A 53,380-nucleotide genomic window follows, 5' to 3' on the forward strand; every position below is an offset into this window, starting at 1 on the left:
CGTGATTGCGCAAGACCATTGCGAATTTGTCGCCGAGATCGGCGACCAGACGCGAACGCTCATCGAGATCGAGCGCGATGCCTTCATAGTCGTGATAGGCGAGGCAATCGGTAAATTGCAGCGACCATTGATTGAGCGGCAGCAGCCCTCGCTTCTGACAGGCGACGGCGATGCCGGCGACCGTGTGCGTGTGCAGGACACAGATCGCATCATGCCGCGCGGCATGGATCGCACTGTGAATCGTAAAACCTGCCGGGTTGATGCCGAGCCCCGTGGGATCGTCGACGACGTTGCCGTCGAGGTCGACCGTCACCAGGTTGGACGCCGTGACTTCCTCGAAACGCAAGCCGTAGGGGTTGATGAGAAAGCGGTCTTGCCGGCCCGGAAGCCGGACGGAGATGTGGGTGTAGATGCTGTCGTCGAGACCAAGCCGGTGAATCAGCCGGTAGGCCGCCGCGAGGTCGATCCGGATTTGCAGGGTCTGGTCGTTCGCCGCCGGCCAGGCGTTTGCGGTGTTGTGTGCTGCGCTTGTCATTTCCGCCTTAATCCAATTTCAACTTTTTCAGCTTGCGTGCGGCGCAGCATCTGGGCAAGATTAAAGTGTCGACAATCGACGATTAAAAGATAACCACGGACTGGCGCGGGTTTAGCCGATGCGTCCTATGTCTCTTCCGGTTGGATTACCGGCACTTGCTGACAGCGATCTGGTCGGCCAGATCGCTCGAATCCTGATGCAGGCCATCGTTCAGGGGCGGCTGCCTCCTGGCTCGAAGGTGGTGGAGGCAGGCGTTGCCCGGGAATTAGGCGTCAGCCGCGCGCCCGTGCGCGAAGCGGCGCGCCTTCTGGAGAAGCAGGGGCTGCTGGTCGCGAGCCCGCGACGCGGCTTTTTCGTCCGCAAGCTCGAAATCAGAAACATCGACGAGATCTACGATTTGCGTCTTTGCATCGAACGGCATGCCAGCGTGCTGGCGGCGCGGCGGCTCACTCCGGAGTCGCGCGACATGTTGCGCCGGCAAATCGATGTTCTGCACCGGACCGCCGATCTCGACGACCCCGCCCGGCAGGTGGAAGAGGATTATCGCTTTCACCGGCTGATCTTTGAAATCGCGGATAACCGCCGTTTGCTGCGGCTATTCGACGATCTCGCAGCAGAGCTGCGCATGGTCATCGGCCTGATCGGCCGCCTCTATGACGACCCGCATGAGATCGCGCGAACCCACGAGCCGCTGCTGGCCGCAATCGAAGCCGGTCATCCCGAGCGCATCACGGCGCATGTCGACTACCATATCGGCCACGCCTGGCGCGAAGTCGGCAGGCTGGTGCGAGAGCTCACGCCGCCCCTCGGCAATGCCGCTGAACCGAGCAGCATCCTGTTTCCAACCAACGGAGTGTCCGTGTGAAGGCCGTCTACACCGAACTGCATCGAAGCCACGATCCGCAATTCTTCTTGGTCCGCGGCGTCATCAAGCGCACCACCGAGCAGCCCGAACGCGCCGACCGGTTGCTGGCCGGGCTGAAGGCCGGCAACCACACCCTTGTCGAGCCGACGGAGTTCGGCCAGGGCCCGCGCGCCCGCGTTCACAGCGCCGAATATCTGCGTTTTCTGGAGGAAGCCTGGGACGCCTGGGTCGCGCTCGGCGATTCCGGTTCGGAGATGATCGCCAACATCCACCCGGTTCGCTATCGAGCGACATACCCAACCCATATCGTCGGCCGCCTCGGCTGGCACGCGGCGGATACGGCAGCTCCGATCGGCAAGGGCACCTACGCCGCCGCCTGTGCCGCAACCGATGTCGCCACGACTGCGGCGCAACTCGTCATGGACGGCGAAGATGCTGCCTATGCGCTGTGCCGGCCGCCGGGCCACCATGCCTATGCCGACATGTCGGGCGGCTTCTGTTTCTTCAACAACAGCGCGGTGGCAGCGGCGCAGCTTCGGCTGCAGCATGAGCGCGTGGCGATCCTGGACGTCGACGTGCACCACGGCAACGGCACGCAGGGCATCTTCTACGAGCGCTCCGACGTGCTGACGGTGTCGATCCATGCCGATCCCGTCTTCTTCTATCCCTTCGTGTGGGGATATGCGCATGAGCGCGGCGCCGGTCCGGGCCTTGGCGCCAATTTGAACATCCCGCTGCCGAAGGGCACCGGAGATGACGATTACATCAAGGCCCTCGGCGACGCCGAAAAAACCATCCGGGCCTTTGCGCCCGGCGCGCTGGTAGTGGCGCTCGGTCTTGATGCCTCGGAGCACGATCCGCTCGCTGGGCTTGCGGTGACCACGGCCGGCTTCCGGCGCATCGGCGCTGCGATCGCGCGGTTTGGCTTGCCGACGGTTTTCGTTCAGGAGGGTGGTTATCTCTCCGATATTCTCGGCGCCAATCTCACCGCTGTGCTCGGCGGCTTCGAAGAGGCGCGTTAGCGGGTCCGCCCATACGCTGTGCCGCGGCTACTCGATGACGATACGTGGCGGTGGCCGGTGCGCTGCGCCGGTTACGACCGCGGTCCAGACTTCGCTGGCAATGCTGATGTAATGCTTCGCGTGGACACCGTCAGGCTCGACGGCGACGATCGGGCGGCCCTCGTCGGAGGTCTGTCGGATCTGCATGTCGAGCGGGATCTCGCCGAGATAGGGAATGCCGCGGCGTTCGGCTTCCGTCCGCGCGCCGCCGTGACCGAAGATCGGCGTGACGTGGTTGCAGGTCGGGCAGCAGAAGCTCGACATGTTCTCGATCAGGCCCAGGATCGGAATGCTCACCTTTTGAAACATGGCGATGCTGCGCCGCGCGTCGATCAAAGCGATGTCCTGCGGCGTCGAGACGATGATCGCGCCGGCCAGCGGCGCCTGTTGCGCCATGGTGAGCTGCGCATCGCCGGTGCCGGGCGGCAGGTCGACGACGAGAATATCGAGATCGTCCCATGCGACTTCGCGCAACATCTGCGTGATGGCCGAGATCACCATCGGCCCGCGCCAGATCATGGCGTTGTCTTCCTCGACCAGAAAGCCGATCGACATCACCTTGACGCCGAAGCGCTCCAACGGCTCCAGCATGCGCGGGCCGAGTTGGCGTGGCTTGCCGCGCAGTCCGAACAATTTTTGTTGCGACGGACCGTAGATATCGGCATCGAGAATGCCGGTCTTCAGTCCGAGCGCGGCGAAGCCGAGCGCGAGGTTGCACGAGGTGGTGGATTTTCCGACGCCGCCCTTGCCGGAAGCGACCGCGATGACGTGCTTGACGCCGGGAATGCCGGCGGCTTTCGACGTCGCGCGGGCCTTGAGATCCGAAGAGGTGGCGGGCACAGGCTGCTCACGATCCAAGCGGATCGTCCTTCTTCACTTCGCGCGCGCGCAAATAATCTTCGGTCGACATGACCGGCGGGCGCTGCCGCACCGCATGCGGATCGAAACTTTCGTTCACCACGGCTTCGACACGGCAATCCGCGCACATCTTGATGACGTCGAGCCGCCTGGCATTGGCGCCCTGGAACATCCAGTGCCTCTCGCCGCCGAGTTTGGCCAGCACGCGATCGATCGAGCTCTTGGTGCCGAACGGTTTGCCGCAGGCGATGCAATTGAAAGGCTCTTCCTCTTTCAGCACGCGTTGCGGCGTGTTCCAGGCCTCGAAGTCGAGGCGGGGCTCGATGCTGATGACCTTCTCGGGGCAGGTGGATTGACAAAGCCCGCACTGCACACAGAGGCTTTCGGTGAAACGCAGCATCGCGCGATCAGGGTTGTCCGACAGCGCCCCGGTCGGGCAGGCGGTCACGCAGGCATGGCACAGCGTGCAGCCGTCGACATTCAGGTTCACGGTGCCGAAGGGAGCGCCCGGCGCCAGCGGAACGACTTCGACCGGCGTGGGGGCCGCGAGGTGCAATTCGCGAAACGTCGTTTCGAGTACGCCACGTTTCGCCCCGCGTGGCACAAAGCCGGCGGGCTTTTGCGTTGCGACGCCGCGTGGGGCGGCGTCCAGCATGGCGCGCAGTTGGTCTGGATCGTCAGTCTCGACGATCTGGATGATGCCGGCACCGAAGCCGAGCGCGCCAACGATCCGATCCGAGGTCTCGACCGCGCGGCGAAGCGCCGTGATGTCGTGACGTGGCTTGGCGCGCGTCAGCAGCGCCACGCCGCTGCCGCCGTAAGCAAAGACGGATGCGATGATCTCCGGTCCGACCTGCGTCACTTCGTTGACGCGCAGCGGCAGTACGTTGGCCGGCAAGCCTTCGCCGAACCGCGCCAGGGCATCGATGATGTCCTCGCCATGCTCGCCGTCGTGAAACAAGACCATGGCGTCGCGGCCGCCGGCCTTGCGGTAAGTCTGCAGCAGCGTGCGCAGCCGTCGCATCAGCGCGTCCGCGCTCGGCAATGCATAGGACGCCGCCCCGGTCGGACATACCGACGCGCAGGAGCCGCAGCCGGCGCAGACATTGGCGTCGATCGCGACGGCGTTGCCGTTCGGCGCGATCGCGCCGGTTGGACACAGGTCGAGACAACGCGTGCATCCGGTAATGGACGAGCGCGAATGCGCGCAGAGCGACGGCTCGAAATTGACAAAGCGCGGCTTGTCGAACGTGCCGACCAGGCCGCCGGCGTCTGCGATCGCGCGCTCGACGGCGGCCTTATCCCGTGGATCGGCGCGCAGATAGCCGGGGCGGAGTTCATGCGCGGGGAACAACGGCGTGCCACCGGAGAGATCGAGGATCAGGTCGCAGGTCGACGTCGCGCCGTTACGCGAAGGTCCGAACACGAGCTTCGCGCGCGATGAGGGGGATGGTAGCGCGTAGTCGTCGATCGCAAGCTCGAATCGGCCGAGATGGCCGCGAGCGTTGCGTATGGTGCCTTTGAGCACGGGAAATTCGTTGGTCCGGCGTGGGATCACATCGCCGGGCTTTGTCAGCAGCACGGTAATGTCCAAACGATCGGCGAGACGCTGCGCCGCCTCGATGGCAATCTCGTCGTGGCCATAGATCAGTGCAACGCCGCCGCTCTCAAGCGTCACCAGCGAGAGCGGAGGCATGTCTTCTTGGGCCGCAGCAATCAGCGCTGCGGCTTTCGGACCGGCCGCCGCGGCGTCTTTCGACCAGCCGCCGGTCTCGCGGATGTTGACGAAGGTGAGCTGGGCTTGCGGGGAGCTTTCCGCCACTTCCCGAAACAGCGGCGCTTCCTGTGTGCAGGCAACCGTGACCGGCGTGGCTTCGGCGAGCGCTTCCTTGAAGCGATCGAGATCGAGCCCGCAAAGCTGGTTTGCCTGCGTGACCCTGGCCGGGCAGCCACGGCCGATCGCTTCCGCATCGAGCGGAATGGTCTTCTCGCAACTGCAAATCAGGAGGCGAGACGTCGCCGCACTCATGTTGAAATACCTTGAACCCGATCTACCCAAGCGGGGCGGTTGCTTCGCCCTGCGGTTCTGCGGTAACCGCTCGGGCGGATATCTGCAAGTTATTCAGGCTGCTCGTGCCACCGGCTTGTGCGGGATAGCGTACACAGGCTGCCTGTGAAGCAGTGAGGGATATAGTACTTCGTGATCGCTCGTACAGGGGACATGGAACAGACGCTCGATCTGCCGCCCGGTTATACTTTGGTCGCGTTGCGCGAGCTCGGCGACGCCTTCGCCCATGCTTGCGAGATTGCGGCGGAGGCGGGGGCCGGAACGCTTACCTGGGTGCGCCGCTACGATCTGGTCGAGTTTGCGGTGGTGCTTGAACCCGACGAGCCACTCAGCTCGGCAAGGCGGGCGTTCTTTGCCGGCATGAATGCGCTGGCGGATGCGATTGCTGCCCATTGTCCGCCGGAGCGGGAGGTTGAGTTCGACTGGCCTGACGCGATCCGCTTCGACGCCGGACTGCTCGGCGGCGGGCGGCTTGCCTGGCCCGCGGATTGCGCCGAGGACGAGGTGCCGCCATGGCTCGTTTTCGGCGTGATCCTGCGCGCGGCCGCCATGGCGCATGTTCCGGAGGTGCAGGCGGCCTCGGGCGTGTCCCTGCTGAGCGAAGGTTTCGAGATGGTCGATACCGATGCCATCATCGAAAGCTTTGCCCGGCATTTGATGACCGCGTTCGATCGCTGGAAGGAGCGCGGCTTCGAGGCGATCGCGCGGGACTATCTGGAACGGCTTCCCAAGGGCAAGGCCGGTGAGCGCCGGGGCATTGACGTGAACGGCGATCTTCTGGTGAGCCTGCCGGGCGGTAGTGGAGCGCCGGAGCGGAACAGCCTTGTGGATGCGCTGGCAAGAGCCAATTGGTATGATCCGCAGGCGCGGGGTCCGAAATTCGAATGAGACGGACATGCTGAAATTTCCGCGAACCATCAGGCTGGACCCGTCCGACACCTTCGTCTTCGACCGGGCGGCGGAACCCGGCGAATGGGCGGTTTCCGGCGCGTTCGTTTTTTGGAACCGGGATCCGGCCACGCTCGGTCAGAAGCAGCGCGTGGCGCTGCGCTCGGGCTTTCTCGGAATCGACAGTCTCGGATGGTCGACGCTTGCGGTCGTCACCGAAGCCAGCGAAGCGGAGCGGGAGGCGATGATCGAGCGGCTTGCAAGCCAGTTGCTGGAGAAATTCGGGGCGCCCGATGCGGACGCCGCTCGTCTCGCCGCCGAGGAAGAGATCGCATTCGCAGCCTCGCTCTGCGAACATCCGCCGCAGACCCTGCTCGCTGTGCAGCGCAGCGTCGAAAACGGCGAAATCCGCGAACGCTTTCGGACCCTCAAGCCGCGCGCGGTTGCCGCGGATGCCGACCGGTTGCACGCCCATGCCAGCGCCTTTACCTTCCATGAAGTCGAAGGCGATGCTGAACCTGCCGAAGAGGTCGATCTTCTCGGGCTGATCAGGACCAACGCCAGGACGACGGATCGTACATGAGAGAATTTTGGGTCGCCTCGGGCCATCACCTCACGCGCCGCGCCGGTCACGGCGGGCTGGTTGCGACGCCCGAACTCATCATGGCCTATCTGGCGCGGCCCGAATTGCTGCCGCCGGCCGATGCCTGCGAGGCCGAGCGCCATCTGCATGCGAGCCTGATGGCCGATCCGCTGCGCGCGGTCTCAAGCGGTGATATCGCCGCGCTGGCCGACCCTGACGCGCGCGAAAACTGGTCCTTCATGATGAATTTCCGCGACCGGCTGATGGCAGCGCCGTCACTGGAGGCGGTTTATGTCGCACTCGCCCGCAAGGGGGCCGGCGACCTGCCGCCGATCTTCCTGTCGCAATTGTGCCACCTGATCCTGCGCAATGCGCTCGAAGGCTGCGACGACCCTTATGTATTGCGTTCCGCGGAGCTGTTCTATCGTGGCCAACTGGCCGCCATTCACGAAGGCACGTTGCTGCTGGCCGATGCGGAAGTCATCGAGGCGGAACAGCTTGCCCAGCACGACCTGCATTCATCGCCGCTGACGGCCATGCTGCAGCAGCCGAAGTCTTTCGGCGAGATGGACGTGATGGACGACGAAAACGCCTGGACCTACTGGTCGCGGTCGGACGCGCATGCGATGGTGATGAATATCGGCGGCAACAAAAAAGCGCGCGCCGGGCTGTGCCGGGTCATCGAGCGCTGGATTGGCCACCTGCTTGGCGTTACCGTCAGCGTCGAAACGGTACCCTCGATCGAGGACCGCGACTGGCGCTGGTTCATCGGTCTCGACAGCGAGGCGACTCGGATCGGCAATGCGTTGTGGCGCGGCGACCGGCTGGAGAATGTCGTTGCTGAACGGATCGTGGCCTTGATGCGCCTGACCTTCGAAGACGTGCGGCTGGTGGATGAGCGGGTCGGCGACAAGCCGGTCTACCTCATCCTCGCCATGGGCGCGGACAAGGTAGTGAGGCTAAAGCCGCAAAATCTGATCGCGGGCTTGCCGCTGGCCGCAGCCGCGACTGTCACATGATCCACCGAATGGAGGTGCGACATGGCAATGAATGAGGCATCCCGCGAGGTCGGCGTGGTGGTGCGGCGCCGTTCGATCGACAATCCCTGGATCGACCAGCTCTGGTCGCCGGCGATGATTCTGGACGAAGTGCCCGCGACCGCGCCGTGGACTGCGCTGTCCACCGAAGCCGATGCGACGACTTATTACGCCGGCTCGGCCAGCATCGATCTCTTCAGCTCGGAGACGGCGAACTATCGCGACAACCTTGCCGATGGCGCGCCGCGGATCTGGGTCGCGTTGCGGCGTCAGGACGGTGGCAATGAACTGGAGCTGACGAAAGTGACCGCCGACCCGACCGAAGGGGAGGCGATGTTCGAAAGCGGCTGCGACGTGATCGGCACCGTGCCGATGCCGCCCGAGATCGCGTCATGGATTGCAGCCTTCGTCGATCGATTCCATGTCGAGCGCGTGTTCCACAAGCGCAAGCGGGATCGCGCCAGCGGCGATCGGCCGCGCGTGCCGGGCGGCGGGCCCGACGAGAGGATGGGTCGCAAATGAGCGGTCAGGACGAGGCCGATCGAGAGAAGGGCTTTCTGGCGCGATGGTCGCAGCGCAAGCAGGAAGCAAAACAGACCGAGCCGAAGCAGGACACGCCGGCTGCCGAAACCGGCGATTCGCCAGCTCCACCGCCAGCGCAAGCCGAAGCGGTCGAGCCGGAGTTCGATCTCTCGACGCTGCCAAAGCTCGAGGAGCTGACGGAGACCACCGATATCACCGCCTTTCTTCGCAAAGGCGTTCCTGAACATTTGCGGAATGCGGCTTTGCGAAAGTCCTGGGCGCTGGACCCCGCGATTCGCAACTACGTCAGTCCAGCACTTGAATATGCCTATGACTGGAACGCGCCGGGCGGGGTGCCCGGCGGTGGCGAACTCGGCGCAGGCGTCGACGTGGCCCGGCTCGTCGCGCAAATCATGGGCGAGCCCGCCGCCGAAATTGCGAACTCCAACGCAAATTCCGGAACAGGGACAGCTGGTCCTTCGCCGCAGTCCGCTGAACGCCAGCTCTCGGCAAAATCGCAGGAAGACCTTTCTGACGCGTCTTTGCGACCGCCTGATGAACCCGTAACGGAAACGGAACCCGTTTCAGACGCGAAACGGGACACAGGGGAATCCGCGTCGTTGGGCGAATCTGAGGCAGCGAAATCTGTTGCATTGCAGCAACGAGTGCGACGCCATGGCACCGCAAAACCGATTGTTTAGACAAAAGTATTTGCGGACATAGGCGAGGCCTATGCTACAAATTCTCTCTGGAATAATTCCAGTTCTAAAGTGTGTGCCTGAATAAGAGGCACGCGGGCGCGGGCGGGGAGAAATCGGTAGCACCATGCGTGATGCCGGACTGGAACTAGCAATCAAGGCAGCAGGTGGCGTCGGATCGCTGGCGCGAGGGTTAGGCATTGCGCAGCCCTCTGTCTCCGCATGGTCGCGCATTCCCGCCGAGCGGGTTCTTGCCGTCGAGGCGCTGACGCAGGTCGACCGTCTCGCCCTGCGTCCCGATCTCTACGGATCGTCCGAGGATCAGGTGACATCGAAATCCGAAATCGACGAGATCGACCAACTGCGTGCCGCGGAGTACGGCCTGTTGTCGTTGCTGCTCGGCAAGGCGCCAGATGCGGAAACGCTGCAACGGGTTGCGACGCTGAAGGGCGATGGATCGGATCTCGGCATGGCGCATCTCGAACTCGCGTCCGCCGCTGCGGCGGCGGGCGATCGCGCCGTCAGCAAGGAGTTCTTCGATCTCTTCGTCGGGCTCGGCCGCGGCGAACTGCTGCCCTATGCCTCCTACTATCTGACCGGCTTTCTTCACGAGCGTCCGCTGGCGCGGGTGCGCGAGGATCTGCGTGCGCTCGGAATCGAGCGCGCAGGCCCTTCGCGTGAGCCGGAAGATCACATCGCCATCCTGCTTGAGGTCATGGCGGGTCTCGCACGCGGCGACTTCGAGGCTGAGTTCGCCGAACAGGCGCGTTTTTTCGAGCGTCATCTCAAGCCGTGGGCGGCGCGGATGTTCGCCGATCTCGAAATATCGCAATCGGCGCGCTTCTACCGCGCCGTCGGCCGCACCGGCCGTGTCTTCATGGAATTGGAATCAGAGGCCTTCACGCTGTCCGAGTGATGGCGGTGAGGCAACGTGACAAGGGGAGAATGCAATGAGCAAGCCATCTGACACTAAGTCACGAACCACAGGCGTGGATCGGCGCAGCCTGTTTCTGATGGGCGGTTCGGCAGTTGCTGCAGCCGCCGTCGTGCCGCTTGCCGGTAGCGAGGCGGCCGCGGACGAGTCGCAGGCCGAGCGCGTCAAGGCGCGCTACAAGGAAACCGATCACGTCAAGAACTTCTATCGCGTCAACCGCTATTGATGGGACCACGCACATGTTGATGAAGCGAAAAGATGGATCCGCGGGCAAGGCGCGTTTGCAGGGTATCGCCGCCGGCCTCGCGTCGGGAGTTCTCGACCGCCGTACGTTCCTACGGCGGTCCGGTCTGGCAGCGGGCGCGGGCGCTGCGATCGGCCTGATGCCGCTCGGCTCGGTGCGCAAGGCGCAGGCGGGGCCAGAGAAGGTCGGCGCACCGACCGAAATCAGAAAGAACATCTGCACGCATTGCTCGGTCGGTTGCACCGTGATCGCCGAAGTGCAGAACGGCGTCTGGGTTGGCCAGGAGCCGGCCTGGGACAGCCCGATCAACCGCGGCTCGCATTGCGCCAAGGGCGCCGCGGTGCGTGAACTCGTGCATGGTGATCGCCGGCTGAAATATCCGATGAAGCTGGTTAACGGCGAGTGGCAGCGGATCTCCTGGGATCAGGCCATCAACGAGATCGGCGACAAGATGATGGAAATCCGCGCCAAGTCCGGCGCCGATTCCGTCTATCTGCTCGGCTCCGCGAAATTCTCCAACGAGGGCGGCTATCTGTTCCGCAAATTCGCGGCGTTCTGGGGCACCAACTCGATCGATCACCAGGCCCGCATCTGTCATTCGACCACCGTCGCCGGCGTCGCCAATACCTGGGGCTACGGTGCGATGACTAATTCCTACAATGACATGCGCAACTCGAAGACGATCGTCTTCATGGGCTCGAATGCCGCCGAAGCCCATCCGGTGTCGTTGCAGCACATCCTCTCCGGCAAGGAGCTCAACCGAGCCAACGTGTTTGTGCTCGATCCGCGCTTCACCCGCACCGCGGCGCACGCCACCGAATATGTCCGCTTCCGCGGCGGCACCGACATCGCCGTCATCTGGGGCATGCTGCACCACATCTTCGCCAATGGCTGGGAAGACAAGCAGTTCATCCAGCAGCGCGTCTACGGCATGGACCAGATCCGCGCCGAAGTCGCGAAATGGACGCCGGAAGAAGTCGAGCGCGTCACTGGTATTCCCGGCGAGCAGCTCAAGAAGGTCGCGGAGACCTTCGCAAAGCAGAAGCCATCGACCATTGTCTGGTGCATGGGCGGCACCCAGCACACCGTCGGCACCGCCAACGTTCGCGCTTATTGCAACCTGTTGCTGGCGACCGGCAATGTCGGCTCCTTCGGCTCGGGCGCCAACATCTTCCGTGGCCATTGCAACGTGCAGGGCGCGACCGATATCGGGCTCGATATCGTGACGCTGCCGCTCTACTACGGTCTGGTCGAAGGCGCCTGGAAGCACTGGGCGCGGGTCTGGGAAGTCGAATACGATTATCTGCAGTCGCGCTTCGACGAAGTTCCGGCAAAGGCGGGCCGACCGGCGCGCACCCGCAAGCAGAACATGGAGCTGCCGGGCATCCCGTGGACCCGCTGGTTCGATGCGACGCTCGCCAATCCTGACGACGTCGATCAGCGCGATGCTGTGAAGGGCGTCGTCGTCATGGGTCACGGCGGCAATACCGTGCCGCGCATGACGGAGATGGTGAAGGGCCTCGAAAAACTCGAACTGCTGGTGGTTGCCGACCCGCATCCGACCACGTTCGCCGCGATCTCTGAGCGCAAGAACGGCACCTATCTGCTGCCGGCCTGCACCCAGTTCGAGACCTCGGGCTCGCGAACCGCCTCCAACCGCTCGCTGCAGTGGGGCGAGCAGATCGTTAAGCCGATCTTCGAAGCGAAGGACGACTACGAGATCATCTACCGGCTGTCGACCAAGCTCGGGTTCGCCGACAAGATGTTCAAGAACATCAAGGTCGAGAACAACCGTCCGGAGCCGGAGGATCTGTTGCGTGAAATCAACCGCGGCGGCTTCTCGACCGGCTATTCCGGCCAGTCGCCGGAGCGGTTGAAGGCGCACATGAAGAACCAGGGCAAATTCGACCTGGTGACGCTGCGCGCCAAGGCGGACGAACCCGAGATCGGCGGCGACTATTACGGCCTGCCGTGGCCGTGCTGGGGCACGCCGCAGATCCGGCATCCGGGCACGCATACGCTCTACAACACCAACCTGCACGCCAAGGATGGCGGCGGCACGTTCCGCGCGCGCTTCGGCGTGGTCTACGAAGAGAAGCAGCCGGACGGCTCGGTCAAGAAGGTCAACCTGCTGTCCGAAGGCTCCTACAGCAAGGGGTCGGAGCTCACCGACGGTTATCCCGAGTTCACCTACGGCGTGCTCAAGAAGCTCGGCTGGGACAAGGACCTCACCGAAGCCGAACTCGCGACCATCAACAAGATCGGCGGCAACAATCCCGACGGCGTCGGCTGGGCGGTCGATCTTTCCGGCGGCATCATTCGCGTCACGCTGGAGCATGGCGTGATGGCCTATGGCAACGGCAAGGCCCGCGCGGTGGCGTGGAATCTGCCGGATCCCGTGCCGGTGCATCGCGAGCCGATCTACACGGCGCGGCCCGATCTGGTCGCGAAGTACCCGACGCGTCCGGACGGGCGTCAGTTCCGCATGGCCAATCTCGGCTTCTCGCTTCAGAAGGCCGCGGTGGAGAAGGGGCTTGCCAAGCAATTCCCGATCATCCTGACCTCCGGCCGTCTGGTCGAATATGAAGGCGGCGGCGAAGAAACCCGGTCGAACAAATGGCTCGCCGAATTGCAGCAGGACATGTTCGTCGAGGTCAACACGTCGGACGCCGCCGAGCGCGGCATCAAGGACGGCGGCTGGGTCTGGGTGTACGGCCCGGAAAACAGCTCGAAGGCCCGCGTCAAGGCGCTGGTCACCGACCGCGTCGGCAAGGGGGTGGCGTTCATGCCATTCCACTTCTCCGGCTGGTTCCAGGGCGTCGACCAACGCAGCAAATATCCGAAGGGCAACGACCCGATCGTGCTGGGTGAAAGCGTCAACACGATCACGTCCTACGGCTACGACCCGGTCACCGGCATGCACGAGGGCAAGGTGACCCTGTGCCAGATTCAAGCGGCGTGAGAGGAGAATAGATCATGGCTCGCGTCAAATTTCTTTGTGATGCCGACCGTTGCATCGAGTGCAACGCCTGCGTGACGGCCTGCAAGAACGAACATGAAGTGCCGTGGGGCATCAATCGCCGCCGCGTCGTCACCATCAATGACGGCAAGCCCGGCGAACGCTCGGTCTCCATGGCCTGCATGCACTGCACGGATGCCCCGTGCGCCGCGGTGTGCCCGGTATCGTGTTTCTACACCACCGCCGATGGCGTCGTGCTGCACTCCAAGGATCTGTGCATCGGTTGCGGCTACTGCTTCTACGCCTGTCCGTTCGGTGCGCCGCAATATCCGAAGGTCGGCAACTTCGGCTCGCGCGGCAAGATGGACAAGTGCACCTATTGCGCAGGCGGGCCGGAAGCCGACTCGACGCCGGCAGAATACGCCAAATACGGCGCCAACCGTTTGGCCGAAGGCAAGCTGCCGATCTGCGCCGAGATGTGCTCGACCAAGTCGCTGCTCGCCGGCGACGGTGCGATCATCGCCGAGATCTACAAGGAGCGGGTGATGAAGCGCGGTTACGGCTCGGGCATGTGGGGCTGGAAGACCGCCTACAGCGATTCACCGACCGGCTGATGCAACGGCCGCCGCGCTCCGCGCGGCGGCATCAGGGTAATTCCGATAACCGAAAGGCGTTGTGCAAATGCCAGGCTCTCTTTCAAATCTCAAATTCGCTGTTTTCAAGCCGCTGCTTGCCGCGCTCGCGCTGTTGTTCGTGTTCGCACAGCCCGCGGCCGCGCAGATTTCCTTCAAGCCGACCGCCGAGGCCGTTCAGGAAGACAAGCTCCTGAACGCACTGAAGGAGGGCGACAAGATCTCCGGGCGCGTAACGATCCCCGACGGGATGGCTGCCAGCCTGATCCAGCCCGCCGGGCGCGACTGGCGCGACTTCCAACGCAGCAAGCTGCCGTGGATTGGCGGCATTGCCATCCTCGGCATGCTGGCTGTGCTCGCGATCTTCTTGATGGTGCGCGGCCGGATTCGCATCGAGGACGGGTTTTCGGGCAAGACGATGCTGCGGTTCGCCAGCTTCGAACGCTTCACCCACTGGCTGACGGCAAGCTGTTTCATCGTTCTGGCGCTCTCGGGTCTGAACGTCAGCTTCGGACGCACCCTGATCCTGCCGCTGTTCGGCGCGGACGCCTTTGCGGCCATGTCGGCCTGGGCCAAGCTTGCGCACAACTACCTGGCATTCCCGTTCATGCTGGGGATCGCGATCATGTTCGTGATCTGGATCAAGGACAACATCCCCGGGAAGCTCGACCTGCAGTGGATCAGGGAAGGCGGTGGCTTCTTCTCCAGGGGACATCATACGCCGGCCAAGCGCTTCAACGCCGGACAAAAAGGCATCTTCTGGATCGTGATCATCGGCGGCGTGCTGATGTCGGTGTCCGGCTGGTTCCTGCTGTTCCCGTATCTTCCGGGCAACGTCACGGCGCTCCAGTTCTGGACGGTGATCCACGCCGTGATCGCGATGCTCTTCATCGCCGCCATGCTGGCGCACATCTATATCGGCTCGATCGGCATGGAGGGGGCGTTCGACGCCATGGGAACCGGAGAGGTCGATCTCAACTGGGCCAAGGAGCATCACGCGATCTGGGTCAAGGAACAGCAGGCAAAGGGCGAAGCTCCATCGGACAGCCCGGCCCGCGCAGTGCCGGCCGAGTGATGTGGCGCGGCTCAAGTCAAACGTGAGGAAGTGACATGAAATCCTTTGTTGCGGCTCTGGCGTTTGCCATCGTCGCTGCCGTCGGCGTCGCGATGGTGCTCAACAACGTTCAGGAGTCGAGCTCCGTCGCCTTTACGACCACGGGCGCCAGGGTTGGCGATCCCGGCCATAATCTGATCGGCCCGAGCTGACGCCGGCGGTGGGCGCGCCTGACGTCAAGCTGGCGTGGCCGGTCGAAATCCGCCTGCCGAAGGATCGTCGCACCTTGCGCGTTGCCTTCGACGATGGCCGCATATGCGAGCTCTCCGCCGAATTGCTCCGGGTCACCAGCCCGTCGGCCGAGGTGCAGGGGCATTCCGAGGCCGAGCGCAAGACCGTCGGAGGCAAGCGTAATGTCACCATTCTTTCGGTCGATCCTGTCGGCAATTATGCCATCAGAATAGGGTTCGACGACATGCACGCGACCGGCATCTACTCCTGGGCGTTCCTGCGCGATCTCGGTGAGAATGCCGAGCGGCGCTTTCAGGATTACCTCGACGACCTGCAGGCCAAGGGGCTCGACCGCGACAGGCCGGGCGTACGCTGAGGGCCCGCGGGAATGGCATCGAGGGATTCGGCGAAAGCTTCATGTCGCAAGGGAGGCGGATCAGCGCTTCTGGCGCTTGCAGCCGTGTTGATCGCGCTACCGATCGGTGCAACGTCCGCCGTCGCACAACTGCGCGGGCATGGCGGGCCGGTTCGGGCGCTGGCGATCTCGGCCGACGGTCAAAGCGCCATCTCCGGCAGCTTCGATTCGACCGTGATCCGCTGGTCGCTGACGCGCAATACGGCCGAGCAGGTGCTTCGTTTCCATTCCGATGCGGTCAACGCGGTCGCGCTGCTCGGCGAGGGACGTACCGCGACCGCCGGCGCCGACGGCCGCATTGCACTCTGGACCCTTGGGAAGGCAGAGCCGGACGCGGTACTCGAGGGCCACACCGCGCCGATCGTGGCGCTCGCCGTATCGCCTGATGGCGCGACGCTCGCGTCGGCCTCATGGGATCACACGGTGCGGCTCTGGCCGCTCGCAGGCGGCGCGCCGCGCGTGCTCGATGAGCATACGCAAAATGTCAACGGGGTGGCGTTCACCGCCGATGGCCGCGCCCTGGTCAGCGTCAGCTACGACCTCAGCGTTCGCATTTGGCCGCTGTCGGGCGCGCAAACGCCGACCGTCGTTCCGATGCCGACACCGCTCAACGCCGTGGCCGCAGGCGCTGACGGTGAAATCGCGGTCGGCGGCGCCGACGGCAAGGTTTACTTCCTGACCGCCGGTGGCGTGCGGACCGGCGAGGTTGCGGCAGGGTCAAGACCGGTGATCTCGATTGCGATTTCACCTGACGGCGCGCATGTGGCCGCGGCGGGCATCGGTGGCGCGGTCGGGGTGATCGATCGCAAGGCGCGTACGCTCGCGCGCACGCTGGTCGGCCCCGGCCTTCCGGTCTGGTCGGTCGTATTCTCGCGCGACAGCCGCACGCTGCTCACGGGCGGCGCGGATAACATCATCCGGCGCTGGAACGCCGCGACGGGCGAGCCGGTCGATCCGCTTCTCGTGGAAACGGCAGGCGATCCGCTCGCCGCCTATGCCGGCGATCGCGGTGCCGAGGTGTTCCGTGCCTGCGTCGCCTGCCATACGCTCGGCGCCGATCAGGCCAACCGCGCTGGCCCGACGCTCGCCGGCATCTTCGGCCGACGGATTGCAACCGCGCCCGGCTATAATTTTTCCGAAGCGCTCAAGCGCCTCGATATCGTCTGGACGCCGGAGACGGTTTCCAAACTGTTCGAAGTAGGGCCGCAGGCCTACACGCCCGGCACCAAGATGCCGGAGCAGCGTATCGGCTCGGAGCAGGACCGCGCCGCGCTGGTGCAATTCCTCGAGCGGGCGACGAAACGATAGGGCCGATCGACGCTGTGATTATCCCGCCTTCGTCAATGCTTCGTCGGGGCCGAAAAGACCAGCGACATATCCTCATACTCCTCGATCGGAAGCTTGGTGACGCCCGCGGAGGCCGGAGATTTCTTCGACAACGCCACGCCAGTGGTTACCGTAGGACGTTCGTTGGAAATTGAATACGAGCGCAATGTGGTTGCGACAGCGAGCAGGGCGACTGCCACGAATCCGGAAATCAACAGATGCTTCATGGAAAACTCCGTTGGTTCGATATGCAATGTGGCTGGCACCACTGCACTACGACCAACGATCACGCGCGAATGTGGTCTGTATCACCTATCACGATCTTGTTTTTAGCGAAGTGCCTTGAGTTCCATCGCGCGCCGCGGGGCGAAGCTTCCACGCTGTGTGAATTGAGTCTCGCAAATTGTGACGGCAGCGCGCCTCTCATGAATTGCGCCTGAAGCGAATTTGCTTACGGGGTCGGGCGACGACCGGTCCGGGGGTTGAGCGGACCCGTTGGCCGGCGCCGCAGCGCTTCCGGGAGGAACTCTTCGCCTGAATCGGGAGCGGCGCTGGCGCGGACGTCTGCTGCGGACTGGGCGCGTTCGTGTGGCGTCTGGTTGTCGTTGAATCTTCGCTTCACGTCGACGCCGTCAACGGGATCGTTGACGCCATGCTGAGTGTCTCTGAAGTCACTCATCGAATCCTCCCGACACCTTCACGCTCTGCAAGCCGGCAACGCTAACTGGAGAACCGTGTTCCCCTACGTCCGCCCAGAAACCCGGTCAAATTGAAGCACCAGGTGGAACTGGCAGTGCCGCGCCCGATTTGACTCAAGTACAGCGAGATGGAGCGCCAGATGAGCGACAGCACCGTCAAGAAAGTGTCCAGCAAGACTGCCCCGAAAGGGGACATGGGCCAAACCTATCTCGTTTCCGGCAAGCGCCTCTCGATGCGCTTATGGGAAAACGAGAAGCCGCAAACCGACGTATCAAACCGGAGGGATTATGAAACGGTGGGATACGTCATGAATGGACGTGCTGAACTTGTCATCGAGGGCCAGACCATAAAGCTGGAGCCGGGCGATTCCTGGCTGGTGCCTGCGCATGCCGAACACAGCTATCGCATCCTCGAGCCGTTCACGGCCGTGGAGGCAACCGCGCCGCCCGCGCAGGTGCATGGCCGCGACGAAGCTAAAGCGTAGCCGGGCACACAACAGGAATTTGGGAGAACGTGATGGGACTCGAAGCAGTCTATTTCATCGGAGCGTTCGTGCTTCTTACCGCGCTGATCTATGGGACGCTGAGCTATCGTTACCGCAACAGGGCTGCGACGCGGGCCGGCGATGAAATCGTGAAGCAGCGGTATCGGGAGAACCAGGGCTGAGCTTTGCAGACAAGGAGTGACGGCTTCGTACCCCCGGTGAGGCAACGGGTCGCGCGATGCGCGCCCGATGGCTCATTCGGGCTATGATTCTATATCCCCACATCGCCTGCGCCGGACTGGGGATCGCATCAATCACTGGACGCCTTGCGAGTCCTTGGCGCCGAGTGCGGTCTTGTTGCCGGCGTCGCGACCGGGGACGCTGACATGAATCTCGTGCCCTTGGCGGATCGCCAGCGACGCGGCCGCGACGGCCGCTTCGAAGGCTGCTTCCTTCGTATCGTATCTGTGCGGCGCGTTGCCGTCATGGAGGACCGTCCAGCCGTCCGGCTCGGAGACGATCATGTATTCGGCCAATCCCATTTGAGCCTCCCTATTGTTCGCAAGGGCAACGTGGATACCCGTTGCCGGGTTCCGATCCAGTGGCCGTTGGCAGCGCGTCACGCGCGCACGCAAGTACAGGCTACGGGGCTAGCCTGGCTTGTAGGTTGCTCAGGTTTTCGGGGGACGTCCACGCTTGGCGAATGTCAGCCCCTGCATGTCGGCCGCGTTCTGCAGGAGGCCTGCGCGCTTCAAGGCTTCGCTTCGCGCAGGACCATGAGGCATGGCCCGTGCCCGCTCCAGCGCAGCCAGCGCTTCCATATGCAGGTCCTGCTGGGGCCGATCTTCGACCTTCTTTTTGTCCATTCGGAGAGCTTAAGAGGCTGGAACCCCAGCTGTCTGCACGGTTCTAGACGTTGGAACCCAGTGTCCACCGATTCATCGGAACTAAATCCCGCGCTTTCCGCTTCCCATTATGGAGGTGTCCAAATGAGCAAGCCCACCGATGATCCGCGCCAGCAGACCGACTGGGGATCGCATAAGCAAACTGACAAGCCGTGGAAGGAGAAGCCTGAGAAGGACCAACGGTCGTCGTCAAAAATCGACTTGGAAAAATGGCATGAGACCAACACCCATTAGCCCGGGCCGCGGGATGGATGGAAATGCTGCAGATGCTTGAAGAGAAACTGAAGGAAGCAATCGTAGCTGAGCTGAAACGGCAAGCGGCGAATAATCCGCAGTCGCTGAGAATCGAGGACTCCGAAGATCTCGTCGTCAAGGGCAAGATCGATCTGGACGACCTGGCGATGGTGATTGCGGGAGCTGTGGCAGGAGGGCCGTGAGCGCATCAGTGACGGCCTCCTCCGCTACTGCAGGAACGGAGATTGCTGCCGGGCGTTCTTCCAGAAATGGTTGGATGCAAAGATGACGGAACCACTGCCCCTGTTGATAGAGAGTTCGATTGAAATCGCCTGGGACTATCTCGAGCGGACGGGAGAGCTGGGCGATGCGATGGTGGCCGGGCGCTTCCTCAGTGACACGATAGAATTGATGGTGCGGCGTGGCGAGCGGCGGCGGTTGATGCTGGCCAACAAGGCGATCACGGCCTATCAGCAATTCAGGCGGCACCAGTCCGAACATCCGGTGCTTGCCTCGGCCTGATGACGCTCGTTGTTCGTATCGGCGAGCGCAGGTTAAGGAGTCGCTTCAACCAAAGGCGCTTCTGGGGCAGGCAGGCTTCGATCGTTCACATCATGCCCGGTGCTCTGCGGCTTTGCCCCGAAGCTCCTCGATCATCTGCTGGGCACCCGAGCGAGTCAGCAATTCACCGGATTTGTCGGGAATGTCAGCGGCGTCGCAGAGGCGCTTAATTTCTTTCCTTTGCTCTTCCGTCATCGGATCGGTATGGGCATTCAGAACCATGGTGACCTCCTTTATGTCTGACTAACCTGGAGGATGGAGGCACGTTCCGGTCTCTGCGTCGCGGATGGCGGACGCAGACAGTTGGTCGCGCGCTGGCGGCGGCTGGGGATCGAAGTCTGATCAACAGCGTTTAGAGTCCATGAAAATGGACGGCGAGACCGTGCGCATTTGCGACGTCGAGACCATTGCTCAGGAGAAGGGCAGACTGATCCGCGTAAGCTACGAGCAGAGCAGACGCGACGGTGAACAACAACAGCGCAAGCGCGATATTTACGACAACGGCAATTCAGCCACCATTCTGCCCTACGATCCCGACCGCAAGACCGTGCTGCTCACCCGGCAATTGCGGCTGCCGGTATTTTTGCGGGACGGCATGGAGCGAACCGTGGAGGCGTGCGCCGGCAAGCTCGATGGCGAGGAGGCCGAACGGCGCATTGTGAAAGAGATGCAGGAGGAACTCGGTTACAAGATCACGAATGTGCAACGATTGTTCGAGCTTTATGTGAGTCCAGCCGCGATCATGGAAAAGGTCGTGTTCTTCACCTGCGCCTATTCACCGGCGAACAAGGTGTCCGACGGCGGCGGCCTCAAGGAAGAGGGGGAAGATATCGAGATAGTCGAGACCACGCTGGAAGAGGCTGCTGCGATGATCGCGACCGGGGAAATCGTCGACGCAAAGACGGTCGTTCTCATCCAATATTTGAGCAGCCGCATTCAGGATATCCCCGGCTAAGCCTAAGCCGCGACAGCGAGCACCGGCCGTGCGAGCGTTCGCTCATTACAGGAAGGGCTTTCCGCCAGTCACTGCGATGGTCGCACCGGAGACGTAGCTGGAGAGCGGATCAGCCAGCATGACATAGGCGGTCGCCAATTCGACAGGCTGGCCCGGGCGCTTCATCGGAACCTGCTTGCCAAAATTCTTCACGGAGTCCTCAGGCAGGGTCGAGGGGATGAGCGGTGTCCAGATCGGCCCGGGCGCGACCGCATTGGCGCGAATGCCCTTCTCGGCCAGCATCTGCGCCAGCCCTGCCGTGAAATTGTGGATCGCTCCCTTGGTCGTTGCATAGGCCAGCAGGCTTGGGTTGGGCACATCTGAATTGATCGACGCAGTGTTGATGATGCAGCTTCCCGGTTTCATGAGGGGGACGGCCGCCTTGGTGAGATAGAACATCGCGTGGATGTTGACCTTGAAGGTCAACTCCCATTCCTCGTCGCTGATATCCTCGATGGACTTGAAGCTGGCCTGATGTGCGGCGTTGTTGACGAGGATATCGATGCCGCCGAACTCCGATACGGCTTTCGCGATCACAGCCTGGCACTGATCAGGGTTCTGGATGTCGCCCGGAAGAAGAACGGCCTTTCTGCCGGCTTCCGTCACCAGCCGTTCGGTTTCGCGAGCATCGTCGTGCTCCTCGAGATAGGAGATCAGGACGTCGGCTCCCTCCCTGGCGAACGCAATAGCGACCGCGCGGCCAATGCCGCTATCGCCCCCGGTGATGACCGCTTTCTTACCGTTGAGCCGGCCGCTGCCTTTGTAAGAAGTTTCGCCATGGTCAGGCAGCGGATTCATCGCGCCGGTGGTGCCCGGCATCGGCTGATGCTGGCTGGGAAAAGGTGGGCGTGGATAGTGCAGCATCGTATCTCTCTCCAGAAAGCGGCTCCGGCGCCGCAGCCTTGGCGCCATGGCTAGGTGAGGCGGTGGAGGTTTCCCAACGGATTGAGGTAGCTGGGTTCCTTGTCCTCATCTTCGCTCTTGCGCTGTTCTGCCTTGGCTTCCTCTTGCAACTTACCGTCGCCGACGACTTCGGCGATGGCTTCCTTGGTCTTCCCCGCAACTCGGCGGGTCGTCCGTTTAATGGTACCCATAATCGTGACCTGCGATGTGGTAGGGCCTAGATCAATGTGCGACCGCCGCCTTCGTTCCTGTACGTACTGGATGCCGATGTCCCCATCGCAGCCGGCACGTAGGAACGTTGCGATGCTCATCCTGCTTGGTTCGCCAGGGAGAACGCTGAAGGTGGTGCCAAGAGTTGAACCCGGAGGCCTTGATGCGCTGATCGTTGGCGGTGGACCGGCGGGATTGACCTGTGCGATCTATCTGGCGCGGTATCGGCGCAAAGTTGTCGTCGTCGATAGCGGGAAAAGCCGGGCAGCGCTGATTCCGGAGACGCACAACTATCCTGGGTTCGCGGATGGAGTTACCGGCACAAGCCTGCTTGAAGCGCTCACCTTGCAGGCGAGGACCTACGGCGTCGAGATCATCGGTGACCGGATTGCGGAGCTGCAACGCGTTGAGGGTGGCTTCGAGGCGAGATATTCCCGGGGAATCATCGGAGCAAAGCGGGCCGTGATAGCAAGCGGATTGGTCGATCGCGACCTCGGCGATCCCGATCTGCGAGAGGCCGTCGGCCATGGGCTGGTTCGATACTGTCCGATATGCGACGGGTTCGAGGCAACGGACCTGCGCATCGGTGTGCTAGGCAGCGCTAATGACGCGGGTGCGAAAGCGCTGTTTCTGCGCACCTTTTCCAGACAGATCACGCTGCTGACGCTGGACGGCAAGGACTGCGGCGAGCCGCTCTCCCGCGAGTTGTCGGAAGCAGGCATTCGCTTGCCCAAGGCCCGCGCGGTAGGCTTCCGCAGGCAGGACAAGCAAATGATCGTGTCCCTGAGCGATGGAACAGTCGAAGCGTTCGACGTGATCTATCCGGTCTTGGGCTGTGAAGTGCGGTCCGAGTTGGGACGGAAACTCGGTGCTCGACACAACGATACCGGCTGTCTCGAAGTCGATGCACATCAACGCACGAATGTGCCGGGATTGTACTCCGTCGGAGATGCCGTTTCAGATCTGCACCAAATAGCGGTCGCAACAGGTCACGCGGCCGTCGCCGCCACCGATATCCACAATAGCTTACCGCGCAATTTCCGCTGACGCTCGGTTATTGAATTCTACGGCTTATCCTCTATGTCGTGCGCGGCCAGTGGGCTTACCGCGGGAGCGTTGAGCGGCGTCCCGTCGATGGCGAAATGAGATCCGTGGCACGGGCAGTCCCAGCACGTCTCGAAGGAATTCCAGTGCAGGTGGCAGCCGATATGCGTGCAAGCGGCCGAGCGGGTATAGAGTTTGCCAGAGGAATCGCGATAGGCGGCGATCTTGCTGAGGCCCTGCCGTATGATGGCGCCATGTCCGGCCTTTAAGTCGCTCACCGAGTTTAGTTCGCCCGGCGCGAGATATTCGGCGAAATTCTTCACCGGGGTCAGATTCTCTTTCACGAAATTGCCGATGGCGGCCGGGGTCTTGCGCGAAGGTTGGTAGACCTCGGTCCATTTGGCGTCGCGGCCCAGGATCAATGCCGCATTGATCATGGCGCCCGCCACGCCGTGCGTCATGCCCTGGCCGGAATCGCCAGTGTGCACGTAGATATTCTCGTTCCCCGGATTCCTGCCGATGAAACCCGCATAGTCGATGGTCTCGAGAACTTGCCCCGACCAGCGGTGGGTGGCCTCCTGGGTCGCAGGGATAAGGTTGCGTGTCCAGGCTTCGAGGGCCTGAAAGCGGATCTCGGCATCGTCGGCTTCACCACTCTTGTGATCCTCGCCGCCGACGATGAGGTAGTCGGTCTGCTCCTCGCCCGGCTGCAGCCGCACATAGTGATAGGGATCCAGCGTGTCCCAATACAGCGCGTCCGGGATCGTCCCCTTCCGGATCGAGAATGCCATTGCATAGGTGCGATAGGGCGCCATCTTGGTGTGCAGGGCAAATCGATCCACGATCGGCGAGTTTGTCGCCACGACTGCTGCGCCGGCAACGACCTTGCCGCCGCCGGTTGAAACGACCACCTTGCCATCGTCACGTTCTTCGATGGACTCGACCACCGTTCCGGCGTGGAACGTCCCGCCCTTCGCTTCGATGATCGCGGCAAGCCCCCTGAGATACTTGAGAGGATGGAACGCACCCTGCCGCCGGTAGCGCAACACGTGTTGTTGCTCGCAGTGGGAGAAGGGAACGCCGACCAGCCGATGGACGGGCGCCGCAACTTTGCGAGCGGCATCGAGCTCGTCCTCGATGATTTTCGAATCCGTGTTGAGCGCCTGAAAAAGATAGCCGTCGAGTCGACGAAAATTGCAATCGATGGATTCCGTGTTCTGCACCGCTTCGATGCGATCGATCGCGGCCGCCTGGCTTTCATGGAACAGGCGCGAAATTACTTCGCCGCGCAGACCGATCATCGCCGATGTCAAATCATCGCAAGGCGAGCCGAGATGCGCCGTGGTTCGCGCCGTCATGCCGCCGGCGATATCGCCGCGATCAAACACCATGACGCGCGAGCCTTCGATCGCGAGTTCGTAGGCGGTGGAGATTCCTGCGATGCCAGAGCCAATGACGACGACGTCGCATTCCCTGTCGGCCTGCAGCGGTGCTGCGTTGGGGGCGACCGCAACGTCCATCCATAGCGACCTGCTACGGCGATCGGCGAAATGACTCATCCGAAAACCCGGTTAACTCACAAAAATTTACTTGAAGGCCAACGGCAGATCGACGCCTTTGGTTCCCCGGATTCGGCCGCGACAGGGCGTGTCAGATCAGCTCGATCAGGCGCCGGGCATCGGCCGGTGCGGCGCTCTTCTGGTCATTGTCGAAATAGACGAAAACGTCGCAGCCCTGCCTTTTCCACGACCTGATGCGACGGGCCCAGTCGACAAGGGCGGCCTCGCCATAGTGATCCTTGTAGCGGCCTCCGGGACCATGCCCGCGGACGTAGACGAAATCGGCAGTGCGCTTCCATGGTGCCGGTGCGTCATGATGATCGGAAATGCACAGCGAGATGTTTTGCTCGCGCAGCAGCCGGATGATCCCGGGCTCGTACCAGCTCGGATGCCTGAATTCGAAGCTGTACCGGCGCTTCTTCGAGAGCAGCTTGAAGAACGAGGCAATCCGGTCGGCGTTGGCTTGGAAATTCGGCGGTAGCTGAAAGAGCACGGGTCCTGCCTTCCTGCCGAGCAGGGAGAGGCGGCTTTCCAGCAGTTCGAGGCTGTTGACCGAATTCTCCGAGAGCCGCTTCCAATGCGTGATGAATTTGGATGCCTTCCAGGCGAATACGAAATCGCTTCCCGTCTGCGCACGCCAGCCCTTTACCGCTTCCGGCGTCGGCGTCCGGTAAAATACCCCGTTCAATTCGGTGGTCCGGAATTGACCGGCGTAAAATTGCAATTGCTCCTTGAGCGGCAGTCCCTTGGGAAAGAACGGCCCGCGCCAGGAATCGTAGTGCCAACCCGAAGTGCCGATGAGGACCCGCGGCATGGCATCACGGCTTCAGCATGACCTTGATGCAGCCGTCCTTCTCATGCTCACAGCAAACGTCGCCACTGCCATGCCACGCCAGCACTTTCATTCCAAAGCCCTCCGATCAGTTGAAAATGATCGGAGATGCTGAGTTGTTCCGACATCAGGTGGGCGCCTCTTCGAGGTCGTCCAGCTCCACGAGAAAGGCCAGCAGCAGGTCTTCCCGCGGCTGCGCGGCATCCCGTGCGGCTTCGCGGTACAAGGCGATTTCGTTCTGGGTCGAGCGTCGGGCCCGGAGCCTCGCCTTGCCATCCCATAGAGGTGCACCGTTCGACATCAGGCCGGCGATGTCCTGACGCAGCCAATGCTCGTGGCAAAGCTGCTGGGATTCCCGCAAGTTCCTGGCTTCGAAAGCGAGGGTGGGTCTTCCGCCGATATCCAGGGTAAAAATCGCGGGCAGCAGCGTCATTCAAATCCAAGCCATATGTCTAAGAGGCCGACGGCGCTGAAAGCCGCAAGTGCGCAGGACATTTCCGCATCGCAATCCGCGTCAGGTTCATGCCGGCGGCCTGAGGTTGTCTGTCAGGCGGTTCAGTTCTTCTGAATCGAGTGGATCTGCAACGAACCTGATTTCGGTAGCGTTACATTTTGCGCATTCGAAGATTCGCTTTTCGGAACGGTCGGAGCCCAAGACAGCGTCGGCCAATCGCATTCGAGTCAGGCATCTGACGCAACGCGGACATTCGATGGGTAAGAGGTCGGCAAGCATCTTGGCTACCTCGGTGCGAGAGTAGCCTGCTGCCGGGTTGCCGTCTGTCCGATCCCCGACATATGCCTTGCGGCTACGCCTCGACGCGCGGGGAATTTTCTGCAGTGCAAAAACGCGGCCAAACCCTGCCGCTGGTGTCGAAGCGGGTTGCAAAGGAACCATGGGGAGTATCGCCGATTGATACGGAGGTGCTGTGGTGAGCCGGAAGATGCCCGACGATGAAATCTTGCATCGTGGCTGCGCTTGTCCTGCTCGCGACGCTCGTGGTGGCCCGGTCTATCGGAGATGGCAGCAATTAAGACGATCGGAGAGCGTCAGAAGGCTGGTAGCCTGACCGTTCGCACGGACGCCGGCAGCGTGGCGTCCCGTGCGAATTGTTGAATAGCGAGGATAAGCAAGATGGCGAAGAAAGCAAAGAAGCGCAGGTATTCAAAGGGCGCATCGAAGAAAGTCGGCCGCGCCATGAAGAAGCGCAAAGCCGGCACGCTGAAGAGCGGCCGATCCGGCAAGAAGGTAAAGAGCAGAAAGCAGGCAATCGCAATCGGCCTGTCCGAAGCCCGAAAGAGAGGCGCCAAGGTACCAAAGAAGCGTTCGAAGAAGTCCTAGTCCGATCGCGCCAGGTCGGCGACGGGACACGCTACCATCCAATCGTCAAGCAGTTCATCCCCGAAATCGTCGAGCGCACGAGGCCGATAGCGCTCCGAATTTCGGGACGACGAGATTATTTTTCGATTTCGGGTGAACGTTGGTTTTCGTGTCATCGGTCTTCGCCGCTCCATCGCCCCCGGTCCGTGAGATGACCATCAGAACGGCGAGCGGTTGACCGAGGTTCCTGTTGTCAGCGCAGAGCCAACGGAGATGTCTCTAAGCCAGCGATGGCTGACCATTGGAGGCGGAAACGCCGCCATCCACCGCTACATTGGCGCCGGTCACGAAACTCGCATCGTCGCTGGCAAGAAACGCAATCACGGCAGCGACTTCGTCCGGTTCGCAAACCCGCCCAAGCGGAATTCGCTCCCGGAACTTGGCCAACAGTTCCTCGTCCTCCATCATGTCGGTCGTCATCCCGGTCCGGGTCAGGCTGGGACAGACGGAATTCACCCGAATGCCCTTCTTGCCAAGGTCGAGCGCCAGCGACCGTGTCAGGTTCACGACGGCGCCCTTGGCGGCGTTATAAGGACTCGTTGCCCAGTCGCCGCCGGTTCCGGACACCGAGGCCGTATTGATGATCGAGCCTCTCGTCTTCTCGAGATGGGGAAGGGCGGCGCGGCAGCCGAAGAAGACGCCGTCGAGGTCGGTTGCCATCACCGTCCGCCATTGTTCGTTGGTGATTTCGGAAGGGGCACCACCTTCGTAGATGCCGGCATTGTTGACCAGGACGTTCAGCCGTCCAAAGCGCTCCACCACGGTCGCGATCATGGCGTCGACGGCTTCGCTATCCGATACGTCGGCCAGGTGGGCCAAGGTGAATTGTGCCGGCAGGTCCCTCGCGACATCTGCCAGCAGCATTTCGTTGCGATCCACCAGAGCGACACATGCGCCTTCGGACGAGAAGCGCCGCGCCGTGGCTTCGCCAATCCCGGAGGCGGCGCCGGTCACGATGACGACCTTCTCTTCAAAGCGCTTCATGTCCGCTCGTCCGAGGAGCGATCATTCGACCGGCCTTCCCGCAAATCAGACCTGTGCATGCTGCCCGCCGGGGCGTGAGATTCGGCTCAATGCCGCACCCGTCCCATTGCCGCCTTGCACCAGCGCGATGTCGCCCAGCGCAATGATGCCGACGAGCCGCTTGTCGCGATTGAGCACGGGCAGGCGACGGACCTGGATGTCGCCCATGTTCGCGCTCACCTCGTCGATATCCTGATCTTCGTAGCAATACTTGACGTCGGCCGTCATCACGTCGCCGACCCGTCCCTCGGGGCCCCGGCCCATGCCGATGCCGCGGATGGCGATATCGCGGTCAGAGATCATGCCGACCAGACGGTCATTGTCGGTTACGGGCAGCAACCCGACACCGAGCGCCGCCATCGCCTGCGCGGCGTCCTTCAACGTATCGTCGGGAGTGCAGAGTTGGACCTCAGGGGTCATCGCATCGGAAACTTTCATGTGAGCCTCTCCGCTTTCCGGTTGCTTCACCCGCTAACTGGCACGTCGGATCGCCGTTCCAGTGGGCCACATGAAATATGCCCACACTGGTGGAGAGACCTCAGACGAGTCCGAAGCCTCTCCTCGATTGTCCTACCAGCGGTGGCTGTCCACACCGACGCCCACGCTAACGCCGGGTGCGCGGAATCCGGCCCGCGGCCCGTCATCCCAGTCGCGATCGCGATAGTGTCGACGCTCGATATATCGTCCGCGCGGCGCATAGGCATATGAATCGCGGACGATCACGCGGCTGCTGCCGCGAGTACGATAGCATCGTCCGTTATCGTCACAGACCATGCGGACCTGCTGTATCAGGTCGGAATTCGAATATTCGCTCTCAGTATAGACGTCAGTCGCATTTGCGCTGCCGGCCAGGAGCGCGCCCGCGCCGGCCAACAGGCCGATTGCAATCTTCCTCATAAGTTCCTCCTCGTTCGAATGCTGCCCGCGGGCTCAAAGCGTCGCACCCGCTTTGGTTCCGGGAGCTAAATCATGAGGACGAAGTTCCGGTAGACGCGTTATCCGGAACAAGCGCGTAGCCAAGGCAGAGTTGTTCGACGTGCTGCCGCGCGGCGGCCAATCGACCGCGGCGTGCGCGCCGGGGACCGCTCGCCGGACTCGGTTGAGACAAGATCGTTTCCGGACGAGGCATTTCGGGAATCTCCGCGGCTGCGCGAGTATCGCTATATCGAGCGAGACGAGCGGACCTGTATCATCAAACCGGCGAGCGCCGCATCATCGAGGAAATCGAAGACCGATATCTAAGCAAGTAGAGAGAGGCGGTCCGAGGGCCGCCTCTCTCCAGTTGCGTATCGCCGCGAAAGATCGTGGTGCGTTCCAGAACTTTCGATGTGAGCAACGTGGGACCATCAGCCGGCTGCGAGGTTTCATCTGCCCGCAGGCAACCTCGCGGCGGCTCGTGCGTTGGCCCACATGGAGCAACCGTAAATGGCCACCGAAACGAAACCCCGCATTCCTCACAACACGCTCGTCCTCATCGGCGATGGCCAAAAGGCCCTCTTTCTACGCAACAAAGGCACCCCGCAGCAGCTCAATCTGGAGGTTGAGCAGGTGCTTGAGCAGGAAAATCCGGCAACGCGCGAGCAGGGAACCGACCGCCCCGGGCGGTCCATTCAGAGCGTCGGCGCGGCCCGAAGCGCAATGGAGCAAGCCGACTGGCATTATATCGCCGAAGAGCGGTTCGCTGGCACCATTGCCGACGCGCTCTATCGGCTTGCCCACGGCAATCGCTTCGACAAATTGGTTGTGGTCGCACCGGCGAAAGTCCTTGGCAATCTCCGACAGGCTTTTCATGCCGAAGTGGCAGAGCGGATTGTAGGCGAGATTCCGAAGCAACTAACTTCCCATCCAATACCCGATATCGAAAGGCTGATGGCGGCTTAGCCGCTTGCGGCCGCCGCAGGCATCTTGCCTTGTCCGGTCAGGTCACGGGGCCCGGATTGAACAGCGCGAGCGCGTTGGTCAACTTCCAGTGCTCGGCCCAGGTCTCGCGGCCGCTCGCCACGTCGAGGATCAGGCGGAATATCTCCCAGCCGACGTCTTCGATCGTCGCATCGCCGGCTGCGATGCTGCCGGCGTCGACGTCGATCAGGTCGTGCCAGCGTTGCTTCAATTCGCTGCGGGTCGAGACCTTGATGACCGGCACGGCGGCAAGTCCGTAGGGCGTGCCGCGGCCGGTGGTGAAGACGTGTAGCGTCATGCCCGAGGCCAGTTGCAGCGTACCGCAGACAAAATCGCTTGCCGGTGTCGCCGCAAAAATCAGCCCCTTTTGGCTGACGCGTTCGCCCGGCGCCAGCACGCCCGCGATTGGGCTGGTGCCGGACTTGATCACCGAGCCCATTGCCTTCTCGACGATGTTGGAGAGGCCGCCCTTCTTGTTGCCCGGCGTGGTGTTGGCGCTGCGGTCGGCTTCGCCGCCCGCGAGATAGCGGTCATACCAGGCCATCTCGCGCACCAGCGCGTCCGCCACCTCCTGGTTCGCTGCGCGCGGCGTCAAAAGATGGATCGCGTCGCGCACCTCCGTCACTTCGGAGAACATCACGGTAGCGCCGGCGCGCACCAGCAGGTCCGCAGCAAAACCCAGCGCGGGATTGGCGGTGACACCGGAGAACGCATCGCTGCCGCCGCATTGCATGCCGACCACCAGCGCTGAAGCGGGGCAGGTTTCACGGCGCCGTTGGTTCAATATCTTCAGACGCGCATCGGCCATCTGCACGATGTCTTCGACGATCTCGCCGAAGACGGTGAGGCCTTCGTCCTGCATGCGCATGATTTCGTCGTCGGCGCTCATGCCCTCGGGCAGCAGCAGTTCGGGCTGCAGCTTCTCGCAGCCGAGCCCAACGATCATCACCTCGCCGCCGAAATTGGGATTGCGGGCGAGGTTCTGCAGCGTGCGGATGGGGACCGCGGCGCCCGGCGCGTTGATCGCAACCCCACAGCCATAGGCATGCGTGACCGCCACCACGTCGTCGACGTTGGGATATTTCGGCAACAGCTCCTTGCGAATCCGCTCCAGCGCGAACTCGACGGTACCGGCGACGCATTGCACGCTGGTCGAGATCGCGAGGATGTTGCGGGTGCCGACCGAACCGTCGGCGTTCCGATAGCCTTCGAACGTGTAGCCTTCCAGCGGTGGCAGCCGGATCGCAGCGCCGTTCGGCTTCGGCAAGTCGTCGAACGAGGGTGCATCGGGCATCTGCACCAGCGATTCCTTGACCCAACTCCCCCGGGCGATCGACGCGGCGGCATGGCCGATGACCTCGCCGTAGCGGCGAATGGCTTCGCCTTCTCCGATATCGGCGAGGGCAACCTTGTGGCCTTGCGGGATCTGTTCGATCAGGCGCAAACCGCACGAGAACTCGGCACCCGGATGCAGACCTCCGGGGTTCGCGACGATCGCGACATTATCGTCCGCGTGCATGCGGATGTAGAGCGGCTTTGCGGCGGCGGGCTGCATATCGAATCCTTGTTCACGGGCGGCATCAGACAACGCGTAGCTGCGCTGTGTAAGTGGGGCAATCAAGGTCAAACCGCGTGCGTGATCAAGCAGCCCCCGGCACGACGCCGGGCGGTGAGGGCGCCTTCCTGTTGGGAGGAAATGCCCGGCTGACGCGGTGGCGCGCGAACGAAATAGTAAAATAATATGACTAGTCAGACCTAATCTTCCATGAAATATTCCCAGCGCTGCCGCCAATGGACAGCGCTAAAGGTGCTTTGATACCGATTTCGGTGATACGAGGCACCCTGACAACATTTTTGGGAGAATGCGTCTCATGACCTCCAAAGCCCTCCTTGCGGCCACCGCCCTGGTCGCCATCACCCTCTCGCTCCCGGCAACCGCCGCTGAATTGACCGTCGGCTTCTCCCAGATCGGATCCGAATCCGGTTGGCGGGCGGCGGAGACCTCGGTCTCAAAATCGGAGGCCGCCAAGCGCAAGGTCACGCTCAAGATCGCCGACGCCCAGCAGAAGCAGGAGAATCAGATCAAGGCGATCCGTTCGTTCATCGCCCAAGGCGTCGACGCAATCTTCCTCGCGCCGGTCGTGTCGAGCGGCTGGGATGCGGTGTTGAAGGAGGCCAAGGAAGCCAAGATTCCGGTCGTGCTGCTCGACCGTGACATCGATCCGTCGGGCAAGGAGCTGTATCTCACCGCCGTCACCTCCGACAGCGTGCATGAAGGTGCGGTCGCCGGCGAATGGCTGGCTAAGACGGTAGCCGGGAAAGCATGCAATGTCGTCGAGCTGCAGGGCACGGTCGGCGCGAGCGTCGCGACCAACCGCAAGAAGGGTTTTGACAGCGTCGTCGCCAAGAACGCTAACCTCAAGGTGGTGCGCAGCCAGACCGGCGACTTCACCCGCGCCAAGGGCAAGGAGGTGATGGAAAGCTTCATCAAGGCCGAAGGCGGCGGCAAGAATATCTGCGCGGTCTATGCCCACAACGACGACATGATGGTCGGCGCGATCCAGGCGATGAAGGAGGCCGGCCTCAAGCCCGGCAAGGACATCCTGACGGTCTCGATCGATGCGGTGCCTGATATCTTCAAGGCCATCGCGGCCGGCGAGGCCAACGCCACCGTGGAGCTGACGCCGAACATGGCGGGTCCGGCTCTGGACGCGATCATGGCCTACAAGGCGAAGGGAACGGTACCGCCGAAGTGGATCCAGACGGAATCGAAGCTCTACACGGCGGCCGACGATCCGCAGAAGATCTATGACAGCAAGAAAGGCCTCGGCTACTGACCGTCCGGCGTTGCGCCGCCGGGCCCCGAGTTAGCTCGCTCCGGCTCGGCGGCGAAAGCCTTCTCGACGAATCCGCCTCATAAGGCGCACATGCCAGGCGTTCGCGGTCGACGCGAACGTCGGTGGGAGTAATGCCGGCATGAATGCAGCTTCCGACCTGGGCCCGGCTCTGCTGGAAGTGCGGGGCCTGAGCAAGAATTTTGGCACCCTGCGGGCTCTGCAGGAAGTGGATTTCACCTTGCGGGCCGGCGAAATCCACGCGCTGCTTGGCGAGAACGGCGCAGGCAAGTCGACGCTGATCAAGGCGGTGACCGGTGTCTTCCCGCGCGATGCCGGCATTGTCAGGCTCAGTGGCACCGAGGTTGCGCTGCGCTCGGCCAAGGCAGCGGTCGATGCGGGGATTGCGACCGTCTATCAGGAGGTCAATCTGCTCCTGAACCTGTCGGTGGCGCAAAACCTTTATCTCGGCAGGCAGCCGACGCGGTTCGGTCTGGTGCGCGAGGCCGAGATGCGCCGGAACGCCACCGCGCTGCTGGCCGAGTTCGATCTGCATATCGACGTCGCCGAGCCGCTCGGAAATTATTCGGTCGCGGTGCAGCACATCGCGGCAATCGCCCGCGCCGTCGACCAGTCGGCGCGCGTGCTGATCCTCGACGAGCCGACCGCGAGCCTAGATCGCCACGAAGTCGAGATCCTGTTTGCGGTGATGCGCAAGCTAGCCACGCGCGGGATCGGCGTCGTCTTCGTCACGCATTTTCTCGATCAGGTCTACGAGATCTGCGATCGCATCACGGTCCTGCGCAATGGCCGGCTGATCGGCGAGCGGAAGACTGCCGAGCTGCCGCGGATCGAGTTGATCCGCATGATGCTCGGCCGCGAACTCGCCGAGACGACGAGTGAGCGCGCGGCAGCGCGGGTGCGGCAGGCGGGGGAGCTCTGCGCGCGCTTCGAGGGTTACGGCAAGGCCGGCTATGTCGCGCCGTTCGATCTCGCGCTTCGCCGCGGCGAGGTGGTTGGGCTGGCCGGCCTGCTCGGATCGGGGCGCACGGAAACCGCGCGGCTGGTGTTTGGCGCTGAGCGCGCCGACAGCGGCAGCGCCACGGTCGACGGCAAGCCGGTTCGGCTGCAATCGCCGCGCGATGCGGTTGCCCATGGCTTCGGCTATTGCCCCGAAGAGCGCAAGACCGAGGGCATCATTGCCGACCTGACCGTGCGCGAAAACATCGTGCTGGCGCTGCAGGCCAAGCGCGGCCTCGCAAAGCCGCTGTCCCGCTCCGAACAGGACGAGATCGCGATGCGGTTCATCCGCCTGCTCGACATTCGCCCGCCGGAGCCGGAGCGGTCGATCGGGCTGTTGTCCGGCGGCAACCAGCAAAAGGTGCTGCTCGCCCGCTGGCTCGCCACGGTGCCGCGCGTTCTGGTGCTGGACGAGCCGACCCGCGGCATCGATGTCGGTGCGCATGCCGAGATCATCCGCCTTATCCGCGAACTGTGCGACGACGGCCTGGCGCTCTTGGTGATTTCTTCCGAGCTCGACGAGATCGTGACCTATTCCGACCGGGTGATCGTGCTGCGCGATCGCGCTCATGTCAACGAGCTGGAAGGGGAAGCCATCGACATCTCCAATATCCTTGCGGCGATTGCCGCTAGCAGCGCCATCGGCGCGGTAGCCGGGCAAGCATGATGCAAAGACTGCTGCAAAGCCGTGGCCTCGCTCAGATTATCGCCTTGCTGGTGATCCTTGCGATCGACCGCGCGGTCTCGCCGCAATTCTTCGATCTGCGGATGCAGGACGGACGGCTGTTCGGCAGCCTGATCGACGTCTTGAACCGCGGCGCGCCGGTCGCGCTGCTAGCGCTCGGTATGGTGCTGGTCATCGCCACGCGGGGCATCGATCTTTCAGTGGGTGCGGTCATGGCGATCGCCGGCGCCATTGCCGCGAGCCTGGCCGACGCCCACGGCCTGCCGCTGGCGCTGGCCGCCGCACTCGGCGCCGGGTTGCTGTGCGGGTTGTGGAACGGCTTCCTCGTTGCGGTGCTCGGCATCCAGCCGATCGTCGCCACACTGATCCTGATGGTGGCGGGCCGCGGCGTCGCGCAGCTTATTACCGAAGGCCGGATCGTCACTTTCACGGCGCCCGACCTGGTCTGGCTAGGTAACGGCGCCGTGCTCGGCGTACCGACGCCGGTCGTGGTCGTCCTTGGCATGCTGATCGTCACGGGTGCGGTGGTCCGCGGCTCCGCGCTCGGCCTGTTGATCGAGGCGACCGGCGGTAATGCAAGGGCGAGCGAACTGGCCGGGATTGGCACGCGCTCCATGATCCTCGCGGTCTATGTGTGGTGCGGCCTGTGCGCGGCGCTTGCCGGCGTTATCGCCGCCGCCGACATCATGGGCGCGGACGCCAACAATGCCGGGCTCTGGCTCGAGCTCGATGCCATTCTGGCCGTCGTGATCGGCGGCACTTCGCTGTTCGGCGGACGCTTTAGCCTCGTGCTGGCAATGGTCGGCGCGTTGATCATCCAGGCCATGAACACCGGCATTTTGCTGTCGGGCTATCCGCCGGAGTTCAATCTCCTGGTCAAGGCAGCCGTCGTGTTGATCGTCCTGCTGCTGCAGTCGCCGCGCTTCGCCAGCGCCGGGGCCGTGCTGGGGAGGGCGCGACAATGAGGCGGCTGCCGCCGGTCGCGATAACGGCCATCGTTTTCGTCGTCGGATTTGCGCTCTGCACGGCGCAATTCCCCAATTTCGCTTCCACTCGCGTGGCGGCCAATCTGCTGACCGACAATGCCTTTCTCGGCATTGTCGCCGTCGGCATGACCTTCGTGATCATTTCCGGCGGGATCGACCTGTCGGTCGGTTCGGTGATCGGCTTCACCACCGTCTTCGTCGCGCTGGCGATCGAGCGCCTCGGCGTTCCGCCCCTGGTCGCCTTCGCCGCGATCCTGATGCTATGCGCCGCCTTTGGCGCAGCCATGGGCGCCATCATTCACGTCTTCGACATGCCGCCTTTCATCGTCACGCTGGCGGGCATGTTCCTTGCCCGCGGCGCCAGCTTCCTGATGTCGACGGAATCGACGCCGATCAGCGCCCCGCTTTATTCGACGGTATCGGATTTCGCGCTGCGGCTGCCCGGGGGAGGCCGGCTCACCGCCATCGCCCTGATCATGCTCGCAGTCGTCGCGGCGGGCGCTGTGCTGCTGCATTTCACCCGTTTCGGGGCCAACGTCTTTGCGCTCGGCGGCAGCCGCGCGACCACCGCGCTGATGGGCATTCCGGTCGGATCCATGACGGTGCGCATCTACATGCTGTCGAGCGTGCTTGCCGGGCTCGCCGGCATTGTGTTCTCCTTCTACACGGCGGCGGGTTACTCCCTGTCGGCCGTCGGCGTCGAGCTCGATTCCATTGCGGCCGTGGTGATCGGTGGCACCTTGCTGACTGGCGGTCAGGGCTCGGTGGTCGGCACGTTGCTCGGCGTGCTGATCCAGGGCCTGATCCAGACCTACATCAATTTCGATGGAACCTTGTCGAGCTGGTGGACCAAGATCGTGACCGGTATCCTGCTCTTTGCTTTCATCGCCCTGCAGCAGGCCATGCTCGGCATCGCCCGCCGCGCCGGTCCCCGTAAGGCAGGAGTTCTCAAATCATGACCTCCCGGCTTGTCGTCATCCCGACGCGGCGCGCGCATTCCAACCACGCCGAAGTCGCCCGCAGCATCGGCATCGACATTATCGCCGGCCGCTACGCCGAAGGTGCCCGCCTTCCGGGCGACGCCGAGCTCACGGCGATGTTCGGCGTTTCCCGCCCGGTCTTGCGCGAGAGCGTCAAAACCCTGGTTGCCAAGGGCCTGCTCACCACCAAGGCGCGGGTCGGCACCGTGGTGCGCGAGCGCGGCGCCTGGAACATGTTCGATGCCGACGTATTGGCCTGGCATCTCGATGCCGGCATCGACCGGCGTTTTCTCAACGATCTCGCCGAAATCAGGCTCGCCGTCGAGCCGCGCGCTGCTGCGCTCGCCGCCAGCCGCCGCTCGGAGGCCGACATCGCCGAACTGAACCGGAGCATGGAGCGGATGCGGCGCGAGGCCTCGGACTCCGTGGGCTTTGCCGATGGCGATCTTGCCCTGCATCTGGCCGTCGCCAACGCCTCCGGCAATTTGTTCATGCGCTCGATCGGCAATGTCATCGAGGCGGCGCTGCGCGCCTCCTTCCTGCTCAGCGCGCCGGTCGAAACGCAGGACCGCGAGACCGTGCTGTTGTGGCACCAGCGTATTGTCGATGCGATCGCCAGCGGCGATGCCGAGGCGGCCACTGCAGCCATGACCGAGGTGATCCACAACGGATTGCGCCGTCATGAGGACGTTTCGCCATCGTCCGGCGCCGCGCCTGCGGTCTCCGCGGTGGTCGAGCCTGGAGAGCAATCATGAACCCGCTTCGCGTCGCCATCGTCGGCTTCGGCAAGATCGCGCGCGACCAGCACGTGCCGGCGATTGCTGCGACCGACGGCTTGGAGCTGGCTGCCGTCGCTAGTCGCAATACCTCGCTCCCCGGTGTGCCACATGCGGCGACGCTCGATGAATTGTTGCGCGACGGTCCGCCAATCGATGCGGTGGCGCTGTGCACCCCGCCGCAGGTTCGCCACGCACAAGCGGCGACGGCGCTAGCGGCGGGCAAGCACGTGATGTTGGAAAAGCCGCCCGGCGCCACGGTGGCTGAGATCAAGCCGTTGATGATCGCAGCTACCGCCGCGCAACGCACGCTATTTGCCACGTGGCACTCGCGCTTCGCGTCGGCGGTGGAGCCTGCGCGGCAATTGCTGGCTGGCCGGCGGGTTAGCGCCGTCAGGATTTCCTGGAAGGAAGACGTGCGGGTCTGGCATCCCGGACAGGCCTGGATCTTTGAGCCGGGCGGGCTCGGCGTGTTCGACCCCGGCATCAACGCGTTCTCGATCCTGACGCGTATTTTGCCGCGGCCATTGTTCGTGACCTCGGCCGATCTCGCATTCCCCGCCAATCGCGACGCGCCGATCGCGGCGACCCTCGCACTCAGCGATGCGCAGGGGCTGAAGATCACGGCCGAATTCGACTTCCGTCAGACCGGCCCACAGAGCTGGGACATTGATCTCGACACCGACGGCGGCCCCGTCACCCTGTCCATGGGCGGGGCAAGGCTGAGGGCGGGGGGCGCGCAACTCGTCGATGCCGGGGACGCCGAATATGCCGGGCTCTATCGCCGCTTCCGCGACCTCGCGGCAACCGGCGAGAGCGACGTCGATCTTGCGCCGCTGCAACTCGTCGCCGACGCGTTCCTGCTGGGGCGCCGCCGCACGGTTGAGCCATTCGAGGACGAGACATGAATACGCCATCCGTCCCGCGCGTGGCGCGTTCCCGCTTCGGTGTCCTGCCTGACGGCAGCGAAGTCGAGCGTGTCGTCCTGCAATGCGATGGCGGGCTGGAAGCGCGCATCATCACCTATGGCGCAAGCCTGCAGGCATTGCTGGTGCCGGATGTCGCCGGACGTCGCGACGACATCGTGCTCGGTCATGACGCCTTCGAGGGATATCTCGCCCGGCGGCAGTTCTTCGGCGCCACCGTCGGGCGGTACGCCAACCGTATCGCCGGCGCGCGCTTTGTGCTCGATGGCACTGAGGTGCAGCTTGCGGCCAATAACGGACCCAATGCGTTGCATGGCGGGCTGGAGGGCTTCGATCGCCGCAACTGGCGGATTGCCGGGATCGAGGACGGAGACCGTCCGGCCGTGACGCTCGCCTACACCAGCGCCAATGGCGAGGAGGGATATCCGGGCGCGCTCGACGTAGAGGTGACCTGGCGTCTCACCGGGCCGATGGAACTCTCCCTGGATATGACGGCGCGGGCCGATCGTCCCACCGTGGTCAATCTCACCAATCACAGCTTTTTCAATCTGGCCGGTGCGTGCTCCGGCCGGAACATTCTCGATCACCATCTCACCGTGGCGGCGGATCATTTCCTCGCCATCGATGCCGGCGCGATCCCGCTGTCAGAGCCACCTTCCGCGGTGGACGGTACGCCGTTCGACTTCCGTACTGGCGTCGAGATCGGGTCGCGGATCCGCGACGACCATCCGCAACTGCGCGTCGGCCGCGGCTACGATCACAATTTCTGCCTCGCGCCGCCAAGAGGCGAGCCTCGCTTCGCCGCGCGGCTCGCAGCGCCAACGTCCGGCCGCGTGCTCGAACTGTTCACCAACCAGCCCGGCCTGCAGGTTTATTCCGGAAACTTTCTCGACGGCTCCACCGCCGGAAAGGGCGGCCGCCTCTACCGGCAGTCCGATGCCATCTGCCTCGAGCCGCAGGCGTGGCCCGATACGCCCAATCGGCCGAACTTCCCGACGGCACGGCTTTCGCCGGGCGAGGTCTATCGCCACACCACACTGTATCGTTTCACGCATGCGCTCCACGGCGCAATCGGGACACAATCCGCGGTAGAGTTGCCCGGGGAGAGCGGGCGATGATTGGTGGTCACAAGATGGAGGAGGTGCCGACCACCGTTCTCTGCAGCGAGCGGTGCCATCTTGGCGAAGGGGCGACCTATGACGCCACTACCGATACGGCCTGGTGGTTCGATATTGTCGAACGGCGGCTGTTCGAGGCGCGGCTCGGTACCGGGCGGACCACCATCCATTCCCTCGACGTGATGGGCAGCGCGCTTGGACGGATCGACGCGCATCGGCAGTTGCTCGTCGCCGCTGACGGTCTCTATGTCCGCGATACCGCGGATGGACGGATGGCGCTGTACCGTCGGCTCGAAGCCGACAATGCCGCCACGCGCTCGAACGATGCCCGGGTGCATCCGTCCGGCACATTCTGGATCGGCACCATGGGGCGCCACGCGGAGCGAGGGCTGGGCGCCATCTATGCGCTGCACCGCGGCGAGCTATCGCGCCTTTATGATCACATCACGATCCCCAACGCGATCTGCTTCTCGCCGGACGGGACCGTCGGCTATTTCGCCGACACTGGCGAGAACGTGCTGTTCCGCGTCGAGCTCGATGCGGCGACGGGCCTGCCATGCGGCGAGCCGAGCGCGCTGGTCACCCGACGGGGCGGCGGCGGCATCGATGGCGCGGTGGTCGATGCCGACGGGCTGATCTGGAATGCGCGCTGGGGCGGCGGCTGCATTGACGTCTACAGTCCGCAAGGCGAGCATCTGCGCACACTCCGCGTCCCGGCGCGGCAATCGAGTTGTCCTGCTTTCATCGGGCAGGATCTTTCGCGACTGCTCGTTACCTCGGCCTGGCAGGGGATGGGGGAGGACGCGAAACGCGCCGATCCCGATCATGGCCGCACCTTCGTGCTCGATGTCGCAGCGCGTGGCCGCCTTGAACCAGACGTCAAACTTGCAACGGCTTGATGGAGAAATACGAGGCGCGGCACAACGCGAAGAACGGCCGAGTTTCAAGAACCGCATTCAGCGGTCCGACAATCCGGGAACCACAGATCCTCGATGATCAAGGGAGTGAAGCATGACTAGTCTGAAGACCACGTTGTCGGCTTTGACGCTGGCAGCAATCATGGCCGCAACGGCGGTGACGGACGCGTTCGCGCAAAGCAAGGGGACCGTAGGCATCGCCATGCCAACCAAGTCCTCGGCACGCTGGATCGACGACGGCAACAACATCGTCAAGATCCTTAAAGAGCGCGGTTACGGCACCGACCTGCAATATGCCGAGGACGACATTCCAAACCAGCTCTCGCAGGTCGAGAACATGGTGACCAAGGGCGCCAAGGTGCTGGTGATCGCTGCGATCGACGGCACCACACTGTCCGACGTGCTGAAGCAGGCCAAGGCCAAGGGCATCATCGTGATCGCCTATGACCGGTTGATCCGCGACACACCCAATGTCGACTACTACGCAACCTTCGACAATTTCCAGGTCGGCGTGCTGCAAGCCCAATCGATCGAGCAGAAGCTGGGGCTGAAGGAGGGCAAGGGCCCCTTCAACATCGAACTGTTTGGCGGCTCGCCGGACGACAACAACGCCTACTTCTTCTACAACGGCTCGATGTCGGTGCTGCAGCCCTACATCGACAGCGGCAAGCTGGTAATCGGCAGCGGCCAGAAGGGCATGGACAAGGTCTCGACCCTGCGCTGGGACGGCGCCACCGCCCAGGCGCGGATGGACAACCTGCTGAGTGCGTTCTACGGCCGCAAGCGGGTCGACGCGGTGCTCTCGCCCTATGATGGCCTCTCCATCGGCATTCTCTCGTCGCTGAAGGGCGTTGGATACGGCAGCGGCAACATGCCGATGCCTGTTGTCAGCGGCCAGGATGCCGAGGTGCCGTCGATCAAGTCGATGCTGCGCGGCGAGCAATATTCGACCATCTTCAAGGACACCCGCGATCTCGCCCGTGTTACCGCCGACATGGTGGACGCAGCCCTCAGCGGCAAGGAAGTGACCGTCAACGATACCAAGACCTACAACAACGGGGTCAAGGTGGTACCTTCCTATCTCCTGAAGCCCGTCGTCGTCGACAAGAGCAACTGGGAGAAGGTGCTGATCGCGAGCGGCTACTACAAACGCTCGCAGATCGACTAAAGAGGATGGCGGCGCCGGTCATCGCCGGCGCCGCCGCCTGCCTGTATCCGACCGCAGACAAGGACGCGATGGCGCGATGACCGCAATTCTCGAAATGCGCGGCGTGAGCAAGAGCTTTGCCGGCGTGCAGGCCCTGCGCGACGTCAACTTCACGGTGGAGGCGGGGCAGATCCATGCGCTGGTCGGCGAGAATGGCGCCGGCAAGTCGACCCTGATGAAGGTCCTCAGCGGCGTTCATCCCGACGGCGATTACGAAGGCAGCATCATATTCGACGGCGAGGAGCGGCGCTTTCGTGACGTCAATGATTCCGAGGCTCTCGGCATCATCATCATTCATCAGGAGCTGGCGCTGATCCCGCTGATGTCGATCGCGGAGAACATTTTCCTGTTGCATCCGCCGTCACGGCTCGGCGTGATCGATCGCGACACCGTTTACCGCCGCACCCAGGAACTGCTGGCCCAGGTCGGCCTCACGGAGATGCCCGATACGCTGGTGACGGACCTCGGGGTCGGCAAGCAGCAACTGGTGGAGATCGCCAAGGCGCTATCCAAGAGGGTGCGATTGCTGATCCTCGACGAGCCGACCGCCAGCCTGAACGAGAACGACAGTGCTGCATTGCTGGACCGTCTGCTGGTCTTCCGCGCCCAGGGCATCGCCTCGATCCTGATCTCGCACAAATTGTCGGAGGTCGCGCGCGTCGCCGACCGGATCACGGTGCTGCGCGACGGTCGCACCGTCGACAGCATCGATTGCCGGGCCGAGCCTGTGGAAGAGGACCGGATCATCCGAAGCATGGTCAATCGCGACCTGGCGCATCGCTTTCCGCAACGCGCCGCCACCATCGGCGCACCGGTCTTCGCCGTGCAGGACTGGACGGTGCATCACCCGCAGCACAGGGATCGCCGGGTGATCAAAGGCGTCGATTTCGAGGTCCGGCGCGGCGAGGTGGTCGGGATCGCCGGCCTGATGGGCGCCGGCCGTACCGAATTCGCCATGAGCCTGTTCGGTCGCGCCTGGGGCGAGCGGATCAGCGGCCGCGTCTGGCTCGACGGAAGGGAGGTCAACCTGTCGAGCGTGGCGGCGGCGATCGATGCCGGCCTCGCTTACGTCACCGAGGATCGCAAGCAGCTCGGCCTGATCCTGGATGCCGACGTCCGCAAGAACATCACGCTGGCGAGCCTTGGCCGCGTGGCGCGGCAGGGCATGATCGACGACATGTCCGAATTGCGCGTTGCGAGCGACTACCGCAACCGGATGCGGATCCGCTGTTCCGACGTCTATCAGGAGACCGGCCAGCTCTCCGGTGGCAACCAGCAGAAGGTGGTGCTGTCGAAATGGCTGATGACCGATCCGAAAGTACTAATTCTCGACGAGCCTACGCGCGGCATCGATGTGGGGGCAAAATACGAAATCTATTGTATCATCAACGAGCTTGCCGAGGCGGGCAAGGGCGTGGTGATGATCTCGTCGGAAATGCCGGAACTACTCGGGGTCTGCGACCGGATCTGCGTGATGAATGACGGTGCTTTCGTCGGGGAATTCACCGCCACTGAGGCCACCCAGGAAAGCATCATGCGGGCCATCATGCGCAACAAGGAAATCCACAAGAAGGTACTTCAGGGAGACTTGCGGCCATGACCGACAAGACGGTTGCGCTGCCCGGGCACGCCGGCTTCATCAAGAACAATTTGCGCAACTACGGCATGCTGCTGTCGCTGTTTGCGATCATGTTGTTCTTCCAGGTCATGACCGACGGCACGCTGCTGCAGCCGCTGAACCTGACCAATCTGGTGCTGCAGAACAGCTACATCGTGATCATGGCGCTCGGCATGCTCTTGATCATCGTCACCGGCCACATCGACCTGTCGGTGGGCTCGGTCGCGGGCTTTGTCGGCGCCGTCGCTGCCGTGTTGATGGTGCGCTATCACATTGCCTATCCGCTGGCCTTCATCGCCTGCTTGCTGGTGGGCGCCCTGATCGGCGCCGCGCAAGGTTATTGGGTTGCCTATTTCAAGATACCGTCCTTTATCGTCACGCTGGCCGGCATGCTGGTGTTCAAGGGGCTTGCGCTTGCCATCCTCGCGGGGCAGTCGGTCGGGCCGTTTCCGCCGACCTTCCAGAAACTGTCCTCGGGCTTCATTCCCGAACTGTTTCCCGGCGCCGGCACGCTGTATCCGACGTCGCTGTTGATCGGTGCCGTACTGGCGGTGGCGCTGGTTTATACGAGCGCCAAGAGCCGGATGCGGCAGGCCTCGCACGGCATCGAGGTTGAACCCTTTGCGTTCTTCGTTGCCAAGAGCGCGGTGCTGTTCGCCGTGATTGTGTTCTTCGCCGGACTGATCGCCTCGCATCGCGGCCTGCCCAACGTGCTGGTGATCATGACGGCGCTGATCGCGCTCTATGGCTTCGTCACCACCCGCACCGTGATCGGCCGCCACATCTATGCCATCGGCGGCAACGCCAGGGCCGCCAGCCTCTCCGGCATCAAGACCGAACGGTTGACGTTTCTGACCTTCGTCAATATGGGCGTGCTGGCGGCACTCGCCGGCCTCGTGTTCGCCGCGCGGCTCAATACGGCGACGCCGAAGGCCGGGGCCGGCTTCGAACTCGACGTTATCGCGGCCTGTTTTATCGGGGGCGCGTCGGCCTATGGCGGCGTCGGCAGGGTCGGCGGCGCCGTGATCGGGGCCATGATCATGGGCGTCATGAACAACGGCATGTCGATCCTCGGCATCGGCATCGACTACCAGCAGGTGATCAAGGGCCTGGTGCTGCTCGGCGCCGTCTGCCTCGACGTCTACAATCAACGCCGGTAGGGCTGTGGCGGCCACTAGGCGGCCGCCAGCTCCCGCTTTGCGAACTCGCTGGTATCGAGACGCGCCACGAGCACCGCCAATTCCTCGGTCTCGGCTGACGTCAGGTCCGTCAGTGGCGAGCGTACATGGCCGCTGTCACGGCCGATCACCTTCATGCCGGCCTTGATGATCGAGACGGCATAGCCGCGTTTGCGATTGCGGATCGCGATCAGGGGAAGGATGAAATCGCGCAGCCCTGCCTGCACCGTCTCGCGGTCGCGGCACCGTACGGCCGCGTAGAACTTGGTCGAGAACTCCGGGACGAAATTGAATACCGCGGAGGAGTAAGTGGTTACGCCCATTTCTAGATAGGGCAATGCAAAAGTCTCGGCGGTGGGCAGCCCGCCGATATAGGTCAGCCGGTCGCCCATGCGCAGGTGGATACGGGTCATCAGTTCGATGTCGCCGATACCGTCTTTGTAGCCAACGAGGTTGGGGCAGCGCTGGCACAGCTTTTCGAGCGTATCCTCGTTCAGGATCGCATTATCGCGGTTGTAGACGATGACGCCGAGTTTGGTCGCGTTGCACACCGCCTCGATATGGGCCGCAAGTCCCTCCTGTTCCGAGAAGACCAGATAAGGCGGCAGCAGCAGCACGCCGTCGGCGCCGGTCGCCTCGACCGCAACGGCAAGCTGCGCCGCCATCGCGGTGCCATGGCCGATCCCGGCGAGCACCGGCACGCGTCCCTTGGTCTCGTCCACAGCCGTTGCCACGACCTTCGCGACCTCGGCTGGGCTCAGCGAGAAGAATTCGCCGGTGCCGCCGGCGGCAAAGAGCCCCGCCACCTCATAGCCGCACAGCCAATCGAGATTGGAGCGGTAGCGGGTCTCGTTGAACGCGTTGTCGGGCCGAAACGGTGTGACGGGGAACGACAGCAGGCCATCGCCGATCCGGCTGGCCATCTCCTTGGGGGTCATCCTGCTCATGCTCTGATCCTTCAGCGGCTTACGCCGAAGGATTAATGCAAGATGGCCGCGGACGGAGACCCAATCACTGTATCGATCGATCCATTGATTGGATCGAGCCGGCTTGGGCGGCCAGCCCTCGGGCGATGCCGGCAACGACGGGGAGAAGCGGATTGTCATTGTCGCCGCGCCGGACGAAGAACAATTCGGCCGGCCGCTGCCACTGCATCACGACGGGCCGCAGTACTACGCCGCTGAAGCGCAGATTCGTCGCGGTCTCGGGCACCAGCGCCACGCCGACACCCGAATGCACCATGGCGAGGATCGAATGGATCTGCGCAAGATGCTGCACGTAATTCGGCACCAGACTTGCGCGTGAGAACAGCTCGACCAGGAGATCGTGGAAATAGCGGGCTTCGTAAGGCTCGTACATGATGAAGGGTTCGCTTGCGAGATCCTCCAGACGTAGCTCGGCCGCCTGCGCCAGCGGGTGATCGCTCGGCAGTGCCGCGACCAGCGGTTCCGCCGTCACGCGGAAAGCGTCGAGACTGCCACGCGGAATCGGCGGGCGGAGCAGGCCGATATCGATCTCACCGGAATCGAGCCGCTTGAGTTGATCGCTGGAAACCATTTCCTTCAGCGAGATCTCGATATCGGGCAGTTCACGCCGGCAGGCCGCAACCAGCGCCGGCACGTAGCTGTAGGCGGAGGTCGCCGTGAAGCCGATATTGATCGATCCGGCCTTGCCGCTTGCCATCCGCCGGGCCAGCACGGCTGCGCTTTCGGCGAGCTTGAGGAGATGCCGCGCATCGACCAGAAAACGCTGCCCGGCGGGCGTCAGCCGGACAGCCCGGTTGCTGCGTTCCAGCAGAGTCACATCGAGGACGCGTTCGAGAATCTGGATCTGGCGGCTGAGCGGCGGCTGCGTCATGTTCAGCCGCTGTGCCGCGCGCCCGAAATGGAGTTCTTCCGCAACTGCAACGAAGCAGCGCAACTGGCTCAACTCAAACATGAAATCTGTATTTTCAACTTGAGACGAAGGGCCGGTGACCGGCCGGATGTCCGACTTCTACCGGCTGATCCGCGGCCGATCCATCCAAAAAAGGTATCGACCTATCCGCAGACTAATTCATAGGCCACCCCGCCCATGACCTATCATTCCTCCCAACGCTGCCTCGAAGGTCTGCAGCCTGCCGATGAAACGGCGGGATCGCGCTGAATTGCGCTTTGAAAGGAGGAACGACCGATGTCTATGCCATCTCTCGCCCGGGCGATTGCCGCCGCTGTTCTTACGGTGTGTGCCTCGTCGGTTTTTGTCTTGGCGCCAAGCGTGGCCGGGGCTCAGAATTTTGAGCGGCCCGTGCGGCTGATCGTGCCGTTCGCTCCCGGCGGCACCTCGGACATCCTGGCGCGCCTGATCAGCCCAAAACTATCCGCCGCCATCGGTCAGTCGGTCGTGGTCGAGAACAAGCCCGGCGCGGCCGGCAATCTCGGGGCCGACGCCGTCGCCAAGGCGCAGCCCGACGGTCACACGCTGTTGCTGATGGATGTCGGATCGCTGGCAACGGCGCCCAGCCTGTTTTCCGATCTTACCTTCGACGTTCAGAAGGACCTCGCGCCCATTTCCATGGTGATGTTCGGCCCCTACGTGCTGGCCGTCCATGAATCGGTCCCGGCGAAGACGTCCAAGGAGCTGATTGAATACGCCAAGGCCAATCCGAACAAGCTCACCGTCGCCAATTCCGGCGTCGGCGGCGCCAATCATATCACCGCCGTGGTGATGGCGAAGGAACTGGGAATTCAATGGAAGAACGTTCCCTACAAGGGCGGGGCGGCCGCCTCGCGCGCTGTGGTGTCCGGGGAGAGCGGCGTGATCATCAACGGCGCTGCGGCGACGATGCCCTTTGTGACAAACAAGCGGCTTGTCGGACTTGCCGTCACCGGCGAGCAGCGGATTGCCTCGGCTCCCGATCTGCCGACTTTCAAGGAAGCAGGGCTGCCCGGCGGCGACGCCGGGACCTGGCAGGGTATCCTGACCACCGGTGGCACGCCGCCCGCCATGGTCGCACGATTGAATGCCGAAATCCGCAAGATCCTGGAGCTGCCCGAGATTCAGCAGAAGATCGCCGAGCAGGGTGGCGTGGTGCGCGCCCAATCGCCGGAGGAATTCCGCAACTGGCTCAAGGACGCGACGACGCGCTGGGGCACGATCATTCGCGAGGCCGGCATCAAGGGCAGCTAAGGACGGGGCGATGACGCGTTCCCGGATCGACCTGCAGGACCTGCTGTTTGGCCTGTTCCTCGTGGCGGTGGCGACGGGTACGCTCGTCGCCACGCGCAATCTGACGGTCGGTCACGCCGCCGATATGGGACCGGGCTACATGCCCCGCGTCGTCGCACTCGCGCTAATGGCGTTCGGCGTCTTCTTTACCGGGCGCGGGCTCTGGCGCACGGGCCGTGGCATCGCGCCCGTTCAGTTGCGGCCGCTGCTGGCCATCCTGGCTTCCGTCGGCGTTTTCGCGCTGACGGCGGAACGGTTGGGCCTCGCGATCGCCTCCGTCGCCGCCGTGATGCTCGCCAGCTTCGCCACGCGGGAAGGGCGCTTCGTCGAGACCGTGGCGTTTGCCATCGTGCTTTCGGGCGCCGCCGTTCTTCTGTTCGTCAAGTTGCTGGGCTTGCCGATCCCGATCTGGCCCCGCTAGCTCGGCACGCTTCGCAGGCAGACGCATATGGAACTGTTCGACAATCTGCTGATGGGTCTTTCGACGGCCCTTCAACTCAACAATTTGTTGTTCTGCCTGATCGGCGTGGTCATCGGGACTGCGATCGGCGTGCTGCCCGGCATCGGTCCGATTCCCACGGTGGCGTTGCTGCTGCCCTTCACCTTCGGCCTGTCGCCCGCGAGCGCCATGATCATGCTGGCCGGCATCTTCTACGGCGCGCAATATGGCGGCTCGACCACCGCCATCCTGGTCAATGTGCCGGGCGAGACGTCGTCGGTCGTCACCTGTATCGACGGTCACGAGATGGCCAAGCAGGGCAGGGCCGGAACCGCGCTCGCCATAGCGGCGATCGCTTCGTTCTTTGCCGGCACGATGGCGACGATCGTGATCGCGGTACTCAGCGTGCCGCTGTCGGTGCTGGCGCTCAAATTCACTGCGGTCGAATATTTCAGTCTTCTCGTGCTCGGCCTGATTGCCGCGGTCGTCCTTGCCCATGGCTCGGTCGCCAAATCGCTGGCGATGGTGCTGCTGGGGCTGTTACTCGGTCTGGTCGGGATCGATGTCAGCTCGGGCGTTGCGCGCATGACTTTCGGTATCCCGGCTCTGTCGGACGGCCTCGATTTCGTGCCGATTGCGATGGGCCTGTTTGGGCTCGGCGAAATCATCGCCAATCTGGAACGCCCAGCCGAACGGCGTGTCGTCAGTCAGTCGATCCGCAGCCTGATTCCGAGCCGGGCGGACTTGCGGACCGCCTTTCCGGCCGTGGTGCGCGGCACGGCGCTGGGCTCCGTGCTGGGGGTGCTGCCTGGCGGCGGTGCGGCGCTTCCGCCGTTCTCCTCCTACGCGCTGGAGAAGAAGCTCGCCCGCGATCCCTCGCGCTTCGGCAAGGGCGCCATCGAGGGCGTTGCCGGTCCGGAGGCCGCCAACAATGCCGGCGCCCAGACCAGCTTCATTCCGCTGCTGACGCTCGGCATTCCTGCCAACGCTCTGATGGCGCTGATGATCGGCGCGCTGATGATGCAGGGCATCCAGCCCGGTCCGCAGATCATGACCGAGCAGCCGAAGCTCGTCTGGGGCGTCATCGCCAGCATGTGGGTCGGCAATCTGATGCTGCTGGTGATCAACCTTCCGTTGATTGGCCTATGGGTCTCGATGCTGAAAATTCCCTATCGGCTGCTATTTCCCGCGATCGTTCTGTTCTGCTGCATCGGCACTTACGGCATTGCCAACAGCTTGTTCAACGTATGGTTGATGATGGGTTGCGCCTTGATCGGCTATTTCTTCATCAAGATCGGCGTCGAGCCGGCGCCGCTCCTGCTCGGCCTCGTGCTCGGCCCGCAATTGGAAGAAAACTTCCGGCGTGCAATGTTGATCGCTGACGGCGATTTCACCGTCTTTCTGTCGCGGCCGATCAGCGCGGTTATCCTCGCAGTCGTCGCTGCCTTGTTGCTGGCAATGCTTTCGCCGGCAATTCTGAGAACGCGGAAAGAGGCGCTGGCGGAATGAGCGGTGTGGGGGTCAGTCGCGCAATTGCCAGCGGCCGATGACCCGAAACCGCGAATTCGCATTGTCCTGACGGCACAAGGCGATGGCGTCGATCGCGAGCGGCCCGACGTCCGTCGCCGCAAACCTGCCGCGCAGCATCGCCACAATCGGCTCGCGCCGTTCGGTAGGAAGCCGCCCCGTCAGCGTCATGTGGAAGCGAAATTCTTCGAAGACGTAGGGGTAACCCCAGCGGTCGAGATAGTCGCGCTGGCGTGGCGTTAGCGCCTCCGGATTGCGCCGCGCACGATCTTCCGCACCAAGTGGAGCGCGGAACGAATCGAACGCCCTGGTCGCCTGGGCGGCAAGCAGGTCAAGATCTGCCGACGGTTCGGCGGGAATTACCGCGATGAAACCGCTGATCGAATCGACGACCGGTTGGATCACGGGCACTGGCCGGGCCAGATCGGCGAACAATTCGCACGCCGCAGCAAGCTGCGCCTCGGCCTTGCCGTCGGCCAGCACCATCGGCGCCTTCAGCGTGGCGTGAAAGCCGTATCTGCGCGGATCCTGCGTCAGGTCGCGCCAGTCCAATGGGACACCATCCGGAAAGGGCTGGTCTTCGCCGCTATGGCCATCGTAGCCGAGCAGCGAGGCGCCGAACCGGTCAAGCGTGCCGTCGGGCGTCGCGGTATAGTAGATTGCGTAACGAGGGTAATTTGCCATTGCGCCAGAATAGGGCCGCCTCACGCGGCTGCAACCGCCTTGCGCGGAACGATGGATGAACGGACGAGGCGGTTCGCCTCCGCCAGATGTACGAGACGCCCCGCGGCAATTACCGCAACGACCCGCGGGCGCAATGGCACCGCGTCATCGACAAGAACGATGTCGGCGCGCTGTCCTGCGGCGAGCGTGCCGCGATCGGCGAGACCGGCGGCGCGCGCCGGTGCCGCCGAGATCAATTGCCATGCCGCGGCCAGCGGCAGCACGCCGTCGGCTGCAAGGCGGAATGCCGCCAATAGCGGCGCCGGATAATAATAGTCCGACGCAAGCACCGAACAGAGTCCCTTGGCGATCATGTCGGAGGCTCTGGTCCAGCCGGTGTGGCTGCCGCCGCGCACCACGTTGGGCGCGCCGAACACGATGAAGTCGCCGGCTTCGGCAGCATCGCGTGCGGTTTCCTCGTTGACCGGAAATTCGGCGATCGCAACGCCCTGCGCGCGAAAGGCCTGCCGCATCGCGGGGCTCTCGTCGTCATGCGAGAGCATCCGGACATCCGCCGCGCGCGCTGCCTGCGCCAGCCGGGCGATCGAAGCCGGCACATCGTGGCTGCGGCAGACCACGCTTTGCACCAGGCGATCGAATGCCTCGTTGGTGAGACCGGTGCGCTCGACCATTCGGCTGCGCTTCTGCGGTTTGGCGAGGCTGGCGACGGTCGAATCCATGTGGTCGTTGAACGCGAACAGGTCGACGCGTCCTTCCGAAAGCCAGTCGATGATTTCGCTTTCCGCGTCGAGATTGTAGGTCTCATGGCGCAGGTGGAAGCGGGTGTCGGCGGCGAGCTGCGGTCGCATCTGCTCGATCGCCTCCAGCAAGCGCCGGGCATTGTCGGCGCTGCGCAGGCCAGGCTCCCACGACCAGGTCGTGGCATGATAGGCGGTCGTGATCCCGTTGCTGATCGCCTGCCGGTCGCTGTCAACAAGCGCCACATCGATCGGGAAATCGACCCCGGGGCGCGGCATCATCTGCCGCTCGAAGGCATCGCCATGCAGATCCACAATGCCCGGCAATACCAGAAGGCCGTCGGCATTGACGCCGCCGATGCCGTGGTTGCTGTCCGCACCTACGGCTGCGATCTCACGGCCAGCGGTCCGCAGTGAGGTTTCGGCGATCTCGAGGCCGAGCAGGGCCCGGCCGCCCTCGATGAACAGTTCAGTCACGATGCGGCACTCTGGTTGAATTGACGGCGGCCGGCTGCTGCGACGGCTTCGTACCTGTCGAGAAAGCCCTCGACGTCGAGCTTGCGGAAATCAGGCAGGGCGCGGCGAAGCGTTTCATGGTCCCAGTCCCACCATGCGAGCTCCGCAAGCCGCGCAGCAATGGATGCCGGAAATCGCTGCTTGATCGGCCGTGCCGGGTTACCTGCAACGATCGCATAAGCGGGGACATCCTTGGTGACGATGGCGCCGGCCGCGACCACCGCGCCGGTGCCGATCGAGCGGCCGGGCAGAATGATGGCGCCATGGCCGATCCAGACGTCGTGGCCGATGTGAACGTGATGCTCGCGGCGCCATGCAAAGAACTCGGCGTCGTCGCTCTCGCCCGGAAAATAACTGGAGGCGCGATAGGTGAAATGCGCCTGCGAGGCCCGGTGCATCGGATGATTGCCCGGGTTGATGCGCGTCATGGCCGCGATCGAGCAGAACTTGCCGATCGTCGTGTAGGTGATCTGCGAGTCGTTCACGACGTAGGAATAATCGGCCATCGTGACTTCGAGCAGGATGGTTCGGGGGCCGACCTCGGTGTAGGCACCAAGCTGGCAGTCGCGCACTGACGCGGTGGGGTCAACCATTGGTTCAGTGGAAAGCAACTTGCCGGCCATCGGGTACGTCCATCAGCAATCGGGGCACCCGTTCGTCTTCGATGCGCTTGATGACAAGATCATGACGAGTGCATGACACCGGGCCGCTGTGGATGACGCCGCAGCGCAGCACGCGTGTCACACAACTGTAAGATCGAGCCGTTAGCGATGGCTCTACGACAGGAACTCTGGAGCGTTGCATGCTGGTGGTGGATGGTTTGACGTGCCGGTTCGGTACCAAGGCCGCGGTGGACAATGCGTCATTCTCGATCCAGCCCGGCAGCTTCGTCGGCGTGATCGGCCGCTCCGGCGCCGGCAAGTCGACGCTGCTGCGGATGATCAACCGCCTCGCCGAGCCTTCCGAGGGACGCATCCTGTTCGAAGGCGTCGACGTGACCGCGCTGCGCGGCAAGGAGCTGCGGCAGTGGCGCGCGCGCTCGGCGATGATCTTCCAGCAGTTCAATCTGGTCGGCCGGCTCGACGTCCTGACCAACGTGTTGATGGGACGGCTGGCTGCGGTACCGTCATGGCGCTCGCTCGCTCAGCTTTGGCCCGAACGTGACAAGGCAATAGCGATGTCGGCACTCGAACAATTCGACATGGCGTCTATTGCAGCCCAGCGCGCCGACCAGCTCTCCGGCGGTCAGCAGCAGCGCGTCGCGATTGCGCGTGCGCTGGTGCAGGAGCCCGACATCATACTTGCCGACGAGCCGATCGCCTCGCTCGACCCCCGCAACACCCGGATCGTGATGGACGCCTTGCTGCGCATCAATAAGCCTTTCGGCATCACCGTGGTCTGCAATCTGCACTCGCTCGATCTGGCGCGAAGCTACTGCGACCGTCTGATCGGCATGGCGTCGGGGCGGATAGTGTTCGACGGCGCGCCGGTGGCGCTGACAGATCGCATCGCGCGGGAGCTCTACGATCTTGAGGCGAATGAAGTGATGGATGCGACGCCGGCGCTTGCGCCAGTCGGTTCGGCGGTCCCCGCGCTTGGTACGGTCGCCGCGGCCTGAGTGTTGCGTCCAAGAATCGAGAACTGCGCGGATTGAAATCCGCAAGCCACATTGCTGCAAAAACAGGAGACGTCATGTTCAACCGTCTTATTATTCTCGCCGCTGCGGCGGGATTGGTGTTCTCAGCTTCCCCCGCATCAGCCCAGGACTGGAAAGCAAAATATCCCGAACTGGTGTTCGCCAAGGTCCCCGATGAGAATGCTTCGGGCACGACCAACCGTTGGACGCCTTTGGCGGAGTATCTGTCCCGCGAGCTCGGCACGAAGGTGACGCTGCGGATCGCCAACGACTACGCCGCCGTGATCGAAGGCCAGCGGGCCGGCAACATCCATATCGCGATGTACGGTCCGGCGTCTTATGCACGTGCCTACATTGTCGGCGCCAAGGTCGAGCCGTTCGCGATCGAAGTGAATGGCGACGGCACCAAGGGCTATTACTCGGTCCTCTATGTCAAAAGCGACTCGAGCTACAAGGACATCAAGGACTTGAAAGGCAAGAATCTCTGCCTTGTCGACCCCAATTCAACGTCAGGAAACAACGTGCCGCGTTTCGCGATGGACAAGATGGGCATCGACCCGGAGAAGTTCTTTTCCAAGGTGGTTTATTCGGGAAGTCATGAAAACGCGGTGATCGGGCTTGCCCAGGGTACCTGCGATGCGGCGTTCAACTGGTGGAACGACGAAAAAGAATCGAACCTGCTGCGGATGGAACGCAAGGGCATGGCGAAGGCCGCCGATTTCAGGATCATCCTGAAGTCCGAACAGATTGTGAA

The 53,380-nt window shown here is 63.2% G+C and carries 61 protein-coding genes and 1 pseudogene (2 of these 62 cut by a window edge); 40 read left to right on the forward strand and 22 right to left on the reverse strand.

Features of this window, described 5'->3' with window-relative positions:
* Positions 1 to 535 carry the 5' portion of a class II aldolase/adducin family protein gene (locus LMTR13_RS13200; RefSeq protein WP_065728259.1) on the reverse strand. The gene continues 254 nt to the left of window position 1, outside the view, so the window shows 535 of its 789 coding nt (coding positions 1-535); it begins with the start codon at positions 533 to 535; its stop codon lies off the left edge, out of view.
* 127 nt (positions 536 to 662) lie between these two features.
* Here LMTR13_RS13200 and LMTR13_RS13205 point away from each other — a divergent pair, with 127 nt between their 5' ends.
* Positions 663 to 1,400, forward strand: a complete 738-nt coding sequence (locus LMTR13_RS13205) for a GntR family transcriptional regulator (RefSeq protein WP_236843372.1) — start codon at positions 663 to 665, stop codon at positions 1,398 to 1,400.
* Positions 1,397 to 2,422: a histone deacetylase family protein gene (locus LMTR13_RS13210; RefSeq protein WP_065728261.1), complete on the forward strand. Its 1,026-nt coding sequence runs from the start codon at positions 1,397 to 1,399 to the stop codon at positions 2,420 to 2,422. Before LMTR13_RS13205 ends, LMTR13_RS13210 begins: the two co-directional genes overlap by 4 nt.
* Before the next feature lie 27 nt (positions 2,423 to 2,449).
* Here the strand turns inward: LMTR13_RS13210 and LMTR13_RS13215 are convergent, their stop codons facing one another.
* Together LMTR13_RS13215 and LMTR13_RS13220 are read right to left on the reverse strand one after the other, a co-directional pair.
* Entirely contained in the window at positions 2,450 to 3,319 is an 870-nt protein-coding gene (locus LMTR13_RS13215) for an Mrp/NBP35 family ATP-binding protein (protein ID WP_065728262.1), read from the reverse strand.
* Positions 3,309 to 5,348, reverse strand: coding sequence for a 4Fe-4S binding protein (locus LMTR13_RS13220; protein ID WP_065728263.1), 2,040 nt, complete (start codon positions 5,346 to 5,348; stop codon positions 3,309 to 3,311). The genes LMTR13_RS13215 and LMTR13_RS13220 overlap by 11 nt, the downstream gene beginning before the upstream one ends.
* Before the next feature lie 192 nt (positions 5,349 to 5,540).
* Here LMTR13_RS13220 and LMTR13_RS13225 point away from each other — a divergent pair, with 192 nt between their 5' ends.
* From LMTR13_RS13225 to LMTR13_RS13280, 13 genes are all read left to right on the forward strand, one after another.
* The gene (locus LMTR13_RS13225) at positions 5,541 to 6,275 is read left to right on the forward strand and encodes a biotin/lipoate--protein ligase family protein (protein ID WP_065728264.1); all 735 of its coding nucleotides are present in this window, start codon (positions 5,541 to 5,543) and stop codon (positions 6,273 to 6,275) included.
* 7 nt (positions 6,276 to 6,282) lie between these two features.
* Positions 6,283 to 6,858, forward strand: coding sequence for a DUF6505 family protein (locus tag LMTR13_RS13230; protein WP_065728265.1), 576 nt, complete (start codon positions 6,283 to 6,285; stop codon positions 6,856 to 6,858).
* Positions 6,855 to 7,877: a DUF6352 family protein gene (locus LMTR13_RS13235; RefSeq protein WP_065728266.1), complete on the forward strand. Its 1,023-nt coding sequence runs from the start codon at positions 6,855 to 6,857 to the stop codon at positions 7,875 to 7,877. Before LMTR13_RS13230 ends, LMTR13_RS13235 begins: the two co-directional genes overlap by 4 nt.
* Positions 7,878 to 7,898: 21 nt before the next feature.
* Positions 7,899 to 8,417: a DUF3305 domain-containing protein gene (locus LMTR13_RS13240; RefSeq protein WP_236843373.1), complete on the forward strand. Its 519-nt coding sequence runs from the start codon at positions 7,899 to 7,901 to the stop codon at positions 8,415 to 8,417.
* Positions 8,414 to 9,118 carry a DUF3306 domain-containing protein gene (locus tag LMTR13_RS13245; protein ID WP_065728268.1) on the forward strand — a complete coding sequence of 235 codons (705 nt, stop codon included), beginning with the start codon at positions 8,414 to 8,416 and terminating at the stop codon, positions 9,116 to 9,118. The genes LMTR13_RS13240 and LMTR13_RS13245 overlap by 4 nt, the downstream gene beginning before the upstream one ends.
* A 124-nt stretch (positions 9,119 to 9,242) precedes the next feature.
* A complete protein-coding gene (locus tag LMTR13_RS13250) occupies positions 9,243 to 10,031 on the forward strand; it encodes a molecular chaperone TorD family protein (RefSeq protein WP_065728269.1) in 789 nt (262 codons plus the stop codon).
* A 34-nt stretch (positions 10,032 to 10,065) separates the two neighbouring features.
* Entirely contained in the window at positions 10,066 to 10,275 is a 210-nt protein-coding gene (locus LMTR13_RS13255; RefSeq protein ID WP_065728270.1) for a hypothetical protein, read from the forward strand.
* A gap of 13 nt (positions 10,276 to 10,288) precedes the next feature.
* On the forward strand, positions 10,289 to 13,255 hold the full coding sequence (locus LMTR13_RS13260; protein WP_065728271.1) for a formate dehydrogenase subunit alpha: 2,967 nt from the start codon (positions 10,289 to 10,291) through the stop codon (positions 13,253 to 13,255).
* A 14-nt stretch (positions 13,256 to 13,269) separates the two neighbouring features.
* A complete protein-coding gene (fdh3B, locus tag LMTR13_RS13265; RefSeq protein ID WP_028348819.1) occupies positions 13,270 to 13,866 on the forward strand; it encodes a formate dehydrogenase FDH3 subunit beta in 597 nt (198 codons plus the stop codon).
* A 67-nt stretch (positions 13,867 to 13,933) separates the two neighbouring features.
* Complete coding sequence (locus LMTR13_RS13270) at positions 13,934 to 14,959, forward strand: formate dehydrogenase subunit gamma (RefSeq protein ID WP_065728272.1); 1,026 nt, start codon at positions 13,934 to 13,936, stop codon at positions 14,957 to 14,959.
* 35 nt (positions 14,960 to 14,994) lie between these two features.
* Positions 14,995 to 15,150, forward strand: a complete 156-nt coding sequence (locus tag LMTR13_RS41700; protein ID WP_197521095.1) for a hypothetical protein — start codon at positions 14,995 to 14,997, stop codon at positions 15,148 to 15,150.
* A gap of 8 nt (positions 15,151 to 15,158) precedes the next feature.
* Positions 15,159 to 15,545, forward strand: a complete 387-nt coding sequence (locus LMTR13_RS13275; RefSeq protein ID WP_236843374.1) for a gamma-butyrobetaine hydroxylase family protein — start codon at positions 15,159 to 15,161, stop codon at positions 15,543 to 15,545.
* Positions 15,546 to 15,629: 84 nt separating this feature from the next.
* On the forward strand, positions 15,630 to 16,892 hold the full coding sequence (locus tag LMTR13_RS13280) for a c-type cytochrome (RefSeq protein ID WP_335622082.1): 1,263 nt from the start codon (positions 15,630 to 15,632) through the stop codon (positions 16,890 to 16,892).
* Between the two features lie 32 nt (positions 16,893 to 16,924).
* Here the strand turns inward: LMTR13_RS13280 and LMTR13_RS13285 are convergent, their stop codons facing one another.
* Together LMTR13_RS13285 and LMTR13_RS39215 are read right to left on the reverse strand one after the other, a co-directional pair.
* Positions 16,925 to 17,137 carry a hypothetical protein gene (locus tag LMTR13_RS13285; protein ID WP_065728273.1) on the reverse strand — a complete coding sequence of 71 codons (213 nt, stop codon included), beginning with the start codon at positions 17,135 to 17,137 and terminating at the stop codon, positions 16,925 to 16,927.
* Between the two features lie 224 nt (positions 17,138 to 17,361).
* Positions 17,362 to 17,589: a hypothetical protein gene (locus LMTR13_RS39215; protein WP_083219025.1), complete on the reverse strand. Its 228-nt coding sequence runs from the start codon at positions 17,587 to 17,589 to the stop codon at positions 17,362 to 17,364.
* 159 nt (positions 17,590 to 17,748) lie between these two features.
* On the opposite strand from LMTR13_RS39215, the gene LMTR13_RS13290 reads away from it, so the two are divergent.
* Both LMTR13_RS13290 and LMTR13_RS40710 read left to right on the forward strand, forming a co-directional pair.
* A complete protein-coding gene (locus LMTR13_RS13290; protein WP_065732651.1) occupies positions 17,749 to 18,093 on the forward strand; it encodes a cupin domain-containing protein in 345 nt (114 codons plus the stop codon).
* 32 nt (positions 18,094 to 18,125) lie between these two features.
* Positions 18,126 to 18,275, forward strand: a complete 150-nt coding sequence (locus LMTR13_RS40710; protein ID WP_156795607.1) for a hypothetical protein — start codon at positions 18,126 to 18,128, stop codon at positions 18,273 to 18,275.
* 132 nt (positions 18,276 to 18,407) lie between these two features.
* On the opposite strand, the gene LMTR13_RS13295 is transcribed toward LMTR13_RS40710, so the two are convergent.
* Positions 18,408 to 18,635 carry a DUF2188 domain-containing protein gene (locus tag LMTR13_RS13295; protein WP_065728274.1) on the reverse strand — a complete coding sequence of 76 codons (228 nt, stop codon included), beginning with the start codon at positions 18,633 to 18,635 and terminating at the stop codon, positions 18,408 to 18,410.
* Between the two features lie 129 nt (positions 18,636 to 18,764).
* A complete protein-coding gene (locus LMTR13_RS13300; protein WP_065728275.1) occupies positions 18,765 to 18,959 on the reverse strand; it encodes a hypothetical protein in 195 nt (64 codons plus the stop codon).
* Positions 18,960 to 19,082: 123 nt separating this feature from the next.
* Here LMTR13_RS13300 and LMTR13_RS41705 point away from each other — a divergent pair, with 123 nt between their 5' ends.
* The 3 genes from LMTR13_RS41705 (at position 19,083) to LMTR13_RS13310 (ending at position 19,754) form a co-directional block, all read left to right on the forward strand.
* Positions 19,083 to 19,232, forward strand: coding sequence for a hypothetical protein (locus tag LMTR13_RS41705; protein WP_197521096.1), 150 nt, complete (start codon positions 19,083 to 19,085; stop codon positions 19,230 to 19,232).
* A gap of 23 nt (positions 19,233 to 19,255) precedes the next feature.
* Positions 19,256 to 19,435, forward strand: a complete 180-nt coding sequence (locus LMTR13_RS13305) for a hypothetical protein (RefSeq protein ID WP_156795608.1) — start codon at positions 19,256 to 19,258, stop codon at positions 19,433 to 19,435.
* 82 nt (positions 19,436 to 19,517) lie between these two features.
* Complete coding sequence (locus LMTR13_RS13310) at positions 19,518 to 19,754, forward strand: hypothetical protein (protein ID WP_065732652.1); 237 nt, start codon at positions 19,518 to 19,520, stop codon at positions 19,752 to 19,754.
* A gap of 90 nt (positions 19,755 to 19,844) precedes the next feature.
* On the opposite strand, the gene LMTR13_RS40715 is transcribed toward LMTR13_RS13310, so the two are convergent.
* On the reverse strand, positions 19,845 to 20,015 hold the full coding sequence (locus LMTR13_RS40715; RefSeq protein ID WP_156795609.1) for a DUF3072 domain-containing protein: 171 nt from the start codon (positions 20,013 to 20,015) through the stop codon (positions 19,845 to 19,847).
* Positions 20,016 to 20,079: 64 nt separating this feature from the next.
* Here LMTR13_RS40715 and LMTR13_RS13315 point away from each other — a divergent pair, with 64 nt between their 5' ends.
* Positions 20,080 to 20,748, forward strand: a complete 669-nt coding sequence (locus LMTR13_RS13315; protein ID WP_083219026.1) for an NUDIX hydrolase — start codon at positions 20,080 to 20,082, stop codon at positions 20,746 to 20,748.
* A gap of 45 nt (positions 20,749 to 20,793) precedes the next feature.
* On the opposite strand, the gene LMTR13_RS13320 is transcribed toward LMTR13_RS13315, so the two are convergent.
* The gene (locus tag LMTR13_RS13320) at positions 20,794 to 21,651 is read right to left on the reverse strand and encodes an SDR family oxidoreductase (RefSeq protein WP_065732654.1); all 858 of its coding nucleotides are present in this window, start codon (positions 21,649 to 21,651) and stop codon (positions 20,794 to 20,796) included.
* A 50-nt stretch (positions 21,652 to 21,701) separates the two neighbouring features.
* Positions 21,702 to 21,881, reverse strand: coding sequence for a CsbD family protein (locus tag LMTR13_RS41710; RefSeq protein WP_065732655.1), 180 nt, complete (start codon positions 21,879 to 21,881; stop codon positions 21,702 to 21,704).
* Positions 21,882 to 21,993: 112 nt separating this feature from the next.
* Between LMTR13_RS41710 and LMTR13_RS13330 the strand changes: the two genes are divergently transcribed.
* On the forward strand, positions 21,994 to 22,947 hold the full coding sequence (locus LMTR13_RS13330; protein ID WP_083219028.1) for an NAD(P)/FAD-dependent oxidoreductase: 954 nt from the start codon (positions 21,994 to 21,996) through the stop codon (positions 22,945 to 22,947).
* 17 nt (positions 22,948 to 22,964) lie between these two features.
* Here the strand turns inward: LMTR13_RS13330 and LMTR13_RS13335 are convergent, their stop codons facing one another.
* The 3 genes from LMTR13_RS13335 to LMTR13_RS13345 all read right to left on the reverse strand — a co-directional run bounded on the left by LMTR13_RS13335 (position 22,965) and on the right by LMTR13_RS13345 (position 25,768).
* Entirely contained in the window at positions 22,965 to 24,464 is a 1,500-nt protein-coding gene (locus tag LMTR13_RS13335; RefSeq protein ID WP_335622083.1) for an FAD-dependent oxidoreductase, read from the reverse strand.
* Between the two features lie 130 nt (positions 24,465 to 24,594).
* Complete coding sequence (locus tag LMTR13_RS13340; RefSeq protein ID WP_065728278.1) at positions 24,595 to 25,317, reverse strand: DUF72 domain-containing protein; 723 nt, start codon at positions 25,315 to 25,317, stop codon at positions 24,595 to 24,597.
* Positions 25,318 to 25,462: 145 nt separating this feature from the next.
* A complete protein-coding gene (locus LMTR13_RS13345) occupies positions 25,463 to 25,768 on the reverse strand; it encodes a hypothetical protein (protein WP_065728279.1) in 306 nt (101 codons plus the stop codon).
* A 699-nt stretch (positions 25,769 to 26,467) separates the two neighbouring features.
* Between LMTR13_RS13345 and LMTR13_RS13350 the strand changes: the two are divergent.
* Positions 26,468 to 26,671: pseudogene (locus tag LMTR13_RS13350) on the forward strand (DUF6496 domain-containing protein); the annotation flags it as partial.
* Positions 26,672 to 26,932: 261 nt separating this feature from the next.
* On the opposite strand, the gene budC reads toward LMTR13_RS13350, so the two are convergent.
* The 3 genes from budC to LMTR13_RS13365 form a co-directional block, all read right to left on the reverse strand.
* The gene (gene budC, locus LMTR13_RS13355; protein ID WP_065728280.1) at positions 26,933 to 27,697 is read right to left on the reverse strand and encodes a meso-2,3-butanediol dehydrogenase; all 765 of its coding nucleotides are present in this window, start codon (positions 27,695 to 27,697) and stop codon (positions 26,933 to 26,935) included.
* Positions 27,698 to 27,742: 45 nt separating this feature from the next.
* Positions 27,743 to 28,174, reverse strand: a complete 432-nt coding sequence (locus LMTR13_RS13360; protein WP_065728281.1) for a CBS domain-containing protein — start codon at positions 28,172 to 28,174, stop codon at positions 27,743 to 27,745.
* Positions 28,175 to 28,306: 132 nt separating this feature from the next.
* Positions 28,307 to 28,633: a hypothetical protein gene (locus LMTR13_RS13365; protein ID WP_065728282.1), complete on the reverse strand. Its 327-nt coding sequence runs from the start codon at positions 28,631 to 28,633 to the stop codon at positions 28,307 to 28,309.
* Between the two features lie 528 nt (positions 28,634 to 29,161).
* On the opposite strand from LMTR13_RS13365, the gene LMTR13_RS13370 reads away from it, so the two are divergent.
* Positions 29,162 to 29,617, forward strand: coding sequence for a host attachment family protein (locus LMTR13_RS13370; RefSeq protein ID WP_065728283.1), 456 nt, complete (start codon positions 29,162 to 29,164; stop codon positions 29,615 to 29,617).
* Between the two features lie 37 nt (positions 29,618 to 29,654).
* Here the strand turns inward: LMTR13_RS13370 and garD are convergent, their stop codons facing one another.
* Positions 29,655 to 31,190: a galactarate dehydratase gene (gene garD / locus LMTR13_RS13375; RefSeq protein ID WP_065728284.1), complete on the reverse strand. Its 1,536-nt coding sequence runs from the start codon at positions 31,188 to 31,190 to the stop codon at positions 29,655 to 29,657.
* A gap of 316 nt (positions 31,191 to 31,506) precedes the next feature.
* Between garD and ytfQ the strand changes: the two genes are divergently transcribed.
* The 11 genes from ytfQ to mmsB all read left to right on the forward strand — a co-directional run bounded on the left by ytfQ (position 31,507) and on the right by mmsB (position 43,862).
* Positions 31,507 to 32,472 (forward strand): galactofuranose ABC transporter, galactofuranose-binding protein YtfQ, encoded by a 966-nt coding sequence (ytfQ, locus tag LMTR13_RS13380; RefSeq protein ID WP_065728285.1) that lies wholly within the window; start codon positions 31,507 to 31,509, stop codon positions 32,470 to 32,472.
* Between the two features lie 139 nt (positions 32,473 to 32,611).
* Positions 32,612 to 34,156, forward strand: coding sequence for a sugar ABC transporter ATP-binding protein (locus tag LMTR13_RS13385; protein ID WP_065728286.1), 1,545 nt, complete (start codon positions 32,612 to 32,614; stop codon positions 34,154 to 34,156).
* Entirely contained in the window at positions 34,156 to 35,139 is a 984-nt protein-coding gene (locus tag LMTR13_RS13390; protein ID WP_065732657.1) for an ABC transporter permease, read from the forward strand. Before LMTR13_RS13385 ends, LMTR13_RS13390 begins: the two co-directional genes overlap by 1 nt.
* The gene (gene yjfF, locus LMTR13_RS13395; protein WP_065728287.1) at positions 35,136 to 36,119 is read left to right on the forward strand and encodes a galactofuranose ABC transporter, permease protein YjfF; all 984 of its coding nucleotides are present in this window, start codon (positions 35,136 to 35,138) and stop codon (positions 36,117 to 36,119) included. Before LMTR13_RS13390 ends, yjfF begins: the two co-directional genes overlap by 4 nt.
* On the forward strand, positions 36,116 to 36,895 hold the full coding sequence (locus tag LMTR13_RS13400) for a FadR/GntR family transcriptional regulator (protein WP_065728288.1): 780 nt from the start codon (positions 36,116 to 36,118) through the stop codon (positions 36,893 to 36,895). The genes yjfF and LMTR13_RS13400 overlap by 4 nt, the downstream gene beginning before the upstream one ends.
* Entirely contained in the window at positions 36,892 to 37,824 is a 933-nt protein-coding gene (locus LMTR13_RS13405) for a Gfo/Idh/MocA family protein (protein ID WP_065728289.1), read from the forward strand. Before LMTR13_RS13400 ends, LMTR13_RS13405 begins: the two co-directional genes overlap by 4 nt.
* Positions 37,821 to 38,960 (forward strand): aldose epimerase family protein, encoded by a 1,140-nt coding sequence (locus LMTR13_RS13410; protein WP_065728290.1) that lies wholly within the window; start codon positions 37,821 to 37,823, stop codon positions 38,958 to 38,960. The genes LMTR13_RS13405 and LMTR13_RS13410 overlap by 4 nt, the downstream gene beginning before the upstream one ends.
* A 14-nt stretch (positions 38,961 to 38,974) precedes the next feature.
* Positions 38,975 to 39,859, forward strand: coding sequence for an SMP-30/gluconolactonase/LRE family protein (locus LMTR13_RS13415; protein ID WP_065728291.1), 885 nt, complete (start codon positions 38,975 to 38,977; stop codon positions 39,857 to 39,859).
* A gap of 112 nt (positions 39,860 to 39,971) precedes the next feature.
* A complete protein-coding gene (gene chvE / locus LMTR13_RS13420; RefSeq protein ID WP_065728292.1) occupies positions 39,972 to 41,045 on the forward strand; it encodes a multiple monosaccharide ABC transporter substrate-binding protein in 1,074 nt (357 codons plus the stop codon).
* Positions 41,046 to 41,121: 76 nt separating this feature from the next.
* Positions 41,122 to 42,684 carry a multiple monosaccharide ABC transporter ATP-binding protein gene (gene mmsA / locus LMTR13_RS13425; protein WP_065728293.1) on the forward strand — a complete coding sequence of 521 codons (1,563 nt, stop codon included), beginning with the start codon at positions 41,122 to 41,124 and terminating at the stop codon, positions 42,682 to 42,684.
* A complete protein-coding gene (gene mmsB, locus LMTR13_RS13430) occupies positions 42,681 to 43,862 on the forward strand; it encodes a multiple monosaccharide ABC transporter permease (protein WP_065728294.1) in 1,182 nt (393 codons plus the stop codon). Before mmsA ends, mmsB begins: the two co-directional genes overlap by 4 nt.
* Before the next feature lie 14 nt (positions 43,863 to 43,876).
* Here mmsB and kdgD read toward each other — a convergent pair whose 3' ends face one another.
* Positions 43,877 to 44,827 (reverse strand): 5-dehydro-4-deoxyglucarate dehydratase, encoded by a 951-nt coding sequence (kdgD, locus tag LMTR13_RS13435; protein ID WP_065728295.1) that lies wholly within the window; start codon positions 44,825 to 44,827, stop codon positions 43,877 to 43,879.
* A 64-nt stretch (positions 44,828 to 44,891) separates the two neighbouring features.
* Positions 44,892 to 45,818, reverse strand: a complete 927-nt coding sequence (locus LMTR13_RS13440; RefSeq protein WP_065728296.1) for a LysR family transcriptional regulator — start codon at positions 45,816 to 45,818, stop codon at positions 44,892 to 44,894.
* 234 nt (positions 45,819 to 46,052) lie between these two features.
* Here LMTR13_RS13440 and LMTR13_RS13445 point away from each other — a divergent pair, with 234 nt between their 5' ends.
* From LMTR13_RS13445 to LMTR13_RS13455, 3 genes are read left to right on the forward strand one after another with little or no spacing between them, the layout of a single operon-like run.
* A complete protein-coding gene (locus LMTR13_RS13445) occupies positions 46,053 to 47,048 on the forward strand; it encodes a Bug family tripartite tricarboxylate transporter substrate binding protein (protein WP_065728297.1) in 996 nt (331 codons plus the stop codon).
* A 10-nt stretch (positions 47,049 to 47,058) separates the two neighbouring features.
* Positions 47,059 to 47,508 carry a tripartite tricarboxylate transporter TctB family protein gene (locus LMTR13_RS13450; protein ID WP_065728298.1) on the forward strand — a complete coding sequence of 150 codons (450 nt, stop codon included), beginning with the start codon at positions 47,059 to 47,061 and terminating at the stop codon, positions 47,506 to 47,508.
* A 27-nt stretch (positions 47,509 to 47,535) separates the two neighbouring features.
* Entirely contained in the window at positions 47,536 to 49,035 is a 1,500-nt protein-coding gene (locus LMTR13_RS13455; RefSeq protein WP_065728299.1) for a tripartite tricarboxylate transporter permease, read from the forward strand.
* A 12-nt stretch (positions 49,036 to 49,047) separates the two neighbouring features.
* Here the strand turns inward: LMTR13_RS13455 and LMTR13_RS13460 are convergent, their stop codons facing one another.
* From LMTR13_RS13460 to LMTR13_RS13470, 3 genes are read right to left on the reverse strand one after another with little or no spacing between them, the layout of a single operon-like run.
* Positions 49,048 to 49,737 (reverse strand): DUF1045 domain-containing protein, encoded by a 690-nt coding sequence (locus LMTR13_RS13460; RefSeq protein WP_065728300.1) that lies wholly within the window; start codon positions 49,735 to 49,737, stop codon positions 49,048 to 49,050.
* 20 nt (positions 49,738 to 49,757) lie between these two features.
* Positions 49,758 to 50,951 carry an alpha-D-ribose 1-methylphosphonate 5-triphosphate diphosphatase gene (locus LMTR13_RS13465; RefSeq protein WP_065728301.1) on the reverse strand — a complete coding sequence of 398 codons (1,194 nt, stop codon included), beginning with the start codon at positions 50,949 to 50,951 and terminating at the stop codon, positions 49,758 to 49,760.
* Positions 50,948 to 51,613 carry a transferase hexapeptide repeat family protein gene (locus LMTR13_RS13470; protein WP_065728302.1) on the reverse strand — a complete coding sequence of 222 codons (666 nt, stop codon included), beginning with the start codon at positions 51,611 to 51,613 and terminating at the stop codon, positions 50,948 to 50,950. Before LMTR13_RS13470 ends, LMTR13_RS13465 begins: the two co-directional genes overlap by 4 nt.
* 179 nt (positions 51,614 to 51,792) lie before the next feature.
* Between LMTR13_RS13470 and phnC the strand changes: the two genes are divergently transcribed.
* Positions 51,793 to 52,608 (forward strand): phosphonate ABC transporter ATP-binding protein, encoded by an 816-nt coding sequence (phnC, locus tag LMTR13_RS13475; protein ID WP_065728303.1) that lies wholly within the window; start codon positions 51,793 to 51,795, stop codon positions 52,606 to 52,608.
* 74 nt (positions 52,609 to 52,682) lie between these two features.
* Positions 52,683 to 53,380 carry the 5' portion of a phosphonate ABC transporter substrate-binding protein gene (gene phnD / locus LMTR13_RS13480; protein ID WP_065728304.1) on the forward strand. It continues 211 nt past the right edge of the window, so 698 of the gene's 909 nt are visible here — the first part of the coding sequence; the start codon lies at positions 52,683 to 52,685; the stop codon falls past the right edge of the window.

Origin of the sequence: Bradyrhizobium icense, from assembly GCF_001693385.1 — a bacterium.
In the GTDB taxonomy this organism is placed as follows: Bacteria; Pseudomonadota; Alphaproteobacteria; order Rhizobiales; family Xanthobacteraceae; genus Bradyrhizobium; species Bradyrhizobium icense.

Coding starts and splice junctions, on each gene's coding strand:
- LMTR13_RS13205 (WP_236843372.1), top strand. CDS start 663: ATGTCTCTTCCGGTTGGATTACCGGCACTTGCTGACAGCGATCTGGTC.
- LMTR13_RS13220 (WP_065728263.1), bottom strand. CDS start 5,348: ATGAGTGCGGCGACGTCTCGCCTCCTGATTTGCAGTTGCGAGAAGACC.
- LMTR13_RS13225 (WP_065728264.1), top strand. CDS start 5,541: ATGGAACAGACGCTCGATCTGCCGCCCGGTTATACTTTGGTCGCGTTG.
- LMTR13_RS13230 (WP_065728265.1), top strand. CDS start 6,283: ATGCTGAAATTTCCGCGAACCATCAGGCTGGACCCGTCCGACACCTTC.
- LMTR13_RS13235 (WP_065728266.1), top strand. CDS start 6,855: ATGAGAGAATTTTGGGTCGCCTCGGGCCATCACCTCACGCGCCGCGCC.
- LMTR13_RS13240 (WP_236843373.1), top strand. CDS start 7,899: ATGGCAATGAATGAGGCATCCCGCGAGGTCGGCGTGGTGGTGCGGCGC.
- LMTR13_RS13245 (WP_065728268.1), top strand. CDS start 8,414: ATGAGCGGTCAGGACGAGGCCGATCGAGAGAAGGGCTTTCTGGCGCGA.
- LMTR13_RS13250 (WP_065728269.1), top strand. CDS start 9,243: ATGCGTGATGCCGGACTGGAACTAGCAATCAAGGCAGCAGGTGGCGTC.
- LMTR13_RS13255 (WP_065728270.1), top strand. CDS start 10,066: ATGAGCAAGCCATCTGACACTAAGTCACGAACCACAGGCGTGGATCGG.
- LMTR13_RS13260 (WP_065728271.1), top strand. CDS start 10,289: ATGTTGATGAAGCGAAAAGATGGATCCGCGGGCAAGGCGCGTTTGCAG.
- fdh3B (WP_028348819.1), top strand. CDS start 13,270: ATGGCTCGCGTCAAATTTCTTTGTGATGCCGACCGTTGCATCGAGTGC.
- LMTR13_RS13270 (WP_065728272.1), top strand. CDS start 13,934: ATGCCAGGCTCTCTTTCAAATCTCAAATTCGCTGTTTTCAAGCCGCTG.
- LMTR13_RS41700 (WP_197521095.1), top strand. CDS start 14,995: ATGAAATCCTTTGTTGCGGCTCTGGCGTTTGCCATCGTCGCTGCCGTC.
- LMTR13_RS13285 (WP_065728273.1), bottom strand. CDS start 17,137: ATGAAGCATCTGTTGATTTCCGGATTCGTGGCAGTCGCCCTGCTCGCT.
- LMTR13_RS39215 (WP_083219025.1), bottom strand. CDS start 17,589: ATGAGTGACTTCAGAGACACTCAGCATGGCGTCAACGATCCCGTTGAC.
- LMTR13_RS13290 (WP_065732651.1), top strand. CDS start 17,749: ATGAGCGACAGCACCGTCAAGAAAGTGTCCAGCAAGACTGCCCCGAAA.
- LMTR13_RS40710 (WP_156795607.1), top strand. CDS start 18,126: ATGGGACTCGAAGCAGTCTATTTCATCGGAGCGTTCGTGCTTCTTACC.
- LMTR13_RS13295 (WP_065728274.1), bottom strand. CDS start 18,635: ATGGGATTGGCCGAATACATGATCGTCTCCGAGCCGGACGGCTGGACG.
- LMTR13_RS13300 (WP_065728275.1), bottom strand. CDS start 18,959: ATGGACAAAAAGAAGGTCGAAGATCGGCCCCAGCAGGACCTGCATATG.
- LMTR13_RS41705 (WP_197521096.1), top strand. CDS start 19,083: ATGAGCAAGCCCACCGATGATCCGCGCCAGCAGACCGACTGGGGATCG.
- LMTR13_RS13305 (WP_156795608.1), top strand. CDS start 19,256: ATGCTGCAGATGCTTGAAGAGAAACTGAAGGAAGCAATCGTAGCTGAG.
- LMTR13_RS13310 (WP_065732652.1), top strand. CDS start 19,518: ATGACGGAACCACTGCCCCTGTTGATAGAGAGTTCGATTGAAATCGCC.
- LMTR13_RS40715 (WP_156795609.1), bottom strand. CDS start 20,015: ATGGTTCTGAATGCCCATACCGATCCGATGACGGAAGAGCAAAGGAAA.
- LMTR13_RS13315 (WP_083219026.1), top strand. CDS start 20,080: ATGGCGGACGCAGACAGTTGGTCGCGCGCTGGCGGCGGCTGGGGATCG.
- LMTR13_RS13320 (WP_065732654.1), bottom strand. CDS start 21,651: ATGCTGCACTATCCACGCCCACCTTTTCCCAGCCAGCATCAGCCGATG.
- LMTR13_RS41710 (WP_065732655.1), bottom strand. CDS start 21,881: ATGGGTACCATTAAACGGACGACCCGCCGAGTTGCGGGGAAGACCAAG.
- LMTR13_RS13330 (WP_083219028.1), top strand. CDS start 21,994: ATGCTCATCCTGCTTGGTTCGCCAGGGAGAACGCTGAAGGTGGTGCCA.
- LMTR13_RS13335 (WP_335622083.1), bottom strand. CDS start 24,464: ATGGACGTTGCGGTCGCCCCCAACGCAGCACCGCTGCAGGCCGACAGG.
- LMTR13_RS13340 (WP_065728278.1), bottom strand. CDS start 25,317: ATGCCGCGGGTCCTCATCGGCACTTCGGGTTGGCACTACGATTCCTGG.
- LMTR13_RS13345 (WP_065728279.1), bottom strand. CDS start 25,768: ATGACGCTGCTGCCCGCGATTTTTACCCTGGATATCGGCGGAAGACCC.
- budC (WP_065728280.1), bottom strand. CDS start 27,697: ATGAAGCGCTTTGAAGAGAAGGTCGTCATCGTGACCGGCGCCGCCTCC.
- LMTR13_RS13360 (WP_065728281.1), bottom strand. CDS start 28,174: ATGAAAGTTTCCGATGCGATGACCCCTGAGGTCCAACTCTGCACTCCC.
- LMTR13_RS13365 (WP_065728282.1), bottom strand. CDS start 28,633: ATGAGGAAGATTGCAATCGGCCTGTTGGCCGGCGCGGGCGCGCTCCTG.
- LMTR13_RS13370 (WP_065728283.1), top strand. CDS start 29,162: ATGGCCACCGAAACGAAACCCCGCATTCCTCACAACACGCTCGTCCTC.
- garD (WP_065728284.1), bottom strand. CDS start 31,190: ATGCAGCCCGCCGCCGCAAAGCCGCTCTACATCCGCATGCACGCGGAC.
- ytfQ (WP_065728285.1), top strand. CDS start 31,507: ATGACCTCCAAAGCCCTCCTTGCGGCCACCGCCCTGGTCGCCATCACC.
- LMTR13_RS13385 (WP_065728286.1), top strand. CDS start 32,612: ATGAATGCAGCTTCCGACCTGGGCCCGGCTCTGCTGGAAGTGCGGGGC.
- LMTR13_RS13390 (WP_065732657.1), top strand. CDS start 34,156: ATGCAAAGACTGCTGCAAAGCCGTGGCCTCGCTCAGATTATCGCCTTG.
- yjfF (WP_065728287.1), top strand. CDS start 35,136: ATGAGGCGGCTGCCGCCGGTCGCGATAACGGCCATCGTTTTCGTCGTC.
- LMTR13_RS13400 (WP_065728288.1), top strand. CDS start 36,116: ATGACCTCCCGGCTTGTCGTCATCCCGACGCGGCGCGCGCATTCCAAC.
- LMTR13_RS13405 (WP_065728289.1), top strand. CDS start 36,892: ATGAACCCGCTTCGCGTCGCCATCGTCGGCTTCGGCAAGATCGCGCGC.
- LMTR13_RS13410 (WP_065728290.1), top strand. CDS start 37,821: ATGAATACGCCATCCGTCCCGCGCGTGGCGCGTTCCCGCTTCGGTGTC.
- LMTR13_RS13415 (WP_065728291.1), top strand. CDS start 38,975: ATGGAGGAGGTGCCGACCACCGTTCTCTGCAGCGAGCGGTGCCATCTT.
- chvE (WP_065728292.1), top strand. CDS start 39,972: ATGACTAGTCTGAAGACCACGTTGTCGGCTTTGACGCTGGCAGCAATC.
- mmsA (WP_065728293.1), top strand. CDS start 41,122: ATGACCGCAATTCTCGAAATGCGCGGCGTGAGCAAGAGCTTTGCCGGC.
- mmsB (WP_065728294.1), top strand. CDS start 42,681: ATGACCGACAAGACGGTTGCGCTGCCCGGGCACGCCGGCTTCATCAAG.
- kdgD (WP_065728295.1), bottom strand. CDS start 44,827: ATGAGCAGGATGACCCCCAAGGAGATGGCCAGCCGGATCGGCGATGGC.
- LMTR13_RS13440 (WP_065728296.1), bottom strand. CDS start 45,818: ATGTTTGAGTTGAGCCAGTTGCGCTGCTTCGTTGCAGTTGCGGAAGAA.
- LMTR13_RS13445 (WP_065728297.1), top strand. CDS start 46,053: ATGTCTATGCCATCTCTCGCCCGGGCGATTGCCGCCGCTGTTCTTACG.
- LMTR13_RS13450 (WP_065728298.1), top strand. CDS start 47,059: ATGACGCGTTCCCGGATCGACCTGCAGGACCTGCTGTTTGGCCTGTTC.
- LMTR13_RS13455 (WP_065728299.1), top strand. CDS start 47,536: ATGGAACTGTTCGACAATCTGCTGATGGGTCTTTCGACGGCCCTTCAA.
- LMTR13_RS13460 (WP_065728300.1), bottom strand. CDS start 49,737: ATGGCAAATTACCCTCGTTACGCAATCTACTATACCGCGACGCCCGAC.
- LMTR13_RS13470 (WP_065728302.1), bottom strand. CDS start 51,613: ATGGCCGGCAAGTTGCTTTCCACTGAACCAATGGTTGACCCCACCGCG.
- phnC (WP_065728303.1), top strand. CDS start 51,793: ATGCTGGTGGTGGATGGTTTGACGTGCCGGTTCGGTACCAAGGCCGCG.